Origin of the sequence: Catalinimonas locisalis (genome assembly GCF_038039535.1) — a bacterium.
Classification (GTDB): Bacteria; Bacteroidota; Bacteroidia; order Cytophagales; family Cyclobacteriaceae; genus Catalinimonas.
In genome coordinates this window covers 1-57,671 of the sequence record NZ_JBBPHP010000033.1, presented here as the reverse complement: position 1 = coordinate 57,671, position 57,671 = coordinate 1, and the positions used below count along the sequence as shown (strand labels likewise).

The window sequence follows — 57,671 nt, the reverse complement described above, 5'->3', positions numbered from 1 at the left end:
AGCTTCTTATAAAAAGCCAGACCTTCTGAAGCCAGCTCATCCGAACTACTGGCCAGTGGCCGCCAGATGCAGGTGGCTTTGGCAATTTCTTCCGATACCGCCCCGAAAGTTTCTATGACCACCGCTCCCTGATAATCAATGTCCTGCAAAGCAGTCTTGATGCCGGTCCAATCCAGATTACCCGTACCCGGGGTGCCTCTATCACTTTCATTGCCCTGCACATGACAGAGCAAGTCCTTACCAATCTTTCTGATGGAATCAGGAATGTTCTTTTCCTCAATATTATTGTGAAAGGTGTCCAGTTGTATTTTGAGTTGCGGATGGTTAACATCTTTGACCAGCGAGAGTGCCTGATCTACGGTATTGATCATATCGCTTTCAAAACGGTTCAAGGGTTCCAGGCCTAAAATGATGCCGTAATCTGCTGCCAGCTTAGCAGCTTCCCCGAGGTTTTCAACGCACCAGTTCCACTCCTTTTTTTTCTGATCTTCGGACACAAAACGGGTTTTGCCTACAGCGGAATACAAAGGTCCACCAAAAATCGGGCTTCCCATTTCGGCGGCGATTTTGATACAGTCGGCGATATAATTAGATCCCTGCTTGCGGACAGCTGGATCATCACTGGAGATATCTCGCTCCGCACCAAATGCTCCACTGATGGTTACTTTCAGATCGCAGTCTTTCACTACCTCTTTTAGCTTATTCCAGTCAATCAACTCTTTTTTTTCCACCGGTACTTCTATGATATCAAAACCCATTTCTTTGATTTTGTATACCAGGTCAAAAGTTTCAGTGGTGAAGGGGGATACCCATAAAAATGTACTTACGCCAAATTGCATGAAGATAGTGTTATAGTTCTGAGTGTTATAGTCCTAAGCTGCCAGAGTGCGGGGTTAGGGTGTTGATGTACTTATGTGTTAAGGTATTATAATGTACTTGTGAGTATCAATTATAACACCCTAACACTCTAATAACTTTGTACCTCTATGCTTCAAAATCAGGGATAGCTATTCTTTTGCCATTGTTCATGGCGGATTCATGGGCGCAAATGCCTGCGCAGGTATAATTGGCAGCCACATCAGCATCTACGGCGGAGTTTCTACCTTCTACGATTGCAGCTACAAATTCCTGAACCAGATGGGGGTGTGAACCTCCATGCCCGGCGCCCTGCAAAAAGGACACGTGATTGGGATCGTCAATCTGCTCTCTTTTGGTAAAGTTGGCGATTTCCGGAATCAGCATTTCGTCGGTATCCGGCACATCAATTCTACGCGCATTTTCGCCTCCATCAAAAATCACATGGGATTCGTCCTGAAGCTGTTCCCATTCAAAAGACATCTTGGTACCGTATACATCATAGCTTTCGCGGTACTGGCGCACCACGTCAAATAATGAGCGGGTGGCTTCAGCAATGACATCTGAATTTTTGAGGGTGAAAGTAGCGGTTTCTACAGCATAGGGCGCATTGTATCTTTTGGCCAGGTCTTCGCTCAGACGTCCGGAACCATGGCAGACGACAGATTCAGCTTTGGTGTTGTTAATCCGCAGCAATGGAGAAATGGCGTGTGTTCCATTCAGCATCGGAGGAAAACCTTTCCAGTACTCAGCCCAGCCTTCCATGCTCATGTCCTGAATATGGGAGCCACGCACAAATTGTATCTTTCCCAGTTCACCGCTTTCTGCCAGTTTGAGTCCATATAAGAATTCGCGGGTATATAAGGCGGTTTCCATCATCATGTATACTTTGCCAGATTTCCTTTTGGCCTCAACGATAGCTTTACAATCCTCCACGGTCATCGCCATAGGAATGGTGCAGGCCGTATGTTTATTGGCATTCAGAGAAGCCAGGGTCATTCTGGCATGATCGGGTACCGGCGTTACTACATGAATGGCATCCACATCCTCTCTTCCGGGCACGTCCTCAAAATTGGTAAAGCACAGGTTTCTATCCAGTTTGAATTTAGTGGCCAGTTCTTCTATGGTTTTTTCATTACGTGTACAAATGCCCACCGCTTTGATATTCGGATGTTGCTGGTAAATAGGAATAAATTCTTTTCCAAATCCCATACCTACAATGACTACTGTTATCTGTTTGTCGCTCATTTTTGAAAGTTTAGGTTAGTTTAACAATTCAATAAAAGGGTAAATGAAGCGCTTAGCACTCCAGAAAAGTTAGTGAATAGATGGGCACGCGTTTTAAACGCGCGCCAGATCCGAAATGGAGAGTGGGAAGTTGAAAGTTTAGCCTGCTTCCTACTTCATCACTTATTTGCTGCCCATTGTACAGCGTTTTTCAAAAGCAATTCATACTGGGGAAGTTCATGGGCTGCGGCATCATGTCCTAAGGCGATCCCCACAATTCTTCCTTTTTTATTATTGACTACAAATACCGAAGGAAAACTTTTATCTGAGCCTTCGGCACTGGCTGTTGCCAGTACCTCAATTCCCGGTCCTTTGGTATCAGGTTCATAATAATACAACTCATCGTCCAGAGAAAAACCTTTTACTTTTTTTGTAACCGGATGCTTTGCATCAATACTAACATTAAAATTGCCGTACTTGTCATGTCCTCTTGACCCACCACCGACCAGTTGCTGGTTGTATTCAGGCCAGTCTTTCCAGTTGTACCACAAGGCTGCGTGGGCCAATACCAGCCCCTTGCCAGCTTCCACAAAATCAAAGATCGCCTGACGAACTTTTGGGTCAGAGATAGGCTGATTATTGGTGAGTAAAAGTACATCGGTATCCGCCAGATATTCATCAATGGAATCGGTGACATCCGTATAGGTTACTGAAGCAAAACCTTTCTTCTCCAGCGTACTTACGTCCTCCTGCCGGTACCAGCGGTCAAAGTCATGGGAAGAACCTCCACCCACCATGAGCACCTGGATAGGCTTCTTTTTTTGCTGGTCAGCCGGGAAAGTAAACTGCGTCAAAAATGTGCTACATATCAGCAGGACAGCTACGGGCAATACTTTTTTATATAGGTTGTGTTTCATGTTTATGTTTTATTAATCGTTTATCATTCTATCTGGACAGGTTGTAAGTCTGAAGCAGGAAGCTGGAAGTTACACTTTGAGCTTCCTGCTTCAAACTTCCCTCTTTTGTGTTCTACTCAGAGATGTTATCGTTTCCTTCCACCCTCATAATACCGTTCATCATACGCCAGTGACCGGGAAATGTGCATACATAAGGATAGTCTCCCGGTTCTGATGGCGCAGTAAAAGTCAGGGTAACCACTTCTTCCGGGTCCAGTAATTTGGTCGCATGAAGCACTTCCGGCATCACAGGTACATAATCCTGCTGGGCAGCTTTAGGGTCACGGGCCAAAGCATCGGCGGCAGCACCTACTTTTTCTAAAGTTCCGGGTTGTATGACAAGCAGATTATGCTGCATACCATCCTGGTTATCAAGTTCAATCACTACTTTTTGTCCGGGTTTTACCGTAATCTGATTTTTATCGTATTTCATCATGTCCGGCACTATCTTGAGGTAGATCGTTTTCGTATCACTTGCTGAAGTCACCTCCTCTTCCGATCCATTGTTAGCCGCCAGCATTTGCGTTTCTGATTGAGGCTTTCTTAATTCCAAAGAAGCATTTCTCAATTCTGCATTTAAGCGATTTGCTCCTTCATATGCACCGATTTTGTCTTCATTTTCCAGGTCATAGGAGGTGCGTATCACTGAGTTCAGCGGCTGATTGAAGAGGGATGGTGCTTTGGCTTCGGCTACCTTTTTTTCATCTACCCAAAGGCTTATTTTTCCGCCTTCGCTGAGTTGTCCTGTCAGTTCATATTGATCAGGCAGGGACTTTTTGCTACTGGCCAGATAACTGTTACCCTCCTGCTTTACCAGCATATTCAATTTGTTTTCCTCAATGAATATGGCGTACCCGTTGGTTTGATCTCCCTGTGCCACGATCACCCCATTGGGCTGCTCTTCTCTTTTTGACACGGAAGCTTTGACAATGATTTCTTTGCCTTTGACATCCACCGGATAAGGGATAGTGCCCCGGCGGGGCAGCTCATACACCTCTTTCTCCAGCACTGCTGCGATTCTTGCGCTTAAACCTTTCTCACCCTCTCCTGAGGGATCGGCATTGGCTGCTTTCAGATAACCTTGCTGCTGGTTGATGGCTGCTGCCAATAAAGCTTTCTTCAACCAGGGGTCATCGGTATTCTTAGAATCTATCGTTGCCTTGAAAACCATTTCACCCAGTGCTTCTGATGCCGGGGCTTCAGCAATTGCCAGTAAAGCAGTTAATCTGACATTCAGCGCATCGTCGTGAATCAAGTCTGCCTGCTGAATGGCTTCCATGCTCTGCTGGTCTTTGGGTAAAACGCTGATGGCGGCTTTTCTTACCCCTGCCGCAGGATGTGACAGCGCTTTCGTGGCGACATCCAGTGCTTCCTGATGGCTACCATCCAACGCACCTAATCCATGTAATGTCCACAGCGCATGAACGGCTGGGCTGTTCAGTCCGATTTCATCTACTTCCTGATTATTGATGATTTCATAAAGGTCAGGAATAACTTCTTTGTTTTTTGTTTCTACCAGGAGACGCTGGGCGGTCATCCGCCAGAACATATTGTCATTTTTCAACGCTTCCACCAGCCCATCCACATCATCTTTAGATAATGACATAGGTTCGTAAGGCCTGGCATTTCTATAGACTACACGATAAATACGGCCGTGATTGGTATCCCTTAATTTACTGACGAAGGCGTTGCCCTGGCCGTGAGGCTGTTCTGTAAAGGGAAGCACCATCCGGGAAGGGGCCTGCCGTTCTACAAACACATTATGCTGAATGATAAAATTGTACCAATCAGCCACCCAAACCGCACCATCGGGACCCACCTGGCTTTGTACCGGTCCAAACCACTCATCAGAGCTTGCCATCAGGTTCCACCCATCCTTTTCAGTGAAGCCTGCTCCATCCGGCTCAATGATTGCGTTATGCACTACTCTCACAGTAGGTTCATTGATGAAAGCGATGCGGTTCCAGTATTCTTTAGGATAGTTTCTGGCAGTGTACAAATGATGTCCGGCAGCGGCGGTAAATCCACCGACTACATCCACCTGCCTCAGGTTGGGGGTCATGGCATGCACATCATAGTGGCCATCAATTTTTTCCACGGCATTGATTGACCTGCTGCTTTCGCTTTGCCCTCCCGAAGCATCAGCTACAAGTTCGGGAAGCTCCCGCATCATATGTCGGGCGGGAATAGAATAAAAGGCACTATGCGTATTGTTGGCTGTGGAGATAAAAACATTATTCTCTTCGGAGAATCCCAGGCCCCAGGTATTGTTGCTGGTACTCGCCAAGTACTCAAAGCGGTGCCCCGCCGGATCACTTCCATCCGGATTGAAATGGTATACACCCTGTCTGAAGCTGGTGCTGTTTCCATCTATTTTTCCTTCAAATCCAGAATAGCCGAGTACGCCCCAGATCTTATTGTCAAAGCCATATTGTAAGTTAGAAGGACCGGCATGCGTATCATTTTTTCCCCAGCCGGAAATGATATTTTCCCTAACATCGGCTACATCATCGCCATCGGTGTCTTTCAGAAAAACAAAGTTGGGTGCCATAGATACGATAACACCATCGTTGGCAAATACCATGCTGGTGGGTATGTTCAGACTGTCGGCAAACACGGTAAATTTATCCGCTTTACCATCTCCATCGGTATCCTCACAGATTTTGATGCGGTCATTGGCAGCACCATCCGTTTCTTTAAAGGTATTGGGATAATCCACAGATTCTACAATCCACAGGCGACCTCTTTCATCCCAGGACATGGCTATGGGATTGATGATATCCGGGTCAGCAGCGAAAAGCTCAATTTTAAAATCTACTGGTACCTGTATCAGTTTTTGCGATTCCTGGGGACTAAGAGGCTCCTGCATTTGGGTAACCCGGTAGCGTTTGGTGAAATCTGATATTTTTACGGAATCGTAAATGTCTACATCAGGAATATTGAGCCTGGCAATTTTCTCCTGTGCGTCATCTCCTATTGCCCAGAGTACACCATTATTCACCAGTTGTAAGAACCCGGCATTGGTCCAGGTACTATCGTTATGACCGTAAGCGGTATAAAAAACCCTTCCCTCTCCCTGATTGCGCACCCAGGTATAAGGCTCCCGATGATCTCCCTCTCCCGGATTGCCGGCCACCCTTTCCATCAGGACAGTCATATCGGGGTTGAGGCGCTGATGCACATACGTTTCATCCCAGCTTTCAAAATTTTCCATACCTTGCATTACCGGATGCTCATGGTTGACAATTTCAGCAGAAAAGACACCGGTTTCGTGCGAAGCGAATTGCCCGCCTATGGTATTGATATACCAGTCAGAATTCTTGAAACAACCGGTAGCACAATGTAGCGGAATCAACCCCTTGCCACCTTCTACAAAACTTTTCAGCGCATTTTCCTGTGAGGAGGAAATAGAATCATGATTGGCATAAATAATTAAGCCATCATATTTACTCAGGTTTTCTTCGTTGAGATCGTCAAGATTGGTGGTGTAGGTGAGGTTGATACCTTCTCTGAATAAAGAAGTGGCCAGCCAGGGAGCGTATTTGTCTGAATCATGATGCTGGCTGTCATGGCCTAAGAACAAGACCTCTCCCCTTCTTTCTGTTTCATTACTGATACTGTTGCTATGACTCTGGTCAATACAGCTTTGTGCCATAAAGCCAATTATCAAAAATAGTAGTATTGAAAACAGTGGTACAGTTACTCGTTGTGCAGCGATTCGTTGCCCGGCATAGCGATGCCCGATAAACCTTAAAAACAACATTCTCCCCATCTTCATCATATTGGTGGTGTGTATCCAGTTTAAAACATTTTTAGCAGAATCACCTCATGTCTTCACAACATGAGGTGACTTATTTGAATAATCTTGGGCTTTTTCAGCAAAATAATTATAAGTCAATCTTTTGCGTAGGGGAAAAGATCATATCATCTATCCCGGTAAGCTTTACGCCTATGCTGGCAAAAACATAAGATTGCGTAGGTACAAGCTCAGGCACCGTAGCACTCAGACTTACATTGCTCAAATCGATGAGCGCATTCCCTTCAATAGTATTTGTGGCTACATTAGTTTGCGAATTGGCAAAGAGCGTTTTACTCACATAAAGGGTGACACTCTCAATATCCCTGGCATTGGCATCTGTTACAATTTGTTCCAGAGCAAATGTACCGCTTACTTGATTTCCGCTGCCGCTCAGTTGGGTATTTCTGATCATCCAGAAGGGGATAACTTCAAAATCCTGATGAGTATTCCCCGACACATTAATTATTACAGTATCCGGCATATCTGCTTCTTCTCCCCACAAAAAAGGTCCCTGTCCGTTTGGAACCACCATTTTATAAGTACCATTGAACAGTAGTTGAGAGTACTCTCCCTCAGAGGTAAAAAAACTACCCTGAACATTAGGTATACCTGCATTTAAAGGACCGGTTTTACCAAAGCCATCCTGATATAGTTCATAGCTTACTCTGTTATATTCAAAGTTTAAGGGAGTTCCCTGATACAAAAGACGGCCACTTAACAATGAGGATGGTGCTTCATAATTATCCTTTTCACAGGAAAATAAAGCCGTACTCAATGCTAATGATATGATATAATGAAATTTAATTTTCATGATCTTCAGTTTTAATATTGAATACTTATTGCAGAGGCTGTCTAACCAGTTTCGGGTTATTATTCAGAATATCATTGTTAATCTGACTATAATAATTCCCAAGTTGCCAGTTGTCAGCAGCAGTTACCCTACTGGGTAAAACTTCCTTAAATATCCATTTACCATGGTTTTCATTGCCTGGATCATAAATTTTATAAGGCCATAATGCCCAGGGCTGGGTACTTCTGTTGGTGGCTTCCCCTAAACCTGAACGCAAATCTTCCACAGTCATAAAAACTCCATCAAATATTTCATGCGCAATTCTAAACCTCTTTAAGTCCATGAAATACTGACCTTCAAGAGCGAACTCTACTCTACGCTCATGCACTATTCTGTCAAAAGTAATATCCGCGGCTGTCAAAGGAATGGTGAAGCCTGCCCTTGCACGTACTTCGTTCATATAATCTGCAGCAAGTTGAGACTGCCCTAGCTCAAAAGCAGCTTCGGCAGCGATGAGCAGGATTTCAGCGTAACGGAAACGAATTCTGGATACATCACTCTGTGTACCTCTTCTGCCTGACCCAGGAGCTGGGTCCAGATATTTCCTGACATAAAATCCTGCCAGGGCATTCTGATTTGTAGCTGCCACAGGTCCGTCAAAGCCAACTACCTGCACAGGCACCGAGTTTCCCGGCATATCTCTTAGTTGCCCACGTTCGCTACCGGATACGACCGTACCATCAGCGAGTTGCAGCCCTGCCCAAATGTCTACCGGACGAGACTTGAAAGATGTTCCCGGTAAAATAACTGTTCCTCCCAAGCGGGCATCTCTGCCAGCAAAGATATCCTGCTGGTTGTCGTAGTAAATGGGGTCTCCATTCTCATCTACAGTAGGAAGCGGTGCAAAAGTATTGTCCAGCAGCTCAAATTCCTGTACCAGATTAAGCGAAGGATTGATCGCACCGCCCTCTTCTTCTTCCGCTCCAAAACGTGGCTGGTTCACAATGGTATAACCATGGGTTTTAAACTTCAGCAAATATTCTTCAATAAATATGGTTTCGGGATTGGCATTCTTATCATAGAATAGTGCCGCAAAATTTTCCGAAAGGTTAGTGGGAATCTTATTGTACAAAGCATAAGCGCCAACGGAGCCTCCAATAATCTCCTGGGCAGCATCCAATGCAGTTTGATAGTACCCGTCTGCTCTTTCGGCTGGAATACCAATCGCTCCTCCGGAGAGAGATACGGAGGGAGTAGACGTATTATATTTTGCCAGTGAGCCGGCAAAAACTGCGGCCTGGGCTTTCATCGCCACTGCTGCTGCCGCGCTTGCCCGGGATTTACTGTCTGCATCTATCGGCAGTAAAGACTTTAACTCTTCGGCCTCCTGAATGATAAAATCATACATTTCTGCCTCCGTAGATCTCGGTACCTGCAGATAAGAAGGGTCTCCGCTATAGTCATAAGTTTGCGACTCAAGGATAAGCGGTACTCCTCCGTATAATTTGGTCAGTTCAAAATAATAGAGGGCACGAAGAAACCTTGCTTCCGCAGAATAAGTTGATTTCAGGCTTTCATTAATGGTAGCATCTTCTATTCTTTCCAAAAACAGGTTAAGTTCTCTGATGTACGTATAATCCCAGCTTGTCCAATAATCATTAGGGCCGGAAAAAGACCAGGTATTATTGGTATGCCAGAAGTTAGTCAGGTTATCATTAGCAGTAACCATTACTTCGTTGAAATCAGCGAAAGTCTGCCAATCAGAAAGTCTGTTAACCGAGAACTGACGGTTGTACAGGTTGGCAAGGATAGATAATACCTGAGCTGGATCACTAAATGCCTGCTCGGTAGTCAATACCTCAGCGGGTGGCCTGTCCAAAAACTCACTATCTGATTCACATGCCCACCCAGAACCTAAAAGAATTGCTATTAATATATATTGTATCTTTTTCATGTCTTTCAATTTAAAGATTATAGAGAAAGGCTTACTCCAACACTTACTACCCTATGTTGAGGATATTGTAAACCGTTAGTATCACTAATTTCCGGATCAGTGTTGTAGCGTTTCACATTATGGAGTGAGAATAAGTTGTACCCGTTAAAATAGACACGAGCCTGCTTAATCAGTACCCGCTCAATGATTGAACTTGGTAGTGAGTAGCCTATCTGAAGTGTTCTGGCACGAAAAGCAGTTATATTGCTAAGCCAAAAATCTGAACGCTTGTTTACCGAACTTAAGCCACCCTGGTTGAACCTGTTAGGTGGAAAGTAACCGGGTATCCACTCGCTGTTCAGATCGTAAGGATCTTCTCTGTGCCATGCATCTCTCAAATGCTCAGCGATATTACCCCCATTGGCTCGGAAAGCACGGCTCAATTCATTTTCAGCAGTAAAGGAATAGCCTGACTGAAGGGAGAAGTCCATAGCAAAATCAAAACCTTTCCAACCAGCAACCAGATTTAAGCCTCCGTTGATAAAGGGGAGATTGGTACTATAACCAATGGGTCTTTCGTCATAACCATCAATTTTATTGTCCCCATTCAAATCTTTATAGATCAAATCCCCGGGAAGCAAGGTCCTATTACCTTCTCCATCCACATTGACTTCATAGTTATTGATTTGCTCCTGGTCCTGAAACTGGCCAATTACCTGGTAACCCCACTGAATACCTGTATATCTGTCTTCAATAGAATTGCGGTATTCATCATAAGAGTTAAAGAATATAGGATTATAGGAAGACTCAAACTTGTTACGTGCATAAGAAATATTAGCCCCAATTTTATAAGTAAAGTCATTAATATTCCCATTGTAAGCAAGCATGGCTTCCCCACCAAACTGCCGGTCACTATTCACATTTTCATCGGGCAGGGTATAGCCAAGTTCACTAGGTACTACTATGTCGTATTTTCTACCTCTGAGGCCAGTACGTCGGCGGCGGAAGTAATCTACACTACCGCTTAACCTACCTCCAAACATTGAAAAGTCGGCCCCAATATCAAGTATTCTACTTTCAAACCAGGTGATATTGGTGATCGGCTGTCCTTTATCCTGAGTACCTACCACCGGGTTACCATTCAGGATAGCTGTACCCTGGTTATAGTTATATCCTGGGAGGTAATCATAAGGACCTATACCAATATCATCATCTCCTAATATACCATAAGAAGCTCTAAGCTTCAGATTATCCAATATATTAGAATTGCCTAGCCAGTTCTGCATAAACTCCTCTTCAGTAATTCTCCATCCAATGGACCCGGAAGGGAAATAACCTACTCTCTTATCAGGAGCGAATTTCCAGGAAGCGTCGCGTCTACCAGCTACTTCCACATAATATTTACCGGCAAAGCTATAGTTGAGCCTTGCGATATAACCCAGGCGAGCAATTTGATTATCAGCATCGGTGAAATCCACGACGTCATTGTAATAGATGAGAGGGAGAATATTAGTTTTGGGTACTGAGCGCATAAAAGTACCCTGAAACCTTTCTTCGTAACGCTCTGCTAAAAACAAAGCACCTACTTCATGGTCACCGAAGATATTGGAATAATTTAAACCTAATTGAGTATTGGTTTTTTGTATTTTATCAACATTTCTTTGTCTCCAGGGATTAGAACTACCCCCGGTTACCCTATACTCTTCTTCTGACTCTTCTGTGGCTGGAAAGTAAGTATAAGCATCATACGTATATTCGTGTACGTCTAACTGGCGCTCTTCATCACTGTAAGAGTACAGACCTCTTGCCGATAAACCTTCTATACCCGGAATATCATATTCGGCAGTTGCATTGATCTGCCCAAATTTTCTAACATCTCTAAGATACCCCCCCAACTCAAAATTATTATAAGCCCAGTTAGTTTCATTATGCTTAATGTCATTTAGGTACTCTGGATTATCATTGGCATATGGCCTTTCCCAGGGAGTGTTCCGCATAATAGCGTATCTGGGCAGCCAATAATCATCCCCGCCAGGAATTCCGGGATTTTCAGTTTTTTCAGCATATCCATTGATTCCCAATCCTACCTTGAGCCTGTCACTGATCTGTGCATCCACATTACTGATGATGTTGGTACGGCCATAGTCAAATTCATCTCCCAAAACTGAATTGCTATAATTTCGGTTACCAGCTATATAATAATTGATTTTTTCTCCTCCCCCGGTAGCACTCACGTTGATTTGAGTGGTAGGAGAGTTTTCCTGGATAATAAAGTCTGTCCAGTCAAAACTTTGGTACCCACGTTCTTCACCTATTCTATATTTTTCCAGGTCTTCAGGGGTAATATTGGTTGTGCCGAATCCATTGACATCTGCCTGAATCTTTTCTAAGGCCCATACATAAGAACTATTGGTTACTTGAGGAAAAGCCACCCAGTTTTGGAAACCACGGTTGAAATCCAGACTTACTGTATTCCCACTCCCTGTGCTTCCTCTTTTGGTAGTCACCACCACTACACCATTAGCAGCACGAACACCATACACGGCAGCGGCACCATCCTTAAGTATTGTGATGCTCTCAATATCGGCAGGAGCAAGCCTGTTAAATTGTTTCTCATCCTGCTGAATTCCATCTATCACATAAAGTGGATTACCCATGTTACGAATTTGAATGGCGGCCCCAGCGCCAGGGCGTCCATCAGTTTGCCGAAATGCCACACCGGGTAATTTACCTGCCAGGCCGGTACTTACCGTTGTACCACCACCTTTCACTCGCCCAATGTCTTCACTATCTATTGTAGATATTGCTCCGGTAACAGACTCTTTCTTTTGGGTTCCATAACCGGTTACTACAATTTCACTCAATGCCTGAACATCTTCTGCCAAGGTAACATCAATTACACTTCGGTTATTTATGGGAATTTCCTGAGAAGCATATCCAATAGATGAAAAAAGGAGCGTATCTGTGCCATTGGGCACCGATAAGTTATAATTACCGTCAACATCGGTGATGGTTCCGTTGGTTGTACCCTTTACCAGTACATTTACACCAGGTAGTGCTTCGCTACCTTCCAGGGTGGTTACCTTACCGCTCACGTTGATGGCTTGCTTAACTGGCGGATTGGGAAGCGGTGCAATGGTTGAGACTTTGGCAACACTTACTGAAATGGTATTATTGATTCTTTTGAAGTTCAGGCGAGCCTTTCGGCCTACTTCCCTCAGCACTTCATTCACCTCCGCATTTTTGTAGTTAAGAGTGAAAGTTGTTTTGAGGGTTTTAACTTCCTCTCCGTAGGCAAAAACATAGTCTGTGGCTTCTTCTATAGCCATAAAGACTTCTTCAATTGAACTGTTCTTGAGCTTGATTGAGATTTGTACCTCGTCGACATACCGTCGCCCTGATGCTTCAGCTGATGAAAAAATAATACAGCCAAAAAATAGTGCAAATACTAATGTGGTATGTCGAAATACAGTTCTGGTAGGTGGTTGTATATCGTTTGACATAGTTAGATAGGTTGATGTAAAATTTAATTCACTTCAGGATATCATCCCGTAAGCCTGCTAGTCTATCCAAAGCCCGGCTGCTAAGGATCTCTGTTTTTGTTTTCAGGTTGTTTCATAGTAGTATTAGTTTTGTGATTTGCATCCTTTCTCACCTTTGATGGTGAGCTTTCTTTCAGCATCTATGGTGTATTCTACATCCAGAATATGCTCAAAGCTCTTCATGATATTGATCAGATTTTCATTGAGATACTTTCCAGATATTTTGCATTTCCTGATTTGCTCGCCTTCAATATCAATACTGACGTTGAACCAGCGCTCCAGTACTACCACTGCTTCTTCCAGACTCACTTCGTCAAAGTGGATTACCTTATCGCGCCAGGCAATAAAGGGGCGTATTTCAACCTCTTTTTTATGGAGTTGACCATCATAAAAAGCTTGCTGGAATGGTGTTAAAAGTACTTCATTGTGAGTGCTGTCGGTATTCAATGCATTCACCTTTACCTTACCGCTCACGACGGTTACTTGAGGGTCTTCATGGTCAAAGGCTTTGATATTGAAAGAAGTACCCAGTACTGTTGTAGTAAGGTTACCACTTCTAATGATAAAAGGTTTTTCAGGATTTTTTGTTACATCAAAAAAAGCTTCACCTTCTAAAACCACTTCCCTTTTATCAGTATCAAATCGTTCGGGAAAAGTCAGCTTGCTATCTACATTCAAATAAACTTTGGTACCATCCGTCAATGTAAGGGTGGCCTTTTGTCCTTTTTTAGTAATTTTTTCTACCCATGCCATCTGAGGCTCAGGCATGTTGTCATAGGCGTAATAGCCTCCTATACCTATTCCAAAAAAGATGAATATGATTGCGGCAGCTCTTAAGAGAGAATACTTTTTTGAGATTTGATATTTACGCGCGTTATGTTCCTCTCGCTCAGTTTGTTCTAATGAGCGTTCAATGCTTCTATGTATTTTTTCCTGGATAAGCCACATTTCAAAGGCATCTGGCTCTTCTTCCAGCTCCTCCTCCTGAAAAGAATCATAAAACCGATGAAGTAGTTTTATCTCTTCCGGTGTACAAGTGCCCTGTACATATTTATCAAGTAAGGCCCGGAACTGACTTTCGTTCATAGATAATTTTTTCTGCTTCTTTATATTAAGTACCACAAGTGATAACTATCCCCTATGCATCAGTTAAAAAAATAAATAAATCGTGGATGGCTATGATTTCTGCGTACTGAGGATTACTGCCTCCATAAGGTGGAAGCTTCAGATGAAAGACTTAGCGCTTCTGACTCATCAGACTGCAATTAAATCCCTGATGGTATTACCTCTCTTTTTTCCCCCATGAAGTTGGTAATCACCACACTTTCTACGTTGGCATCTACTTTCACTTTACGGGAAGACTGCGATAAAAAAGTGTTTCCGTAATAAAATTCCACATGGCGCCTGCTGTTATCATGGTACACGATATCAGCACAAAAATCATCAGTATTCAGACTGACCCATTGATGTGGTACCGGATTTATTTCAGAATTATTACTAAATACCCGCAGGCTATCCTGGTTCTGAGTGGCGATCATCAGATCTTTACCCTGTGCAGAATGTACTTTTGCTAAAGCTTTGGCATCGCCGGGTACAAAGAAGCCGCTCTGGGCAATCGTCAGGGCCTCAAAATTTCCTTTTCCATCACCTTTCATGTATAGTCCGTTGAACGCATCATGTCTGCCTGAGATCGGGTCTATGCCATAATCATTTCCTACCAGTAAGAGATCAAGCTTACCATCCTGATCTATATCTTCTGATAGCATACCATATAGTGGTGCCATCTGTGCTGCTTTGGGTAGTGGCTTCAGGGAAAACTTTCCATTTCCCAGATTCTCTATGTAACTACTCTGTAAGTGAGTGGCCTGCATCTTTATGGCTCCTTCCTTAGCTTTTGCGTTCCAGATATCATCCATCGTAGCACGGCCAAAGGATTTGTAGGTAGGATATTCTTTACGGATGGCTACCAACTGGCTGATCATATCATCACGGGTATGCATCGGAAAAGATTTTTGGGTGCTGTCTTCGGCCATCATATAGCAAAACACCATAGGGTCAATCTTCCCGTTATCATCCATATCTTTGGCATAGATGGTCATGGGCTTTTTGGCTGAAGCATGATAGTTGGAATTCAGGCCTAAGTTTCCTGCCACATAGTCAATGTCGCCATCATTGTCAAAATCTCCAGAGGTAAGGCTGTTCCACCAACCTGTATGTTCGCTGATGCCTGATGATGCATTGACATTTTCAAACAGATTTCCAGTATTTTTCAGAAAGGTAAGCGGCATCCACTCTCCTACAATTACCAGGTCCACTAAGCCATCCTGATCAAAATCAGACCACAAGGCATCGGAAATCATGCCCAACTCCTGAAGCTGAGGACACAACTGTAGCGTCACATCATTAAACATCCCGCCTTCGTTTTCCAGAATATAACTTTTAGGGGCAAGAGGATATGCTCCTGAGACTGACCTGCCTCCTACGAAAAGATCAAGATCACCATCCTGGTCATAGTCGGCGGCACGTACACAGGAACCATTAGATACTAATTTTGGAAGAGCAGTCATGCTGATCTGGTAATTCCCTTTTCCATCATTGATATACAGGCGGTCCTGGTTCACCGAATGATCTGGAGGAAACTCATAACTCCCGCTTACCACGTATAAATCAAGATCCTGATCATTGTCTGCATCAAAAAGTAAGATGCCCATATCTTCTGCTTCAGAATTATCAGCATAGGCAATGCGTGTAGTGTCTACTGAGAAATTTCCCCGGGCATCCTGCATGAAAAATCTTCCCTGATTACCGGCTGATCCTCCTACATAAAAATCATCATACCCATTGTCATCAATATCTCCAACCGCTATTCCGGGACCGTACTGACTCATTTTATGGGGTAATGTACGCTGTATGTTGTAGTCTATCGCATCTCTTTCCTGATGTTTGTACCGAATTCCATGCTGTGAAGCTGATGTCATCAGTGAAGATGCTTGACCTGCTGCCTGAGAAGTATAGAAAGGCATTTCGTGATACCCGGATGTGTTTTTAGGATTTTCTTTTGCGTCTAAATAGGATATCGTAAGGGTCTGATCCGCTTGAATTTGGGTAAGCAACTGACTTTTGCCATCCGGCCAGTCAATACGCATGGAGTCTACCATAGTAGCTTTTCCTAAGCCAAAGTGCGCCCTGGCATCTACGGTAGACAAATATCCTCGGGTAGGTTGATGCTCGTAAATTTGCTGCTGACCATCGGCATAATGTATATGCAATTTTGCGCCTATGCCACCGGGGTTGGTTGCTTTGCCTTTAAGCTCAACTTTGATATAATGTTCGTTTTGGCCACGCTTGCCATTCAAAGTATTTTCATAAATAAAAGCCGGGTCGTTGATATTGTTGACTACCACATCCAGGTCACCGTCATTGTCCAGATCTGCGTAAACCCCACCGTTTGAGAATGAGGGTAAATTTAATCCCCAGCTGCTGGTGCTATCGGCAAAGCCATACCCATCGGTATTTTTGAAGGCATAGTTTGAAATTTTTACGATGGGAAAGTATTCTTCCACCATCTTGAGGGAGGCGTTGGTACTTCCTCCGTAGTTACTCTGACCGTTATCATATACGATGTAATCCAGGTCAGTCACATCACGGGGAAGGCCGTTGGTGATGATCATGTCGCGCAGGCCATCATTATCAAAATCGGCGATGAGTGGTGCCCAGCTCCAGTCTGTCTGGTACACTCCGGCCATAAACGCCACATCTCCGAAGGTAGGATGCCCTTCGGGCGTCATGCCGGTACTGAGTTGGAGTACATTGCGTACATACTGATGCTCATAAGCATACTTTGCATTGTTGAAATAATTAAAGTATTCATTGCCCCCCAGCATGGTTTTTTTTCTGAGGTTCTGTTCGGGAAGCATCTCTAGAGACATCAGGTCCACAAATCCATCATTATTAACGTCCACCGCGTCGGTACCCATCGCATTCCAGGCGGTATGCTTGATATAGTCAGACGCTCTATTGGTAAAAGTAACTTTACCATCCGGCCCCTTCTGATTATTGATGTACAGCACATCATTGGAAACAAAATCATTGCTTACGTATAAATCAGGCCAGCCATCCAGGTTAAAATCAGAAATTGATACCGCATGACCCCAGCCTTCCAGCAGGATACCTGCTTCTCGGGATACATCCGTAAATATAGGATGTGCGCTATTTGGCGGGCTATCATTTCGGTACAGTCTGTCACTGTTTAAAGCACTGCCATCTGCTACCTTGGGCCGGTACTGAATGGGGGTTTTGGGATCGTTCAGTTCATTGGTCACCAGATACATATCCAGGTCACCATCTTGATCATAATCAAAAAAAACACCCTGCGTGCTGAAACCGGCATCTGCCAAACCATAAGCTTCTGCGGATTCTTTAAAGACTGGTATGCCATCATTTCCAAGTCCCTGGTTGATATATAAAAGGTTTTTTCTCAGCAGTGGGTCATCAAGAAATGAGGCAGAAACATATACATCCAACCAGCCATCCGCATTGATATCGACCACGGACACTCCGGTACACCATCTGTTTTCACCTCCTACTCCAGCTTTATCGGTGATGTCTTCAAACTGCAGTTTACTTTCAGTTTCCCCATCTTTTACCTGACTTCTATTCAGATACAGTTTATTCGCTACCAGATTGCCTGCGAAGTAGATATCCACCAAGCCGTCTTTATTAAAATCACCAACTCCTACTCCACCTCCATTATACAGATTGGCCTGCCTTAAGATGTTTATGGAATCACTTTCAATCAGTGTATTGGTAAAATCAACACCGCTTTGTGAGGGGGGCAATAAGTTGAATAAATACTTTTCCTGAATCTTTTGCTCCTTTGAACAAGAAAAAAAGAGTAACGGTAAGATTATAATTATGAATAAAAATAAACTGCTGGTGTTGCGTAACATAATGTCTCCCTCTTTTTTTATCTCTTTGATCCATCCATTCTTTTTGCTTTTCCCTTTTTTAAATGCTTTATCACTGAAAAGCAACGGTCAACACTAATTTGCGAAGATTTATTCATCACAAATGTTTATCATTTGATCCCTGGCTTGATGGATACTTACTATTAAGTATCATAAGCAGCCTAGATCCCTTACGCTAAAGCTAAAATAATTTACAAAATCTCTCTAGAAGCACTTCATTGAAGAAAAAAAACGCGATAGGAACTACTTCACGGAAGGCAACTCTCAGTAGCTTAAGGGCTTTGGTGATTTGGTTTTCAACCGTTTTTGGAGATATATTCATCTCTATAGCAATCTCTTTAACCGTTTTATGCTCGTTTCGGCTCAAATGAAAAACTTCACGACAGCGTGCTGGCAAATTAGCCATACTAGACTCATATATTTCCTGTAGCTGGTTAAAATTAATAGTTTCTTCCGTATGGTTGACAAAAGTTACCTGTTGGATACGGTCCAGATGGGTCTGAGCAATCTTTCCATCCCTCAAACTTTTTAGTACCAGATTCCTGACCATTCCATAGAGGTAGGAGGATAAATTGCTGATATCAGTAGTGTTACGCTTGAGCCAAAGATATGTAAATACTTCCTGGGTGATGTCGCTGGCTACTTCTTGATCCTTTAATACTTTGTAGGCAGCGAAATAAATTTTTGACCAAAAACGATGATAAATTTCTTCATAAGCCAGACGGTTATCCTGCCGGACCAGTTCCCAAAGCCCAGCATCACTCAGTTCCGAAAAGCCTTTCGATTTCATGAAGAAATAAGCGTTATAATTAAAAAAATATGAAATTTAGTGCGAGTATTCTGACCAATTTAGAGATTTGGGATTTTTTTTCAAATTATTTCTATCACCTTTACAATTTAAATGCTAAAAAAGTGGGCTTTTCTACATATGAATGATAGAAAAAAAGTAGCAAGATGCTTGGTTATAGATAATTCCAAAACAATAAACGAGGGCATTTATACACATTACAAGAGTAAATACAGTTTTAAATATAAGTTCGTTTAGCTATGAAGAGGAAGGAAGTGGTGAAGCAAATGATGAGTTCATGGCATTTTTTCTTTAATTGACACATCATTATTGCCTCACCTTAGCTTTGCTCCTAGGGATGATGAGGTGTACTTTATGTTGAAAAGAAAAATACTCAAACCTTTTAGGGTTGTGGAGAAGCTTTTGGATATGACAATAACAGGAAACCTATTGAGCGGCACTCCGCCTTTGCAAACTATGAATGTGACGCTAAAAAAATGCTATACCATCTACTGTATCACTTCTATTAAAATTTAAAATACTCTGTAGAAAAAAGCACATTATATTAGATTAAAATTAAAAACTGATTACCGAGTACATTCAACCCAAATTGTTTTAATACTATAATATCATCATCTTACTTTAAACTTGAATATAATATTCTCTTCATAATTTTGCCCAGACTCCAGCACGGTGGAGGGAAAATGAGGATGATGAGGGCTGTCAGGGTAATATTGACATTCCAGACAGAGGCCATCCAAGGGTTTATAATTTTTTGAAAGATGGCCGGGTAGTTGACTGGAAAGGTAATCTCCCGTGTAGAGCAACAAGCCAGGATAGGAGGTGAATACTTCCATCATCCTGCCTGATAAAGGGTCAAATAAAGTAGCATCAGGCTTTCCGGCTTTTTTATCCAGCACATAGCAGCTGTTTAATCCACTTATCTCATTAGCCCGGATCGTCATTTTATCTCGTATCTTATCCTGAGCAAAACCTGAGTGCGATACGGGAACAATTTTTCCTGTGGGAATAAATTCATCCCTCATTTCCAGCATCTCTTGAGCTTCAACCCTCAACTCATGGTCAAGAATGGAATATGCTTCGGCAGAAAGATTGAAATAGGCATGGTTGGTGAAGTTAGCGATGGTCTTTTGATCTGTAGTTGCTGCATAATGGATGTACAATTCATGTGCTTCATTCCATGAATAGCTAACACTGAGTCGCAGATTTCCCGGATAGCCTCCCTCTCCATCAGGGCTGTGCAAATGAAAAACTACCTGATCCTCCCCTACTTCAAAGTCAAAGATTTTGGCATGAAAGCCACTCCAACCGCCATGATTGGAATTCCCATGATCATTATCCTCCAGCACATAGCGCTTACCGTCCAATGTGAATTCAGCGCCTTTGATCCGGTTGGCAAACCTGCCGATAGTAGCTCCTATATAACAACGATCCTGTACATAACCCTCCAGACTTGGAAAGCCCAACACCACATTTCCCAATGCACCTTTGCGGTCAGGAACATGAATGGAGACGATGGATGCCCCGTAATTGGTCAGTTCTACAAAGGTCCCATCTGTATTTGCTATCCTGAAGAGGTAGACTTCTTTCTCCTGATGCTTTCCCCAAGGTTGGGTGGTGATGCGCTCCTTCATGGCTGAACAATTTAGTCCACCTCTCTGATCTGCAAGACCACACTGTTACGTCCGGCACGCACATCAGGATTGAAGCCTACCTTCATCAGAAAATCACCGGAATAGTTTTGGTCAGTTTTTAGGGTAGACTGTGTACCAGGATACAGATTGATCTCTTCTATCCTGTATTGTTTATCCACATCCAGCCCTTTCAGACAGATAGGCCTGTGGCTGCCTGCCTGGTAGCGTGGGTTCACCAGATAGTTGAAAATCACGCCTGAAGATTTCGCTTCATCCACATACATGAGGGAAGCCACACTGCTTTCTCTTGGATGAGACAGGCGATATTGATCGCCCTGCCAGATGATGTCCTTCACTTCATCATAATGCTCAATCGCCTGCTGACAAAATTCCAGATCTTGTGGAGCCAGTTCGTCTACTACGATGTCAAATCCCAGTTTCCCCATCATGGCCACATCGGTGCGAAACTTGATCGGTTGCTTGCCCCAGTCGGTCACGTGGTTGGAAGAACTGATGGCCGGATAGAAATAGGAGTATTCCCACTGCATGTAGATGCGTTCCAGGGGATCGGTATTGTCGCTGGGCCAGAATTCGGTAAAGTATTGAAGAGCAGCATAATCTACCCTTCCGCCACCGCCGGAGCAAAGCATCATGGGTACGCTGGGGTATTTCTCCCGCACCCTTTCCAGCACATCATACAATCCTCTCACATACTCAATGTACAGGTGCGACTGGTTTTTCAGATGGGCCGAGTAGGCATTATAAATCACCGCATTACAATCCCATTTGATGTAAGCCAGAGCAGGATTCTCAGTAAACAAATCATCTACGACACCAAAGACAAAATCCTGCACTTCGGGATTGCTCAGGTCCAGCACCAGTTGATTCCTGAAGTAGTACTCATCCCGCTGGGGTTGCTTAATCACCCAATCAGGATGCTTTTCATATAACTCACTTTTGGGATTGACCATTTCCGGCTCTATCCAGATACCGAATTTTACATCATTGGCTTCCGCTTCTTGTACCAAAGTAGAAATGCCATTGGGCAATTTCTTACGATTGGCTTCCCAATCGCCCAGACCGGCATTGTCACCATTACGGGGATATTTATTGGCAAACCAACCATCGTCCAGCAAAAACAAGTCTACTCCCAGTTCTTTGGTGTCTTTGAGCAGGCCTTTCAGAATTTCCTCATTGAAGTCAAAATAGGTCGCTTCCCAGTTATTAAGTAAGGTAAGACGAGTCCCTTTGCCATCCAGCAGTTGGTAGTTTCTGGCCCAGTTGTGCAAGTTTCGGCTGGCCAAACCTTTTCCCTGGCTAGAGAAAGTATACAAAAAAGCCGGAGTTTTGAATTCCTCATTGGGCTTCAGGCTGTAGTCGGAAGCATAATTATTCATGCCAGCAATGATGCGCAGGTTATCCAGCGGGTCCATTTCCAGGTCAATGCGGAAGTTGCCGCTCCATTCCAAAGCGCCATAGAGCACTTGCCCTTCCTCTTCCGTAGCGATTTTGTTCAGAGAAACCATAAACATCGGTGGTTGAAAAAGATGGGCACGGGTACCTAATTTAGAATCAAGCACTTTGATGCCGTGGGTAAGTTGAGTCTCTTCCGGCTGCATTTCTTTGGCCCAGTCGCCGTGGTACTGACGCAGCCAGTAATCATCCGCTTTGAGATAAATATTGGCCGAAGCAAATTTGTGCAGTGTCACATTCTTCTTCTCTTTGTGGCGGATGACTGACCACTGCTCCACCACATCTTCCTGCTGGTAAGTTTTATAAAAAAGGCTTATCTCAAAATTGTAGACTGGGTCTCTGAGCAAAATGGTGTAAACAGATACATTGTCGTCCACTTTCTCGGTTTCATGACTCACATATTTCAGATCCAGAGAAGTGTTGCCATCGGCATGGGTTACACTGATGGCAGGTTCCAGCAAATTGCGCGAGCCCGAAGAAGTATAGGCCGCATTGAGCATATTCGTATAATCCTCAGACTGACGATAGACTGCCGGAACCTGTCTATATTCATCGGTATTACTCAGCTTTTTTCCAAAATAGATGATGTCCAGATCCTGATTTTCGCCGACCTGTAGCACCTGGGCGGTATGCTCGGTTTCTATGGGAATGATCAGCGGTTGAGCCGATGCCTGAGCCAGCGTGAAAACGAGAATAAAAAAGGGCAGGAAAGGGCTTCTTAATTTCATGAATAACAGGTTGTGTAGATAAGAGAATCGCATGGTCTAAGAAAAAGCAAATAAGCTTCAAAAAGTCTACTCACAAAATATTTAACCGCCATATCTTTCTCTCCAGAGCTGCATCATGTAGGCATTCACATCCCAGAGATCAGCCAGAGGCTGACGGGTCAAAGGCACCATAGGCATATAATTGGGTGGTCCAAATTCCGCGGTCATGGTCAGGGTTCTTCCCTGCTCAATACTTTGTTTCACCACCTGATCCCACCAGGCAAAATGGGTTTCTACCTCCTGTTTCCATTCGGGAGCCCTGGGATCGGTAATCTGCGGACTTTCCGCATGACCTACCCGGGCATGCACATGCCCCGTCCGACTCAACGCCAGGGTCACTGTCTCCTGCTGGTCTTGCAGCAAAGATTCATGGACATTACACCAGTGTGAAATATCCAGCGTCAGCCTGAGTTCGGGAATATTTTCAATAAACTGCCGGGCAATGTGCGCGGCAAACAGCATCCGTGAGCGATGTGTTTCGTGGTAAATATTGATTCCTGTTTCACGATGCTTTTGCGTCGTATAGTCAATGATCTGTTTGTTCTGCTCAAAGGTGAAATAGTCTCTACCAGAGTGGCAGTTGATGAAAAGCGGTTTCAGACTGAGTGCCTTGACCAGCGATTGCTGAAACTGGGCCAGATGTTTATTGAAATCACGGTCTGCACCCGCAACCAGAAATCCATAAGAGAGATCATGCTTATCCACCGCATTCATCAGTTGATCAATATCCTGCTGTTGCTGGGGCACCCACACTTCTATGCCATCATAACCACTGTCTTTGGCTTTGGCACAAAAGGCATCCCAACTTCCCTGAAAGCCCCAGTTGGTCGCCATGATTTTGATGGAAAAGTTGGCAGGAATGGAAAATGGCAGTGGCTGTTCTTTTTCCAGTTGAAGGTCATTTAACATCAAACTACTGCTTAAGGCACCGGATTGAGCAAGGAATGTTCTGCGGTTCATGGACATAGAAGATCAGAAATTTTTAGGCAATTAAATCTTTGACAACATGACCCGCTACATCGGTGAGCCGGAAATCCCTGCCCTGGAATGGATAGGTAAGCCTTTCGTGGTCCATCCCCAGCTGGTGTAAAATGGTTGCCTGCAGATCATGGACATGCACCCGGTCTTTGATTCCGTAATAGCCGATTTCATCAGTCTCCCCATAAGTCACTCCTCCTTTGATGCCTCCTCCGGCCATCCATACTGTGAAAGCTTCGGTGTGGTGATCTCTGCCCATAAAAGGCATCTCTTTGCCATTACGGTTTTCCTGCATGGGCGTACGGCCAAACTCTCCTCCCCAGATCACCAGGGTTTCTTCCAGTAGGCCTCTCTGCTTCAGGTCTTTGATCAGCGCCGTCATGGGCTGGTCTACCTGTCGGCATTTGTCCTGGAAACCAGCCTCCAGCGCAGTGCTTTTGTCGGTACCGTGCGAATCCCATCCCCAGTCAAAGAGTTGTACAAAGCGTACGCCTTTTTCTACCAGCCTTCTGGCCAGCAGGCAGTTGTTAGCAAAAGAAGATTTGCCGGGTTCGGTACCATACATTTTGTGAATATGCTCCGGCTCTTTGTCAATGTCCATCACTTCAGGCACAGAAGTTTGCATACGATACGCCATTTCGTATTGCGAGATGCGGGTCAGAATTTCCGGATCCTGTACATCGTGATACTCCTTCTCATTGATGCTGTTGATCGCATCCAGAGTAGTCCGTCTGAGCTTACCATCAATGCCCTCAGGATTAGAAACATACAAGACCGGATCACCTTCGGAACGGCATTGCACGCCTTGGTAGACGGAGGGCAAAAATCCACTACCCCACACACTTTTTCCTGCGCTGGGTGTCTTTCCTCCTGACACCAACACCATAAATCCCGGCAGGTTTTCATTCTCAGTACCCAAGCCATAAGTCACCCACGAACCCATGCTGGGCCTTCCCAAACGAGGCCCACCGGTTTGCAAGAGCAGCTGTGCCGGCGCATGATTAAACTCATCAGTATGCATGGTTTTGATGATGGCCGCCTCATCTACCACAGATGAAAAGTAAGGCAAATGATTGGACACCATCGTACCTGATTGCCCATGCTGTTTGAATTTGGCCTGTGGTCCCAGCATTTTGGGCACCCCCTGAATAAAGGCAAATTTCTTTCCTTCCAGCAAAGAAGGCGGACAATCCAGGTTATGCAGTTTGGCCAGTTCTGGTTTATAGTCAAAAAGCTCCAGTTGTGAGGGAGAACCTGCCATGTGCAAATAGATAACCCGCTTGGCTTTACCCGCAAAATGCGGAAACTTGCTGGCCATAGGATTGGCGTCAATCGCCATCTTTTTGTCAACTGAAGAAGATGAAAAAGGGTTACAGCCCATCAGTGAACCAAAGGCTATCGCACCCAAACCGGAAGTGCACTGTCTGAGAAAATGTCTACGGGTCTGGTATCGTAGTCTTTTATATTGTAGTTCTTGAAACAGATCCATCTTGCTTAAGATTTTGTAATAAATTCATCCAGATTGAGTATGACATTCGCCACTACAGTAAGCGTCGCCAATGTTAGTTGATCTTCTCCTGCCACTTTTGCTACGGCTTCAGGCTGAGCTTCCAACTGCTGAAGGGTCTCTTCATAAAGTTTAGTCAGGTCAGCCAGTTTTTCAGCATCAATATCTTTCAATAAAGCCAGCTTGTAGCCTCTTTTCAGCTGCTCCTCCACCTGCCCTTCTTCCTGCATTCGCTGGGCCAAGCCATAGGCAGCTTCCATATAAACCGGGTCATTGAGCGTTACTAAAGCCTGTAAAGGGGTGTTGGTATCAATACGTCTTGTCACGCAAAACTCCCGGCTGGGACCATCAAAAGCAATCATGGAAGGATAGGGGCTCGTTCTGCGCCAGTAAGTATACAGCGCTCTGCGGTACTGGTCCTCACCTTCGCTGGTCTCCCACGACATCCCATTATAGACTACCTGCCAGATACCTTCCGGCTGAGGGGGCATGACGCTGGGACCATACATTTTATCGCTGAGCAATCCACTTACGGCCAGTGCCTGATCGCGTACTTGTTCAGCATTCAGTCGTACCCTGGGACCACGCGCCAAAAGACGATTGTCAGGATCAATGGCTAGTAGCTCAGGTGTCGCTTTGGAAGACTGCTGATAGGTAGCCGACATCACCATTTGCTTCAGCAAACTTTTGATGCTCCAGCCATGCTCGTACATGAACTGCTGCGCCAGCCAGTCCAAGAGTTCGGGATGAGAGGGTTTGAAACCCTGCGTACCGAAGTCTTCAATAGTTTCCACGATACCCGTTCCAAAAAGCTGCGCCCAGAAACGGTTGACCGTTACCCTGGCTGTTAAAGGATTCTCTTTGCTCACCAGCCACTGTGCCAGCCCCAGTCGAGATTGAGGAGCGCCTTCCGGCATGGCATTCCAGGCCTGAGGCACACCGGGCTGCACTTCTTCGCCATGCACCATCCAGTTGCCCCGCTCAAAGACATGGGTCTTCCGGCGGTAGTCTTCGGCTTTTTCGATCATGACCGGCGTCTCAATCACTTCATCACTATTGATCAGGCGGAAAAGCTGTTGGTTCATCTGCGTATAAGCGGGCTGCGTTTCTCCTGGCAAAGCTTCGTAGGGGATTATCCATTCAATGGTACACAAATAACCTTCCTGTCCCGGACTTTTGAATTTCAGATACAGATCATGTCTGCCCGAAGTGGCAGGAATAGGCACTGCTACCGTTTGAAAACCCTCTGTCTTTTGCATATGCCAGCGGGTAAGGAGTTTACCATCCAGGCTGTCCAGCCGAATCTCAACCTGGGTTTTGCTGTGATCCGCACTGTAACGAAACAGGAGCTGATCTTTATCACTCAATTGTACGCCGGGAATCCGATTGTGCCCACCATCTTCAATGGTCAACCTTTTATAACCATCCAAAGTACCTTTTTCAATCTGATCAAAAGAGTGCCCATGAATCTTAGGCTCGGTAACTTTTACCAGATTTACAAACTGCTGTGCTTTCTCCAGCTTGGCATCGGCAGAAGCGGTATGCTCAATTACCCAGTTTTTCAGTTCCTCTAAGCTTTGACGGTCATCTTCATTCTTAAAAGTCTTCAGGTTTGGAGACTCGCTGGCGACGTCCTCATCGGCGGTATTGTTGAAGAAAGCATAGGATTTATAATAGTCTTCATGGCGGATAGGATCGTAAGGGTGGCTGTGGCATTGCACACAGGCCATGGTGGTGGCCTGCCATACATCCCAGGTGGTGTTGACCCGGTCTATGACAGCCGCGACGCGGAATTCTTCGTCATCAGTACCGCCTTCGTCATTATTCATGGTATTACGATGAAAAGCCGTGGCAATGAGCTGCTCGTCGGTAGGATTAGGCAGCAGGTCACCGGCCAGTTGTTCCATGGTAAACTGATCAAAGGGTTTGTCTTCGTTGAAAGCTTTGATCAGCCAGTCGCGATACTGCCAGATGCTGCGCTCCCGGTCTGCCTCATAGCCTTTGGAGTCGGCATAGCGGGCCAGGTCCATCCACATACTCGCCCAACGTTCTCCGTAGCGGGGAGAGGCCAGCAGACGATCCACCTCTTCTTCATAAGCATCGGGAGAGGTATTGTCTAGAAAATGATTCAGCTCTTCTTCTGTAGGAGGCAAGCCCGTTAAATCCAGGCTCAGGCGACGCAAAAGTGACGCTTTATCGGCCGGAGAGGAAGGCTGTAGATTTTCTTCTTTCAAGCGATTCAGCACAAACTGATCAATGGCGTTATTCCCCCAATCAGCATCGGTTTCGGGAAGCTTCACGGGTTCAGGTTTGATATAGGCCCAGTGGTCTTCCCACTTTGCGCCTTCTTCAATCCATTGAGTGAGTAAATCAATTTCTTCTTTGGACAGGGGATCACCTTCGGGAGGCATGCGCACTTCCGGATCATCATGTTTGATGCGATGGATCATCTCACTCTCTTTCACATTGCCGGGTACTATGGCACGCTTGCCCGACTCATTTTCGCCCAGGGCATCGGTACGAAAAAGCAGGCTGAATTCACCGGAACGTTTTACCCCTCCATGACAGGTGATGCATTTTTTGTTGAGAATAGGGCGAATCTCCGCATTGAAATCCACCGGCTGACTGCCGATGGCACCTGCATCCCATACCCAATAGGTCAGGAAAGCCAATAAGCCTACCGAAACTACTATCCCTACTTTCTTCTTGGTCAGGAATTTCCTATGCATAACATTTTGACTTGCTTAAAAAAACATCTATATGAAGATAATGATCTTCTCTTTATTGTAATCTTTCTTTACTTAAAATACTCATTGTTATTGCATGATGCCCGAAACCTGTTCTGCATCCAAAGTAACTGCAGGATTAAAATCCTCACTTTCCATATACCCCATCAGGCTGCCCAGCATTTGCCTGGCTTCTGGACGTTGGTTGAGCTGGTTTTTGAGATCCACCCCACTGATCAGCAGTTTACCCTCTCCTACTTTGACTTCAAAGATTAAACCCAGGCTGCGGTTGGTCACCCAGTCATCTATGACCCGCACAATGGGCTGGATATCATTGGAGAGTTCATTGAGATTGACTACATCGCTATGGCTCATGGCATCCCACCACTGCCAGTTGGAGTGAGACTCCGTTGGGAATTGTTGCAAGGCGGCATGTTCAGGGTCACACAGAATGCCCAAGGTGTGTGGCTTTTGGTTTTCTGTCCAGGCAGTATTCCAGAAGATACTGGAAAAGCCTACTCCTACTTCGCCACCCATTTCCGGTTTTACCTTGCCTTTGCCCAGGCTCCACAATACTTTTCCGCCTCCCTGTAGAAAATTCAAAGTATTGGCATCCAGCCTGGATACATGTCGGACTGCATTGCTGCTGATACTGGCAGGCTTTTGGGGATATACCCAAAGGTCCCAGTGGTTGCTGAAGCTATCCACACTCACTTCCAGCACTACTTTTCTGGGCTGGTTGCTTTGCTCAAAAGTATGAGATACAGTTCCCAGTTTAGTGCCATTGCCCAAAGCAATATTTTGCTGATCCAACTGTCCTTCGGCTACCATATTTCCATCCGTGCCTTTTATTGTCCAGCGAGGCGTTGCATTTTGTAGTGCTTCCTTTCCAAAATGAGCGATCTCAATATCGGCTTGCAGAGTTTCACCTTCTGTAAATATCCGCTTATCCAGCCTGGCCAGGGGAACAGTGGTATTGCAGAAACGGTTGTATTCTTCGGCGGTAATGTAGCCTTTTTCTTCCCAGAAGGGATTCAGCACACCTACCAGCGCAGTGCCCTGCCCGGGAAAATCATGCAAATCAAGCAGCTGAAAACCAGCCTGGTTGGTGGTCCGTAGTGCTCCTTCTATATCCGCTTTATAACAGAGCGCCTGCAGTTTACCCGAAGCGATCAGAAAGTCTTCTGCCAGATCACCCATCCCGTGAGCCTCCAGGCTTTCTTTGAAGATTTCAAAGTTTTTGGCTTTGAGCACGCCCGTATAACGGTCAATCTCCTTTAGGTCAGGGTACACACACCACTGCCCTATCTCATGAGAGACAACGGCGATAGCATCATCAGGCATTTGGTCGGTAAAATCATAATTGGTAGAAGGCGGTTGGGCATTGATAATGCTGTTCAGCCCCGCACCCCAGGCCTGTATACGCGGTTCGGGCAACACATGAAACTCATTTTCAGCAATCGCCGGCCAGCCCGCGGCTGAAGTATAAAGTCTGCGATTGTCTTTGGCTTTCCACGCATTGACATACTCTGCCAAAAATTTCCGATAGTTGTCACCACCTGGTTCATTACCGTAGGTCATCATGATGAAGGACGGATGGTTACCATAAGCCTGGACGATACGCTCACTTTCTTCTTTGACAAACTGATCTACTGGCTTTCCATCACCTAGGGTGGTGCTTTGATTGGCCCAGCTTGCAGCTTCTGCCTGCAAATATACGCCCATCTCATCCGCGGCTTCAAAAGCAGCTTCGGGAGGACACCAGGAGTGGAAACGCATATGATTGAGCCCATAATCCTGTATGGTGCTAAATATTTTTTTCCATGCTTCCACATCGGTTGCCGGATAACCCGTTTCGGGAAAAATAGCACACTCCAGCGTACCCCTGAGGTAAGAGGGACGGCCATTGATCACAAACTGACGATCTTGAAAAGCAATATCCCTGAATCCAAAATCTTTGGTAATTTCATCTCCATTCTCTACGCTGAGAGTCATTTGATACACATTCGGTTCAAACTCATCCCATAGCTTAGCTTCCTGGCCAAAATTATAGGTGAATTCAAATTCCGTTTCTTCTCCTTCTCCAGTCACTTCAAAAGACTGCTCGGGCAGATTCGCTTCAAAGTTTTTCCCTCTGGCCTGAGCGCTAATGTTGAGAGGAGTGCTTTGCGCCTCACTCCCAATTACTTTTCCGCGAATAGTAACGGATTGTGAGCTGGCATCAGGGTAAAGTTGAACATCTGAAAAATAAGTATTGGGCCTGCTTTCCAGATAGATATCACCAGCAATACCATTCCAGTTAGATTGCGTATGGTCGGAAATGCTATGAGCGTTCTCTCCCACATCTATTTTGATACGATTGTCAATGCGAATAGAAATGGTATGGGTACCGGGACTTAAATATTGTCCCAATGGGTAAATATGTGCTGTAGAAAGACTGTTTTGTGTACCTATCTTCTGATCATCTACCCAGACACTGGACTCCCAATGACATCTTTCTAAGTGTAAAAGGATTTCTTCACTTCCCCATTCTTCAGGAATATCTACCTCTTTCTGGTACCAGGCAGCGCCTGTATATTTTTTGACGGGCTGCAGCCAGAAAGGGAAACGAATACTATCCAGATCAATGTAGGGAGCGTAGTTCGGATCGTTATGCCAGTTGGGATCGCGTACTCCTCCTACCCATTCGGTATTCAAGGTAATATCATTTCCTTTTCCGTTGGTGGCCATAGAACCTGGAAGTTTCACAGTCTCTTCCAGGCTTTGGTTAAACCAGCTTTCCTGTTCCCCCCTATCCAAAGAATCTACTTTGAAAGCCCAGCTTCCGTGCAGGCTGATGGTGCTCTCCGGCTGGGGTGAACTACATGATATACAAGTTGCTAAAAGCCAAAAAATCAAATATCTAAGTTTCATAGGTTGATGCTTAAACTTAATGAATGAAATATGTAAGGATTAGACCGAATGCTGCTTAGCCTTAAAATCTGAAGCTAACAAGTGATGCCAGTGTATGCCCTGATGATGTGCGTCTATTTGCCTGGCTTTTTTAAAATAGTGTAATGCCTTTTCTGTATCCTCCAGCCCTAAATGACCCAGCCCCATGAGATAATAGCAGAATAGTGTATTCCTGGCCTGCAGATCTTCTTCCCACAACAGAAGATCAGGAAGAGAAACGGCGAAGTAGTCTATCTTAACTTTTTGTGAATAGCGCTCTTCGGCAAAAGAAATCAGCTTATGGAAACGACTATATGCCTCCTCCTGCCGGTTGAGCTTCAACAATGCTAACCCCTGATAAAAGATTTTGTCAGGTTGCTGGTCGTTATAGAAAATGGCGGGTTCCGGTTCGGATAAGCCTACTGAAGCTTTCTCCCAGGCTTCTTCCGCTTTCTGTGTTTCTTTTAATCCTTCGTAAGCGCAGCCCAGCCAGTAGAAAATATCATTCTCCTGGGCACCAAATAGCTTACCTTCACCCAGATTTTCAGGATACGTCTGTGCCTGCATCAGATGGACTATCGCCTGCTCAAACTGTTCCTGCTGAATATGCTGATAGGCCAAAGCGATGTGGCTGTAGAGGTATTGGGCAGGCACCTTGCCTTCTCCCCCTTCCCAGGGATGGAAAGTACGGATGCTCAGTAATTGTAGTGCTTTTTTGTTTTGCCCTAAAGTATTATAGAGCGTAATCCGTTCCAGATAAAGATCATCTCTGAAATCTATCAGTTCAGGATATTTCTCCAGAAAACTCAGTCTTTGCTGAGGATCATGGTTTAATCTTTTGTACAACTGATCCAGTTCCATCAGCAGTCGTGCCGAACCCTCGTCCCTACTGAAGGCTTTTTCCAATAATTGTAATGCCTTGTCCGGCTGATTTAATTTATTGAAATAGGCCAGCGCCAGGTTGCGGTAGGTAATCGGATTATCATCTCCTAATACAGCTGCTTTTTCCCAATGGGTTATGGCTTTCTGATGCTGGCGATAGGCATAGAAAAAATTACCCAAAAAATAATGGGCTCGGTAATCTTCAGGATTAACTGCAAGCGCATGCTGCAAGGCCAACACTTCTTCCAGACGATTGGGAAAACCAAAGTCAGGCGATTGGGAGGATGCTTCAGCATAATAGCTTTGCGCTTCATTTTCTTTCCCTGCCTGATGGGCAAACCAGGCTTTGTGATAAGCTAGTAAAGGGTTAGGACGGTCTTTTTCTGGCTTATGTAACGCTAATATATCTATTGCGTCTTCGTAACAGCCTGCCTGACCATAATCCCAGGCAAACTCTGCAAAGTTGAAAGAATGATTTCGTAGCAGTAATAGAAATTCTTCCAGCACTCTGGAATCTTTTGTCAGCAGGTATTTTTCGTATAAAGCACCCAAATTAAAGGTATCAAGCTTGACAGACTCCTTCACATAAGCAAAGGCCTGTTCTATTTTACCCAATTTCCGTAACAGAATAATTTTCAAATGACGGGCCTGATGGTGATGACTGTTTCTGATCAATGATTTTTCAATATGTTCCAGGGCTATTTCCCAATCCTGCCGGAGGGCATCTATCTGAGCAAGGTGGAAGTAAGCGGCATTTTGCCAGGCTGCATTCCAGCAAGCTTTGTACAATGCTTCATACGCTTCATCGTAGCGTTGCTGCATCTTTAGACAAATCCCCAACTGATAATAGGCTTCCCCATCATAGGGATTAGGGTTCCTTAAAGTCAATGTCTCAATAGCCTTACGAAAGTGCAGTTCTGCTTCGGTAAACTGAGCCCGTCGCATCAACCATAAGCCTAAAGCGATATTATTCCGAATGTCAGAAAGATCACGGCGCAGTGCCTCGCGGTAATAATCCGTAGGCTGATAGGTGGCATGGCGATATTGCTCCAGATGTAGACCATTCAGGTAGAGCAATTCTGTGCTTTCAATCTGCTCCGGTTCCAGCGCGGCTTTGGCTGGTTCCGGCATGTCGGGGGTATCTGATTTTTCCATCTGCCAGGATATCAGCTCTCGCTGATCTTCTTTCAGAATCACTACTTTGAGCCCTTCGGTTGAGAAATCATTGAGACTGATTTCCTGCTGATAAACTGTTCCTGGAGCAAAATCATACTGACCCTCCCAGATTTTATCTCCATGGGCCAATAGCATCAGTTGTGTCTGAGGGAAAAAACCGGTGGTATATACCTTGAGCTTCACCTTGCCTTCTTCCACTTCCAGATTGATCATCGCATGCTGGTTGGCATTCTTCACCATCCCCAACTCCTGATACGGCATGAAATACTGGGTAAAGCTTTTTTCTTCATAAGGCTGCAGCCAGGAAAAATCCGGCTGGTTATCGGTAAACACACCACACATCAGCTCTATGTAAGGTCCATCCTCATCGGTCAGGTTACGATCCCAGGCTCTGCCAAAATCACCATTGCCCCAGGTCCACTGCTTCTTACCAGGCGACACATGATGGTTAGCTACATGCAATAGCCCGCCCTTGCTGTCATTTTCATATCCTCCTACAAAATCATACTGGCTGTTGACCGCCATATAAGACGTAGGAACCGGAATATTTTTATAACGGGAGATGTCCACGCCTGCGGAATAATCTATTTTGTAATAAGTACCTCTGGCGATAGGGAAGCTGGAAACATCACGTTTGCCGTGATCAAAGACCGCATTTACATCGGGTGGAAAAACTGACTGATAGTCATCATTGACTTTGACCGCCGGATTGGCCCACCAGAGAAAGGTTTGAGGAAAAGGTGTACGGTTGTATAGATTAACCTTGATTTCCAGAAAAGCTTTGTCGGGATGCAGGGTAAATCCGGCCTTGCCTTTGGTGCCAGACATACGCTCAATTTCATTGACCCAGACGGTTTTGCTACCATCTTCATTTTTTTCTATAGTATAGTCTACCGGATCAAAGGTAGTAGGCCGATGGTGCTGCGGCCAGTTGAATTCTATTCCTCCTGATATCCAGGGCCCCGTTAAACCTACCAAAGCCGGTTTGATGACCTGATTATAGTACACAAAATGGCGCTTTTTCATCTTATCATAAGCCATTTGTACTCTGCCCCCCAACTCGGGCATGATCATGATCTTGAGATAGTCATTCTCCAGAAAAACTGCATTCCAGTTCTTGTCTTCTTTTTCGTCATAGATTTTCTCAACGACAGGATAAGGATAGACCGCACCACTACTGCCCTGGTACACTCTTTTTTCCAGAAACATTGGGTATTTTTCTGCTTCACCGATTGGGTAAGTGGGAATGGTAACCGCTTCAACCCAGGCTTTTACGCCCGTAGATGATCGCTTACTTTGTATGTCTTTTGATGGGTGCATTATCCAGATATTTTCAGTTTATACATTCACAGGCCTAATTCTTTTTCTATTTCTTCCAGGGATTTGTTTTTGGTTTCGGGCAAGGTCCTTAAGATGAAAACAAAGCCTGCCAGACAGATTATGCTGTAGAGGAAAAAGGTACCCGAAGTGCCCAAACCACTATTGAATATGGGAAAGGTATAGGTCAGGATGAAAGAAGCTACCCAAAGTGCTGTGGTTGAGATAGCCATGGCAACACCCCGGATTCTGTTGGGGAAAATTTCTGATAATACTACCCATACTACCGGGGCCAGCGACATGGCGTAAATAGCAATACCAATGAGCACCAGCGATAAGGCAAATATTCCTTTTACATCTGTCAGATAGCAGAGAGCAAGCAGCGCGTAAGTAATCGCCAAGCCTAAAGAACCCAGCAACAATAATTTTCTTCGACCCCACTGGTCTATCGTGCGGATCGCTACAAAAGTGAATACCAGATTGACTACCCCTGTAATGACAATGTTGAACAAGGCATCATTGATGGAGTACCCGGCAGCTGAAAATATTTCGTCCGCATAATTAAAGACGACATTAATGCCGCACCACTGCTGAAATACTGCCAGTGTGATACCGATTAGCAGTATAAAACGGTTATTGTTGGCAGTCAGCTTAACCTGCTGCGTTTGACCTTCTTTTTTCTGTTCAAGCGATACTTTGATCTCTTCCTGCCCCGCTTCCGCATAGGCTTTTCCACCAATTCTGGAGAGTGTATGGTTTACCTCTTTCCACCGGGCTTGTTTGCCCAGCCAGCGCGGACTTTCCGGGATAAAAAAGGCGAGTACAAAGAAGGTAAATGCAGGCACCGTTTCTGCCCAGAACATCCACCTCCATCCCATTTGTCCATTCCAGGAAGCCGCGATCTCAATATCTTTACTCCCGGCAGGAATAGATTCGGCGATCAGATAGTTGATAATTTGCGCTGCCAGAATTCCGATCACAATGGTAAGTTGATTAAGAGATACCAGCCTGCCACGATACTTTGCCGGAGCCATTTCGGCAATGTAGATAGGAGAAATGGTAGAGGCTAAGCCTATCCCAATACCTCCCAGGATACGGTACACGATGAACCAGTTTAAAGTATCCACCATACCGGTACCTATGGCAGAAACTGTAAAAAGTAAAGCAGAAATAATCAAGGGGACCTTCCTGCCCAATGCATCAGTAACTTTACCTGAGCTTAGCGCACCGGCGATACAGCCTATCAATGCACAACTGACCGCCCAGCCCTGTACCGCCGATTGGTTGGTAATGCCAAAAAACCTTTCATAAAAAGGTTTGGCACCTCCAATTACTACCCAGTCGTAACCGAAGAGTAATCCTCCCAAAGCTGAAACCAGTGATATGGCAAGGATATATTGGAAGTTGAATTTTTCTTTGACCAGCATAGGGTAAAGTAAGGTAATTGAGAAACATCAAAAAATGCGTTATCTTCGGAATCACTGGACTATATTATTATAATCATGAAAAGTAAGAAAGACGGTTTTTTAGGAGAACAAAGTATCGTTTTACCCTCTTCAGTGAAAAATCAACTTCAGGCCAATCCTTTAACCCGTGATTTATATATTACAGATATTGGTTTTTATCCTCATGCTCGTTTTCATTTTCGTAAAAGAAATCATGGTTCAAAGGAGAATATTCTTATTTATGTAAATAATGGAAGTGGTGAAGTAAGCATTGGAAAAGAAACTCACTTTCTTTCAAAGCATGATTTTGTCATTATTCCTAAAAATATTGCACATCATTACAATACTAAGGAAAAGGATGCATGGACTATTTACTGGGTACATTTTGATGGAACCAAAGCAGATCTACTGAGCGAACACTTTGGAAAAAAAACGACACTTCAAGCACAGCATGCGATAAATGAAGATTTTCGGATCAGCCTATTCAAAGACCTGATCCACACTTTCTCTATGGGGTATGCCAAATCGCAACTTGAATATGCCAGTATGAGTTTCCAGCGCTTACTTGCTTCTTTTTTATACCCAAACCAGTTTATGCATTTTCAGAATGTGCAGGATACTGATATCATTTCCAAGAATATTACTTTTATGAAAAACCACGTTGGAGAAGCATTATCGCTTAAAGAATTAGCTGATCATACTGGCTTGTCTGTAGCACACTACTCGAAGTTATTTACACAAAAGACTGGCTTCTCCCCTGTAGATCATTTTATTCAACTGAAGATTCAATATGCCTGCCAGTTGCTGGATATAACACAACTCTATGTAAAAGAGGTAGCTGATAAAGTAGGTTATCAGGACCCCTATTACTTTTCCAGAATTTTTAAAAAAGTAATGCAGATGTCCCCCATTGAATATAAGAAAAGAGACCGGCAAGAGATGAATATTAGAGGTAACTAAAATTATTTCCTCGTAATATCATTCATGTTTGTTGATCATTGTCCCTTTTTCTAGATATTCAAAATCCCTAATATTGGCACGCATAAAAATGCAAATATTATGTATTGATCAATTATTATTACTATTAGTATGAGTGATCTTAAATTTTATGAAAGCTCCTACAAATAGAAAAGGCTCACAGAATAATTGAAAATCAGTTTACACTAGCAAAAGCTGGTTTTAAACTTGTCTATTAAAGATGTCTGGTCTGCTTTTTAATTTTTTGATTATTCACCTAATGCTCCTCTCTATGAAAAATCTTCTTACTAATCCAACAATCGCAGGAGAGAGGTATAGTGTGCGAAGACTATCCGGTCCTTTACCCTCTTACTCAGCCTCAGTTGGCTAATAATACTAACCTAGAACTAAACCTCAAATATTGAGAAACCTTATGAAACGACTCTCTAATAACCTAATTGTAATTACGCTATCGCTGTTGAACTTTTTTTTGGTTGCCTGTAGTGAGAAAGAAGTAGCTAAGCCAAATGTGGTGTTTATTTTAGTAGATGACCTGGGCGTACATGATTTGAGCTTTACCGGCAGTGACTATTATGAAACCCCTAATGTGGACCGCATTGCCAGAGAAGGTACTGTTTTTACCCAGGGCTATGCTGCCAGCAGGGTTTGCAGTCCCTCAAGAGCCAGTATCATGCTGGGAAAATTTACTGCAAGGCACGGCATTACTGATTGGATAGGTGCAAAATCCGGAACTGACTGGCGAGACCATAACAGGAATGACAGACTGCTTCCCGCAGCATATGTACATAATCTGTCTCAGGCAGACACTACCCTGGCTGAGGCAATGCGCGCCCATGGTTATAAAACGTTTTTTGCTGGTAAATGGCATCTGGGCAGTGAGGGTTCTCATCCTGAAGATCATGGCTTTGATACCAATAAGGGAGGCTGGGATGTAGGCAGTCCTAGAGGCGGTTATTTTTCACCCTGGGAAAACCCTAAGCTAGAAAACACCACCCAGGGCGAAAACCTGTCAATGCGGCTGGCTAAGGAGACTGCCAGGTTTATAGAAGAAAATCAGGATTCTACTTTTTTTGCTTACCTGTCTTTTTATGCCGTACACGGCCCCATACAAACGACAGAACTAAAATGGGAAAAGTATCGGGACAAAGCTGAGCAGATGGGCATACAGGATCATGGCTACGAAATGGAGCGCGTCCTGCCAATAAGGATCGTACAGGACAACCCAATTTATGGTGGGCTGGTAGAACAGATGGATGATGCCGTAGGGCTGGTGCTGGATAAGCTGGATTCCTTAGGTTTGGAAGAAAATACCATTGTTATTTTTACATCAGACAATGGAGGTGTAGCCTCAGGAGATGCTTTCTCTACTACCAATCTACCCCTTCGTGGTGGCAAGGGCTACCAGTGGGAAGGCGGCATTCGGGAACCTTATTTTATCAAAGTGCCCTGGTTAGACAACAGTAACAAAACCATTGACTATCCGGTAACAGGAACTGATTTTTTTCCTACCATCCTTGATCTGGCCAACCTACCTCTGCTGCCCAATCAACATGTAGATGGAGTCAGCCTTAAACCATTACTGGAAGGTGAAACAGTAGCAGAACGTCCATTATTCTGGCACTATCCTCACTATGGTAATCAGGGAGGTGAGCCTGCCTCAATCATTAGAGATAAAGATTGGAAGCTGATTCATTACTGGGAAGATGAAAGAAACGAGCTGTATAACCTGCAGAAAGATCCGGGAGAGCAGCAAAATGTAGCCGAAGAATATCCTGAGGTCGCAAAACGACTAAATGCACAATTACAGACTTTTCTGGAAAGCGTTAGTGCTAACCTACCAGCACGTGATACTACCTTCAGTGCCGAACTGGCCGTAGAAAAACATAGAGAAAAGGTAGAAGTACTTATGCCCCGGCTGGAGCAGCAAAGAAAGCAGTTTTTGCAGGAAGACTTTGCACCCAATGAAGACTGGTGGGGCAGTAAAGTAACGAGGGACTAAATAAGTTTGTCCATTCGTTATTTATAAAAATTGCATCTTATGGTTTACAAGAAAAAAATAAAGCCACGTTGCTTAGATATTATATTCTTATTACCAGACAAAATTTTGGTGTTGTTATGCTTATTAAATAAGAAATGTATTAACAAAGTCACATAATAGTATATGAATACACACTTAAAATAATCATATCAATAAAAACAGAACATATACTTGTAGCTGATGAAATTGCAGTTTGCTTTAAGCTGGAAGCGAAAAGAATGAACTGCTATTTATTTTCTAAAAAAAGTCAGCATTCAACTATACCATTATCATTTAATAAGATAATCCATTCTTTCATAAGATGAATCATTTAGAAATGAAAGAATTGCTGATACCTTTCATAAAGAAAAAATCCTTTTGAAGACTTGCGTCTTCTTTAGTCTTTTCTGCTGGATAGCTACTGTGATATGAAAATTTATTAGCAACCTAATTCTATATTTTATGAAAATGCAACAACCTCTACTGTTCAAATTAAAACCAGACAAGTTGATCGGCTGGTGGTGCCTCTTACTCATTTGCGGACTCAGCACGCTTACATATGCGCAATCTACAGTAAGTGGAACGGTAACAGACCTGGAGAATAACTCAGGCTTACCCGGTGTAAACGTTCTTGTGAAAGGAAGTACCACAGGTACGGTAACAGATATTGATGGAAATTATAGTCTCACCGTTCCCTCCGGTGCTAATACGCTGGTTTTTTCATCCGTAGGATACGAAACCACCGAAGTAGAAATCAACGGACAAAGCACCATCAATGTTGACCTATCCCCTGACCTTCAGTCTCTTTCCGAAGTAGTAGTGGTAGGTTACGGTACTGTCAAGAAAAGTGACCTTACAGGTTCGGTCGCCTCCATTGATGGAGAATCTATCAATGAATTCCCGGTAGCTTCTATAGATCAGGGTATTCAGGCCAGAGCTCCGGGTGTGCAGGTTACCCAGGCTTCCGCTGCTCCCGGAGGTGGGGTTTCAGTTAGAATCAGAGGGTCTAACTCCATTAATAGTGGTAGTGAGCCTTTGTATGTCATTGATGGGTTTCCCATCTATCCAGACAACAGCGCTTATGGCGTGGGAGGTAGCCGCCAGCCCTCTAATATTATGGCAACCATCAACCCTAATGATATTGCCTCTATAGAGATCCTAAAAGATGCTTCTGCCACCTCTATTTACGGTTCAAGGGGTTCTAACGGGGTAGTTCTGATCACCACTAAGAGGGGAAAAGCCGGTGAAAGTAAAATTGATTATGACGGCTCCTACTCAGTTCAGACCATTGCCAACAAGATTGATGTACTGAATGGAGGAGAGTTTGCCACTTATCTCAATACCCTGGAGCAAAGCCAGGGCGGAGCACCTATTTACAGTCAGGAAGAAATTGACGCCATTGGAGAAGGTACTAACTGGCTGGATGAAGTAACCCAGCCGGGAAGTATTCAAAACCATCAGCTCAGTTTTACCGGCGGTAGCGATAAAATGCGTTATGCTGTTATCGGAAGCTATTTTAATAACCAGGGTATCATTGAGAATACTGATTTTTCCCGTTATGGCATCAGGCTCAACCTGGACAATAGCGCGCTGAATGATCGTTTAACGATCAGTAACAGCTGGTCGTTTAACCGTACCAATTCCAATAACGCACCTACAGATCAGGGTGGACCTGGAGGTATCATTATTACTGCTTTAGGCCTTGATCCCAGTGTACCGGTAAGAAATGATGATGGCACTTATGCTTTGGCATCGTACGATGGCCGATTCTTGACCAACCCGCTACAGGAGCTGGAATATGTTACAGATAGCGACATAAATAATCGTGTATTAGGAAATACCGGATTTACTTTTCAAATCGTTGAAGGCCTGAGTTTCAAAACCAGTATAGGTGCAGATATTCTCAACGCCAGCAGGACAACCTTTTATCCGGTGGAAAACTCTCGTTTGGGTAGAGACAGAGCTGGCGAACTGACCAAAGCCAACCGTAACTCTATCAACATCCTGAACGAAAATATCCTCTCCTATAACAAGCAATTCAACGAAGATCATAGCATCAATGTGGTAGCAGGATATACCTTCCAGAAAGAAGTGAATGAGGGGATGAGCGCCACCAACCGGGGCCTTTCAGCTAGTAGCGTAGATCAGGCAACGCTCGGTGGAGGTACCGACATACAGATTCCTTTCTCAAGCCGAAGAGAATGGTTACTGAAATCATTCCTGGGTAGAGTAAATTACAACCTGATGGAAAGATATTTATTCACCTTCTCATTCCGTCGTGATGGTTCATCTAGGTTTGGTGCGGCCAACAAGTGGGCAAACTTCCCTTCTGTGGCGTTTGGTTGGAGAGTGGTGGAAGAAGACTTCTTTCAGAATTCCGGACTTTCTACCGCATTTAGTGACCTGAAGCTTAGAACAAGCTGGGGTATTACCGGTAATTCCGAAATTCCGGTGTATAACTCACAGGCTAATCTGAATGAGTACAACTATGTGTTTGGAGGCAACCTGGTTTTAGGTCTGGCGGATGCTCGTTTGTCCAACCCTGACCTCAGGTGGGAGTCTACTCAAATGTTTAATGTAGGTTTAGATTTATCCTTCCTGCAAAACAAGTTAAACCTGACAGCAGATTATTTCTATAACACCACTGAAGACCTGCTACTCTTTGTAACTGTACCCAGTAGCCTTGGCTTCAGTTCCATTCTGAAAAACTCAGGTTCATTGGAAAACAAAGGGTTTGAGTTAGGGCTAAACTACATTGCCATTGACAGACAGGATTTAAGATGGGATATTTCTGGTAATATTTCCTTCTTACGTAATAAGATCACGGACTTGGGCAGCAGCACACCCTTTTTCTCCAGCTCTACCAGTGGACACCTTGGCGTAGACGGAAGCTGGGTAGAAGCAGGTAATCCCATAGGTGTATGGAGAGGATATCGTTACATAGGGCTTTTCCAGACGCAGGAAGAAATTGATAACAATCCTTCCCGCTCCGGTGATCAACCGGGTTATCCTCGCTATCAGGATACCAATGACGATGGCGCGATCACACCTGATGATTATATCATTATGGGTGATCCTAATCCTGACTTTACCTGGGGACTTACTACTACCCTTAATTTCAAAAACTTTGATTTCAACTTGTTCCTCAGAGGAGTACAAGGCAATGATGTGAGAAACCTGCAGCAATCCGAGATTGGTGATGGTGTCCAGAAAATCAACCAGATCGCCAGCATATTGACAGATTCATGGACTCCTGATAATCCTGATGCTACCCGCCCGGTGATTGATGGAAACCGTGACTTTGCTAACTCTTACAGAGACTCAGACTACTTCATTGAAGATGGCAGTTTTATAAGAGTACAGAATATTTCCTTTGGGTATACCTTACCTGTTTCAGGTTTTATTCGCAATGCTAGATTTTATGTAAGTGCGCAAAACCCTTTGCTCTTTACAGATTATAGTGGTTTTGATCCGGAAGTCAATAACCGGGGACAAAACAACCTGAACCGAGGGGATGATTATGATGCATACCCCCGTTCAAGGACATTTACTGTTGGTATCAATTTAGGGCTATAATCCATGAGAATTATGAAAACTATAATGATAAAAATCCCGAAATTAATTCTGGTCTTCGCTATGCTGATTCCTTTGGCTTGTGAAGAACTGGATGAAAATCCCGATTTCATTACGCAGGATAACTTCTTCACTACTGCTGAGCAGTTGGAGCTTGGGGTTAATGCAATTTATGATGGTATTGGATATGGACGTGATTGGTCTAATCACTTTTATAACCGTTATGTGTTTGAGTGTCGGGTAGGCTATCAGGTGGGCTGGGAAAAAGGGCCGCTTGATTTTCAGAATGGAAATGTAAACCCTGGTGATGACTACATCGGTACTTACTGGAGAATTTCTTATGAAAATATCAACAGAGCTAATGCCGTAATAGAAAAGGCTGATGACTTGAAAGAAAATGGCGTATCTAACACCGCACTGCTGGACAGAGTAAAGGCAGAAGCCATTTTCCTGAGAGCATTCTATTACTACAATCTGGTTAGGTATTTTGATGATGTACCAGTCACTACTCAAAGAACAGTGAGCGATCAGGATTTACCCTCCAATGAAAATGGAAAGCGTATTGCGCTTGACCTGATTGAGGGTGACTTAAATGCAGTAGCCGATGTCTTACCTGAATCATATGCCGGAGAAGATGTAGGAAGAGCTACCAAATGGGCTGCCATGGCATTGCTCATGAAAGTATACCTGCTGGATGAAAAGTGGAATGAAGCCCGTACTACTGCCGAAACCATCGTAAACGAGGGAGGCTTTGCGCTTTTTGAAGATTTTGCCCATAACTTTGATGTAGCACACGAAAACTCAGGCGAGCGTATCTTTGAAGCTCAGGTTTCAGCTTCAGCGAATGCCAATGAATATAACAACCATCATTCGCATTTTGTGCCTGCTGATCTTCCTAACGAGTTAGGTGGTGTGGGTTGGCATTGGCTCAATGGTACCCAGGCATTTCGTATGAAATACGACCCGGAAGACAAACGTATCCCGGGTACGTTCATTACCGAGTATCCCAGCAATCGTGTAGGCTTAACAGATGAAGGTGAATATCCTATTGTAAGATGGAGCGAGGATGCTTCCTATAACCTGAGTCGCTTTGGCGGCATGGTATCTGCTGATGCTGATCCCAATAATCCTGAGGAACTGATCTTCTCTAATGGCTGGGTAGCCAAATGGGTAGAAATAGGCACTAACGCAAACCTCACCGAAAGAAACATTGTCTATCTCCGCTATGCAGATGTTCTCTTGGGCCATTCAGAAGCAGCCAATGAGAGCGGAACAGGAGATGCTTACTTCGGTATTAATGAGGTGCGCAGGCGTGCAGGATTAGAGCCCTTATCCGGCTTAACCCAATCCGAACTCAGAGACGCCATCGTAGAGGAACGTGTGTTGGAGTTTGCTTTTGAGCAGGAGACGTATCCCGAACTGAAGCGTAAAAGTACTTTTGGCGGAGAACCAGATTATCTGGGAGATTATATTCAGGAATTCATAGATACTTATGATGTTGACCGTACACTCTCACCCAGAGATTATGTACTTCCTATACCTCTGAATGAAACATTGGGTAATCCTAATGTACAACAGCATTCAGTGTATTAAAACTGAGTAGTTCACATAACATAACCATGAACGATGCAATAGAACCTGCTTTTTTAGCAGGTTTTATGCTTTATGTGCCTTAAATGATTATACTAAACCCCATATAAGGTTACGGATTAAATCCAGTAAATTTTGAATCATGCAACGCCTATCTGACCTTTTCTTATTACTATTCTTATTGACCATTGCGTACGGCTGTTCAGAGGAAGAAACCTCTTCTGTAAATAATACACAAGAAATATTCAGGCTATTACCCGCTGAGCAGACTGGTGTGGACTTTACCAATACCATAGAAGAGAATGACACATTCAATATGGTAGACTTCTTTTATGTGTATAATGGGGGTGGCGTAGCGATAGGAGACGTCAATAATGATAGCCTCCCCGATATTTTTTTCACCGGAAATATGGTCAGTGACCGGCTTTACCTGAACAAAGGAAAGGGAGAAAATAAGCAGATGAGTTTTGAGGACATTAGTGAGACTGCCAATATTTTATCTAGTGGCTGGTCTACTGGCGTCACCATGGTGGATATTAATAGCGATGGCCTGCTGGATATTTATGTTTGCCGTTCAGGAAATTATGAAGCTGAAAAACGGAAAAATAAGTTGTATGTCAATAATGGGATTAATGACGAGACTGGACACCCAACTTTCACCGAGTCAGCCGAAGCATACGGCTTAGCAGATACCAGCTATTCTACCCAGGCAGTGTTCTTTGATTATGACCTTGACGGTGACCTTGATGTGTACCTGCTCAACCATACCAATGCTATCCGCAATCCTAACCAGGTTACTCCTCTGATTAGTGATGGTAGTGGCCCTGCCAATGATAAGCTTTATCGTAATAATGGAGCCGCAGCTGGTCAAGACCCAACCTTCACGGATGTTACACAGGAGGCTGGTATCCTATACGATGGTTTGGGGCTAGGCGTGGGTATCAGTGATATAAATAATGACGGCTGGCCTGATATTTTTGTCACCAACGATTTTATTGCCAACGATTATCTCTATATCAATAATCAGAAAGGTCCAGACGGAAAAGTCACTTTTTCAGAAATGTCAAAATCTTATTTCGGGCATGTGAGTCATTTTAGCATGGGGCATGATATTGCTGATTTTAACAACGATGGCCTTAGCGATATTCTTACGCTGGATATGCTCCCCCGGGATAATTACCATCGGAAGAAGATGTCTGGCCCAATGAATTACAATCTGTATCAGTTTACCCTGGAGCAAGGATACATGCCGCAGTACATGCGAAATACTGTACAGCTCAATTTGGGCAAAGTAGATGGTCAGCATACAAAATTCGCTGAAATAGGGCAGCTTTTGGATTTACATGCGACAGATTGGAGCTGGGCCCCACTCATGGCGGATTTCAATAACGACGGAAAGAAAGATATATTTATCTCTAACGGTTATCTCAGAGATATTACTGATCTGGATTTTATCAACTATACGGCAGGCTTGAGTGGCAATGTCACAGCAGATAGTCTGGATCATATTTTAAAAGAAAAGGCTAAACAGATGCCCTCCATAAAATTATCAAACTTCATTTTTGAAAATCAGGGAGAATTGAGTTTTGCCGATGCTACTGATACATGGGGTATCAACAATCCTTCTTTATCCAATGGTGCCGCTTACGGAGACCTGGACCGTGACGGTGATCTGGACCTTGTCGTCAACAATATCAATGAGCCTGCTTTTATCTACGAAAATCTGACTACCTCTCAACGTGGTAGAAACTTCTTAGGCGTTCAGCTTAAAGGGGATCGTTTAAACCCAACAGGCATTGGGGCAAAAGTAGCTTTATATGCCACTGATATGTACCAGCTAGCTGAGCAATCTGTAGTAAGAGGCTATCAATCATCCGTGGCTCCTGGTTTGCACTTTGGGCTTGATACTATCAAGGTTGTGGACAGCATCATTGTAAACTGGCCTGATGGGAAGATATCTAAAATAGAAGAAGTTGTTGCCAACCAATATATTACGGTAGTACATGCAGAGGCAAAATCGCTGATAGCACCTCCATTTACAGAAAATAATACACCCTGGTTTTCGGACATTACCCAAGCACTTGGACTGAATCACCAGCATGTAGACCCTGAGTACAATGACTTTGGCCGACAGTATCTTTTACCGCACAAATTATCCGATCAGGGGCCTGGTATAGCCGTGGGAGATATGAATGCTGATGGCTTAGAGGATTTCTTCATCGGGGGTGCCTATGATCATTCCGGCTATCTTTTCTTTCAGCAACAGAACGGAAAGTTTACCAAAAAAGCCCTCACCCGATCCGATGATGAAATGGCTGCGGAAGACCTGGGCGTACTCTTGTTTGACTATGACAATGATAATGATCTTGACCTCTATATTGCCAGCGGCAGCAATGAACACTATGCTGACTCCCAGTATTATCAGGACCGATTATACGAGAATGATGGAAAAGGAAATTTTACCCTCACCGAAGGAGTGCTTCCGGCATTTCCTGTAAGCAGCTCCTGTGTCAGAGCAGCAGATTATGATCAGGATGGAGATCTGGACTTATTTGTGGGAGGACGGCTTATTCCTTTGAAATACCCACTCCCACCAGACAGTTACCTGCTTATCAATGAAGGAGGAAAATTCGTGGACAAAACGAATGCCCTTGCTCCTGCCCTGAGAAAGTTAGGCATGGTCACCGACGCCCTCTGGACAGATTTTGATAATGATATGGACGCTGACCTGATCGTTGTAGGTGAGTTTATGCCTCTACAGTTTTTTGAGAATATAGAGGGTAAGCTGGAGAATGTGTCAAACCGAACGGGCCTGAACTATACCGCTGGCTTGTGGAACAGTATAAACGGAGGTGATTTTGATTCGGATGGTGATACTGATTATGTATTGGGTAATCTGGGTCTAAATACAAGAGAAGAAGTCTCCCGTAATGAACCCATGACAATTTATGCTACCGATCTGGATCAGAATGGTTTCATTGATCCTATCATTACTAACTACATTAACCATCAGGAATACCCTACCCACTCCAGAGATGATATTATTCGCCAGGTACCCGCTTTGAAGAAGAAGTTTCCTGACTATGAAAGTTATGCCAATGCCAGTATCTCAGACATTTTGACTCCAACTGATAAAAGTAGAGCCTATACCGCAAAGTCATTTCACCATGCTTCTTCTTACCTGGAAAACATCGGTGAAGGACGGTTTAAATTAATTGAATTACCAAAACAGGCACAGATCGCTCCGATTTACGGCATACTCATAGAAGATTTTGATGGAGATGGAAACCTGGATGTGCTATTGTCAGGCAATGATTTCGGAACAGAAGTAGTCAGTGGCAGATACGATGCTTCTACCGGAATTTTTCTAAAAGGAAATGGTCAAGGAAACTTTACCCCTATGCTCCCACTTAACACAGGATTATTAGTGGATAAAAATGCCAAAGGTGCTGCCAGCATACAGGTGAAAGGTCAGCCAGTTTACTTATTCGCCAATACGAATGGCCCTCTACAAGCTTACAACTATGATGCTTTTCAACAGCAGGATGCAGCTGCTTTGAATGTACCCAACCATATTTTCAAAGCGAAAATAACCCTCAATGACAGCAGCCAAAGAGTTCAGGAGTTCTATTATGGAAATTCTTATCTCTCTCAATCTGGTAGGAAGTTAACATTGTATGGAAATGAGGTTAAAATCAAACTTTATGATTTTAGTGGGAAAGAAGAAACGCATCATCAGGCAGTATTTTAAATATTATTTCATACCCATACCATCAGTGGGATCATCATCAGTGCCATATTGTATGTCATATTTTTTGCAGGCTCTTTTTCGTTCTTCAGAGATGAAATATGTGAAGAGTGGAGAAATCGTCTCTGAAAAAGAACCCTTCAAACAAACTTCCTATGTGGATGGAGCATCCGGCATTTTGTACAGATTGCATTTCGGAGATTTCGGTGGAGTAGGACTGAGGATGGTCTACTTCATTCTGGGAATTGTCTCCTGCTTTGTCATCCTTTCCGGGGTATTAATCTGGCTGGTGGCCCGAGATAAAAAAAATGTAGAGGAAAAGAAAAGGAAGTTCAACGACTGGCTGGGCTGGGTGTATCTGGCCATTTGAGACTGTAAACGAAACTGTGTCAAAGTTGTAGGGATTACAACTTTGACACAATTTTTTTATGTCTCCCCAGTAATTTTACTTATCTGCTTGACTGGCTTTCTGTTTGGCCATCACCAATTCCGTAACATCCCTGGAATAGACGGCGACCGCCACGATTTCACCTTCAACATTTCTTATGGGACTATAATTACTGATCAGGTGAATTTCTCCACCCTCAACTTCATAAAAGAGAGGGATTTCAATAGCCTCACCCTCAAATACCTTATCAATAATTGTTCTCTGACTTTGCTTTTCTTCCTCACTGGGTAGGATAGACAGATAATCAAATCCTTTATCTATCTGGATACCGTACCTTTTCATATTTTCCTCAAAATACCTGTTGAATGTCAAAATTTTACCACCTTTATCTATGGTATAAATCGTGTCCTGCGTAATATTAAGCAGTTCGGTCAGATAGTGCTCACTGCGCTGTACATCTTTCATAATCCGATGCATCTCTTCCTGGGTAGCAGATAATTCTTCCATATTTTGTCGCAATTCCTCTTCCTGAGCTTTCATTTCCTCTCCCTGCTGTTGACTTTCATGTAACAAAGCTTCTGCCTGTTTCTGAGACTTTACTAGCTCAGTGATATCTTTGGCATACACAGCGCAGGCATAGATATCTCCATTCTTATCTTTCAAAGGATTGTAAGATGACAGATAGTATGCGTCAGCTACAGCGATATGTTCTGTGACTTCAAAAGACTCACCCTTGAAAACTTTGTCATACAGCTCTTTATGGTGTGCTCTTTCACTTTCAGAAAGTATCTTAAACACATCATCACCTATATTTATTTTTACGCCAGTTTGAGCAATTGACGCCTTGAAAGTTTCATTGAAGTCTAAATAACGATAGTCCGTATCAATTACAAAGATGGTATCCTTACAGGCTCCCATGAGTGCAGTTGTATACTCTTCTTTCTCTTGCAGTTCCTGCATCATGTACGACCTCTCATTTTCCTGCTCCTTTAGTTTTTCTGCAATACTCTGACTCTCTGAAAGCAGTTTTTCATTATTGATACGAGCTACTTCAATCTCTGTGATGTCCTTTCCGAATACTGCAGCGCCAGTCACTTTACCTTCTTCATCTCTCAGAGGACTGTAGGTAATTTCAAAAAAACTTTCTCCACTTTCGCTTTTAAATGATTCCGAGACTTTAAATGCTTCACCACCCAACACACGGTCATAATACTTTTTGTAGGTAGACTTTTGCTCATCTGTAAACAGACCCAAGATTTCAAAACCTTTATCTATCACAGCTCCCTGTGAACTATAGGTTTCTTTTAATACCTTGTTACAATTTATGATTTTGTACTCACGATCTATGGTAAAAATAGCATCAGAGGAAGCATCAATCAGCCCCTTCATAAAAGCCTCATTACCTTGCAACTCTTTCATTACCCTCTGCATATCCTCTTGTGTAGCAGAAAGCTCTTCCATATTTTGCCTTACTTCTTCTTCCTGTGCCCGCATTTCTTCTGCCTGCTGCTGGGTTTCTTCCAATAATTTTTTGGTCCGGAAATTATTTTTAGCGTTGGCAATGGTAGAAGCAATACTTTCTCCAAGTTGTTCGGTAAACTCTATTTCATAATCTTTGATTGCATGGAAGGAAGCAATCTCAATAGCACCGAACACCTTATCTTCCAGCTTTAAAGGAACAATCAACAGGTGGCGGGGATTTGCTTCACCAAGCCCTGAGGTAATCTTCAGGTAGTTTTGAGGTATTTCAGTCAGATAGATAGACTCTTTCTCAAGAATAGTCTGCCCAATGAGCCCTTCACCTATTTCAATACGTTGGTTTAAATGCTTTTTACGTTCATAAGCATAACAGGCCAACTGCTCAATATGTATATCATTTTCGTTATCATCATTTACCAAGAACAAACCACCCTGATTTGCTGATAGGTACTTCACCAAGCTGCGGATAATGTCTTCAGCAAGTTCTTTTAAGTCATTATCTCTTGAGCGAAGAATATCCATAAACTTAGACCTGGTGTCTGCTACCCAGTTTCTCTGTTTTTCTTCCTGAGATACTTTGACCAACTGTTTCCTAAGACTGATAAGTGATTGAGCCAGTTGATCTGCTGATTCTATCTTGCTTATATTCTCTTCCTCATAGTACTTTACTTCCAGATTACCTTTTTCAATTTCACTGATAAATTCAGCTGCAGATGCAATTTGTGACTGAAGGGAAGCATGTTCTTCAGTATATTGCTTTAGTTTTGCTTTCTTAACGAACGTAAAAGAGAATAACTTCATAGTGCTTAATTTGTATTGCTAACTTTTTTTCCTCACATCTTTCTCCTTAATCGGGATTTATCCAGAGCAGAAGGCCAGAATTAATTTTTGGCTAAAATTAGTCAATGGAAAATATTTACTTCGCAAATCATGCTTGCATTCAGTTGTCAAAAAATCTTTTTACTTGCACTGAAAAGCAGCTTAGCAGGTAGGTTTCAGCAAGTTTAAGAGACTATTTAGGTAAGTAATTCAGCAAGCTGTGATCTTCTTTGTTTCTGCCAGAAAAATATATCTTGAAAAGGAGGATTATTAAGCATCAGAAAATCAAACACTTACATTTGTAAAAGCTAACAGTGTTTTAAAAGTTGATCATAAAATCATACCACTGCATTTTCGTACGTCTATGATGTACTGTATTGCCAAAGAAGGTTCATCACCAACCAAAAGCATAAAGTGCTTCCTACAGATTGATGGACTTTGATATACTTGTCAGGATGTTTTAACCCTGGATATGAGTTATTTCTTCCATTGTCCTGGAGAAGATCCATGAAAATCACAATATTTCATCCTCGCTATTTTACTTTGGCCAGCACATGCTCCATATTGGGAAAGTCTTACAAATTTTGAAAAAGTAATAATAGAAGCACCGACTCAGAAGGGCAAAAGAACAAAGGTTCTCACACCCTCAATAAAGTATTCTGTGCAAAAAGACTCAATATCCTTTAAACAAATCTTACAAAGAGCAGTCTTATATATATTCTGTTTCATATACGAAGTGGTCATTTTTTTTGCCGCAGCGATATTTTTTCACCACCAAATCCATGAAAACAAATTCATATACCTATATCCTTTGCTTTCTCTATCTGCTATTATCTTCCTGCAATCAGCAGGAGGAAAGACAGCAGACACAGCAGCAACAGGTACTGGAAGTAGATGCCCACTTGGTAGAGGCCCGGCAACTAAACAATACAGTCTCTTCTACAGCCAACCTCCTGCCGTATGAAGAAGTACAGCTCAGAGCCCCTGTTGCTGGTAATGTGCTGAGAATTTACTTTAAGGAAGGACAGCAGGTAGAACAGGGAGAATTACTTCTGAAAATTGACGATCGGCAGCTAAGAGCACAGCGTGAGGGTCTGCAGGCACAGCTAAGCTCTGCTCAGAAGGAGTTACAGCGTAATGAAGAACTGCTAAACATAGAAGGGACCAGCCAGGAGGCGGTTGATCAAATTAGGGCTACCGTTAGCAATCTCCAGGCTCAGATTAACGAGCTGAACGTGCAAATCAATCTGGCCAATGTCAATGCCCCTTTTGACGGGCAGATAGGTATGCGCAACTTCAGCCAGGGAGCTTATCTCGCCCAGGGCGATGCCATCACCCAACTAGTGCAGTCAAATCTGATAAGGGTGGACTTTAACCTGCCTGCTCAGTATCTCCCCTACCTGGAAGAAGGGCAGGCAGTAAAGGTCATTGACAACAGCGGATTGGATACCGCACAAGCGGTAATCTATGCCATCAACCCACTGATCAGCGCTGCCTCACGCAGTATACAGCTCAGAGCTAAGTTGGAAAACGACTCGCTGAAGTTTACGCCCGGCAACTTTGCCCAGGTAGAAGTAAGTCTGGCACTGGACCCTCAGGCACTTATGGTACCTGCCGAAGCAGTGCAGCCTGAACGCGACGGGCATATCGTCTATAAGGTTCAGAACGGCCTGGCACTCAAGCAGCCGGTAAGTATGGGGATACGTACCGAGAGCCGCGTCCAGATTGCACAAGGGCTTCATGCCGGAGATACTATCCTTATCACCGGGCTCATGCAGGTGAGTGATAGCACCGAAGTGGAAGTCAGATCATTAAAAGAGAAAGCCCTATGACATTATCCGACTTAAGTATCAAGCGGCCGGTACTGGCGACTGTACTCTCTATCGTCATTGTGCTTTTTGGCATTATCGGGTTTCTACGTTTGGGGGTTCGTGAATATCCTAGTGTAGACCCACCGGTGGTTACTATACAGACTGACTATACCGGGGCCAATGCTGAGATTATAGAATCGCAGATCACCGAACCCCTGGAAGAGGAAATCAATCAGGTGGAGGGTATCAAAACCCTAAGTTCCATTAGTTCACAGGGACGCAGCAGTATTACAGTAGAATTTGAGCTGGGTATAGACCTGGACAATGCCGCCAATGACGTGCGCTCCAAAGTATCACAGGCCGTAAGTAGCCTGCCTCCCGATGCCGACCCGCCGGTGGTTTCTAAAGCAGATGCTGATGCCGAGACTATTCTGGCCATCACCCTCAAGAGCGATCAAAGGGATTTGCTGGAACTGACTGATATTGCCGACCAGTTGTTTGCCGAACGTCTGCAAACCATCCAGGGTGTCAGCGAAGTCTATCTCTGGGGAGAAAAGCTCTACGCCATGCGCCTGGTGCTGGACCCCGATCGTATGGAAGCCTTCTCTATCTCGCCTATGGATATTCAGAGGGCATTAAACAACCAGAACATTGAACTACCCACCGGCCGTATTGAGGGACGTAAATTTCTGACCATTCGCACCTTTGGGCGGTTGCAAACTGAGCAGGAATTCAATGAGATGATCATTGCTGAGCGGGATAGCGTACTGGTAAGGCTGGAGGATGTAGGCCGAGCCGAACTGGCACCACAAAATAAGCAAACCATACTGCGGGGAAATGGAGGAGAGCCTATGGTAGGAGTAGCCATGCAACCTCAGCCGGGAGCCAACTATATTGAAATTGTAGACCAGGCCTTCGCCGAAGTAGAAAAAATAAAGCAGGACCTACCCGAAGATATTGTACTGGGTGTAGGACTGAACACCACCACCAGCATCCGCCGCTCCATTGAAGAAGTTCAGAATACCATACTAGTAGCCTTTGCCCTGGTGGTGATCATTATCTTTATCTTTCTGAGGAACATACGTACCACCATTATTCCCATCATTACCATACCCATTTCGCTCATTGGTACTTTTGGCATTCTCTACTTCGCCGGTTATTCTATCAACCTGCTGTCCCTGCTGGGCATGCTGCTCGCCACCGGCCTGGTGGTTGACGATGCTATTGTGGTGATGGAAAATATCTACTCCCGTATAGAAGAGGGGCTAAATCCGATTCAGGCAGCTTTTAAAGGTAGTCGGCAGGTATTTTTTGCCGTCATTGCTACCACCATTACACTGGTATGTGTCTTTTTGCCAATTTTTTTCCTGCAGGGTCTTACCGGCAGACTTTTCCGGGAATTTGCGGTGGTAGTCGCCGGATCGGTGCTGATTTCAACCTTTGTCTCCCTCTCCCTCACGGCCATGTTGTGTTCGCGTATGCTTAAGCAAGACAATAAGGAATATAAGTTTCTGCAACCCATTCGCCGTGGTATAGAGTGGCTGATCAACGGCTACCAGGGATGGCTGGAAAAATTTATGAAAAAACGCTGGCTGGCCTTCCCGGCAGTAGCCATCATTGGTGGATTGATCTGGCTATTTGTGTCTTTGATAGAATCTGAACTGGCACCGCAGGTAGACAAAAGCAGCGTACGGCTGGTGACTACCGCACCTCAGGGTACTTCTTACGATATGATGGATACTTATCAGCAAAAGCTTATTGATCTGGTAGATACCTTGCCCGGTAAAGAAAACCTACTATCAGTCACCTCCCCTACCTTCGGCTCCTCCGTTTCGGTCAATTCAGGCTTCGTCAGGCTCCGCCTGTATCCACCCCAGGAAAGAGAACGCTCACAAATGGAGCTGGCCGAAATTCTGAGCCAGGAAGTAAAGAAATATAATTTTGCCCGAACTTTCGTTACCCAGCCTCCTACCATCAGCGCAGGTTCCAGCAGTGGCCTGCCGGTTCAGTTTGTACTGCAATCGCCAAATCTGGAAGATTTAAGAGAAGTCATCCCTACCTTTATGCAGCGTGCCCGACAGCATCCGGCCTTCAATGTGGTAGATATCAACCTGAAGTTCAATAAGCCCGAACTGCTGGTGGAAATCAACCGGTCTAAGGCACAGGATTTAGGAATTAGCGTAAGAGCGGTAGCGCTAACTTTACAAACTTACTTTAGCGAGCAGCGGCTGGGCTACTTTATCAAGGATGGCAAACAGTACTACATTATTGCACAGGCGGAAAGAAGCGAACGCAATGAACCGGCCGACCTTGCGGAGATTACTGTCCTGAGCAAATACGGCGAGCGGGTAGCTTTGGATAACCTGGTTACTGTTCAAAATGAGAGTCGTCCGCCCCAGTTGCTGCGATACAACCGTTTTACTTCAGCAACCATCTCTGCCTCCCTGGCCGAAGGCTATACTTTGGGAAAGGGGCTGGACGTAATGAATCAGATTGCCGATGAGGTGCTGGATGAAAATTTCAGTACCGCACTCAAGGGACAGTCGGAAGATTATGCAGAAAGCTCCAGCAATCTGTTGATCGCTTTTATTTTTGCGCTGCTGCTGGTATACCTGACGCTGGCGGCACAGTTTGAAAGTTTCCGTGACCCGTTTACCATTATGTTTACAGTGCCGCTGGCACTGGCCGGTGCCCTGATGTCGCTGCTTATTTTTGGGCAGACGCTCAATATTTTCAGCCAGATCGGGATGATCGTATTGATTGGTATCGTCACCAAAAATGGTATTCTTATTGTTGAGTTTGCCAACCAGAAAAGAGATGCCGGAGAGGATTTGATGTCAGCAGCCATACATGCGGCTACGGAGCGCTTTCGTCCTATCCTGATGACCAGCCTGGCTACTACCCTCGGAGCTTTACCTTTGGTAATCTCCTTCGGAGGTTCGGCCAACAGCCGCATTCCGCTGGGTATCGTCATCATTGGAGGGCTACTTTTTTCTCTGATCCTGACACTCTTCGTCATTCCTTCCTTATATACTTATATCGCGAGCAAAAGCAAAAGAAATGTGGTTGAAGAAGCTTAAAAGAATACATATCAAAACTTTGATCAGGGCCATCAGCTTGCTGCTGTTGCTGGGGATGACGTTACCCCTGTCAGCACAGGAGGGTGAAGAAGTGAGCCTGCCCGAACTGGTCAACCGGGTGTTCAGTGCCAATTATCAGGTGCAAATCTACCGAAACGAAGAACAAATCGCCTACAACAACAATACATTGGGGAATGCCGGTTTTTTCCCCACCGTAGACCTGATAGCCGACCGCACCATCGGCTACAATACCACCACCATTCAGTTTTTTGAGGGAGAAGAACGTAACCGTGATAATGCCAGAAATACCTCTTTCAATGCTATGGTAGAGGTAAACTGGATCGTTTTTGACGGTTTCCGAATGTTTGCCGAGAAGAACCGCCTGGAATATCTTCAGCAGATCGGTGCACTGGAAACCCGTTATTTTCTGGAACAAACCATATCCGATGTAGCCAAGACCTACTATGAGCTGATCAGGCAACGACAACTGCTGGCCAATTTTCGCGAGTCGCAGGAAATATCTGCTTACCGGATGAGGCTGGAGCAGAAAAGAAGAGAAGTAGGAGCCGCCGGTGCCCTGCAGTATTACCAGTCCAGAGTAGACTTTAATACGGATAGCGCCCAGATTGTAGAGCAAATTAATAATATTGAGAACCTGAGCGTACAGATCAACGATCAGATTAATTTTCCGCTGGAGCAGGTGCTAAGGCCTGCTGATGAGGAGATCAGTTTCAGGACCCTGCCCTCTCCTGACAGTCTGCTGGAAATGGCGCAGGCACAAAACCGGGAGTTACGGCTGGCCCGACTGGAAGAGTTGCTTTCCGAAATACTGGTAGATCTTGAACAGTCGCAGCGCTATCCTGAAGTGAGCCTGTTTGGCAATTATTCATATGTCCGCTCTACCAGCGAGATAGGCATTACAGAATCGCAGCGTAGTTACGGACCGGAGTTTGGTATCCGCCTTCGCCTGAATCTTTACGATGGAGGGCGTACCAATATCGCCATCAACAATGCCGAGCTGAGACAGAACAACCAAAGGATCAACCGCACTGAGCGGGAGCAGGCAATACGGGCGGCCATGATTCAGAACATCAACCTATATGAAGCACTCCAAAGGCAGTTGTCCATTACCGAGGAAAGTCTGGAATCGGCACGCCTGTCCTTGCAGATTGCTGAGGAACAGCTGGAACTGGGAGCCATCAACGGATATGACTTTCGCCTTACCCAGCAGGCATTTATCAATGTCCGGAATGATCTGATTAATTTCCGTTATCAGCTCAAGAGCACAGAGATAGATATCCGCCGACTCAGCGGACAGTTGTTAACACGATAGAAGCTTCAAGGATGTAAATTGAGCAGGCAATACTGGTATTACAAGCCCTCTGCACCTTGGATTCATTGACTCGTAAAACCCTTTAAAATTTAAGTTCCAAAAGTTTTTCTTGTTGTTAAACCTTTCATTTTGTTCACTAACTTTCAAAACTTAAATGACCTATTTGATTGCCTGTTTTGCTTGTTTTTGAATAGGTAACCGAATTGCAAAAAGTATTCGTAACGCATTCTAGTGCAAAAAAGGCGAATGAAATACTCACTTGCAATATTGTTCTGTTTAAATAAAGCCAAGGTAAACAGTAGTGGTTTAGCTTCAATTTATGCTAGGGTTACTGTCAATGGTAAGCTAATCTTGTTTCGTGTCGTCTTGCTTTAGCATGTTACAATTCAGACTTTTTCAAGATGCTGATCGGCATTGTTTAGTTCCTTTTTAATACTCTTTCTGGCTAACCAAATCAGTACTACAGAAAGTAGAAAGAGTAAGCCTGCTATAACTGAAAGAATATACACTCCTTTGTTGAAATTCTGAACAGCAAAAAGAAGCAGCGAACTAAGGGTGACAGCAAACATGAAGAACATGGGAATTAATACAAAAGTGGGTTTTACCTTCCGTTTGATTAGCCAAACTGAAACAGCCAGTAGCGCAAGGGCAGCCAGTAGCTGGTTAGCTGATCCGAAAATTGGCCAGAGCGTAGTAAACTCCCCGGATGTAAGTAACAAAACTGATAATACCACCACAATGAAAGTAGCCACATAACGGTTTCCTGAAAGCATTTTCCCTGCTTTGTGATCTACATCCTCAAAAAACTCCTGAAAAGTAAATCTAGCCAGACGGGTACAGGTATCCAGCGTGGTCAGCGCAAAGGCTGATACAGTAAGCGCAACGAAAGAAGTAGCCAGCGTGGAAGAAATACCGGTAGAGGAAATGATACCTCCTAGCCCATCGGCAAACATGGTGACGGGCCCCTCCACACTCAGTCTACTGGCATATTCTGTTCTGCTAATCACGATGACTGCACCGACAGAAATAATGGCTAGAAAAGATTCAATCAACATACCTCCATAACCAATCACCTTGGCATCCTTTTCCTGATCTACCTGCTTGGAAGTAGTACCGGAAGCTACCAGGGAATGAAAACCACT

Annotated in this window: 30 protein-coding genes (1 of these 30 running past the window's edge); 10 read left to right on the top strand and 20 right to left on the bottom strand. The window is 44.2% G+C overall.

Annotated elements, in window-relative coordinates; translation table 11 throughout:
- The 18 genes from WJR50_RS25990 to WJR50_RS25905 all read right to left on the bottom strand — a co-directional run.
- Nucleotides 1-839: the 5' portion of a sugar phosphate isomerase/epimerase family protein gene (locus WJR50_RS25990; RefSeq protein WP_341296232.1), read on the bottom strand. It extends 13 nt beyond the left edge of the window; the window shows 839 of its 852 coding nt (coding positions 1-839); its start codon is at nucleotides 837-839; its stop codon lies off the left edge, out of view.
- 145 nt (nucleotides 840-984) lie between these two features.
- The gene (locus WJR50_RS25985) at nucleotides 985-2,103 is read right to left on the bottom strand and encodes a Gfo/Idh/MocA family protein (protein ID WP_341296231.1); all 1,119 of its coding nucleotides are present in this window, start codon (nucleotides 2,101-2,103) and stop codon (nucleotides 985-987) included.
- Nucleotides 2,104-2,261: 158 nt separating this feature from the next.
- Nucleotides 2,262-2,999, bottom strand: a complete 738-nt coding sequence (locus WJR50_RS25980; RefSeq protein WP_341296230.1) for a ThuA domain-containing protein — start codon at nucleotides 2,997-2,999, stop codon at nucleotides 2,262-2,264.
- A 112-nt stretch (nucleotides 3,000-3,111) separates the two neighbouring features.
- A complete protein-coding gene (locus tag WJR50_RS25975; protein ID WP_445223490.1) occupies nucleotides 3,112-6,693 on the bottom strand; it encodes a PVC-type heme-binding CxxCH protein in 3,582 nt (1,193 codons plus the stop codon).
- A 232-nt stretch (nucleotides 6,694-6,925) separates the two neighbouring features.
- Nucleotides 6,926-7,648, bottom strand: a complete 723-nt coding sequence (locus tag WJR50_RS25970; RefSeq protein WP_341296228.1) for a DUF3823 domain-containing protein — start codon at nucleotides 7,646-7,648, stop codon at nucleotides 6,926-6,928.
- 25 nt (nucleotides 7,649-7,673) lie between these two features.
- On the bottom strand, nucleotides 7,674-9,581 hold the full coding sequence (locus WJR50_RS25965; protein WP_341296227.1) for a RagB/SusD family nutrient uptake outer membrane protein: 1,908 nt from the start codon (nucleotides 9,579-9,581) through the stop codon (nucleotides 7,674-7,676).
- A 17-nt stretch (nucleotides 9,582-9,598) separates the two neighbouring features.
- Nucleotides 9,599-13,063 carry a TonB-dependent receptor gene (locus WJR50_RS25960; RefSeq protein ID WP_341296226.1) on the bottom strand — a complete coding sequence of 1,155 codons (3,465 nt, stop codon included), beginning with the start codon at nucleotides 13,061-13,063 and terminating at the stop codon, nucleotides 9,599-9,601.
- Between the two features lie 123 nt (nucleotides 13,064-13,186).
- Nucleotides 13,187-14,188 carry a FecR family protein gene (locus tag WJR50_RS25955; RefSeq protein ID WP_341296225.1) on the bottom strand — a complete coding sequence of 334 codons (1,002 nt, stop codon included), beginning with the start codon at nucleotides 14,186-14,188 and terminating at the stop codon, nucleotides 13,187-13,189.
- Between the two features lie 179 nt (nucleotides 14,189-14,367).
- Nucleotides 14,368-17,940 carry a VCBS repeat-containing protein gene (locus WJR50_RS25950; protein ID WP_341296224.1) on the bottom strand — a complete coding sequence of 1,191 codons (3,573 nt, stop codon included), beginning with the start codon at nucleotides 17,938-17,940 and terminating at the stop codon, nucleotides 14,368-14,370.
- A 310-nt stretch (nucleotides 17,941-18,250) separates the two neighbouring features.
- Nucleotides 18,251-18,859, bottom strand: coding sequence for an RNA polymerase sigma-70 factor (locus WJR50_RS25945; protein ID WP_341296223.1), 609 nt, complete (start codon nucleotides 18,857-18,859; stop codon nucleotides 18,251-18,253).
- Between the two features lie 629 nt (nucleotides 18,860-19,488).
- Complete coding sequence (locus WJR50_RS25940; protein WP_341296222.1) at nucleotides 19,489-20,511, bottom strand: aldose epimerase family protein; 1,023 nt, start codon at nucleotides 20,509-20,511, stop codon at nucleotides 19,489-19,491.
- Nucleotides 20,512-20,522: 11 nt separating this feature from the next.
- Nucleotides 20,523-22,712: an alpha-galactosidase gene (locus WJR50_RS25935; RefSeq protein ID WP_341296221.1), complete on the bottom strand. Its 2,190-nt coding sequence runs from the start codon at nucleotides 22,710-22,712 to the stop codon at nucleotides 20,523-20,525.
- A gap of 81 nt (nucleotides 22,713-22,793) precedes the next feature.
- The gene (locus WJR50_RS25930) at nucleotides 22,794-23,711 is read right to left on the bottom strand and encodes a sugar phosphate isomerase/epimerase family protein (protein WP_341296220.1); all 918 of its coding nucleotides are present in this window, start codon (nucleotides 23,709-23,711) and stop codon (nucleotides 22,794-22,796) included.
- Between the two features lie 22 nt (nucleotides 23,712-23,733).
- On the bottom strand, nucleotides 23,734-25,218 hold the full coding sequence (locus tag WJR50_RS25925) for a DUF1501 domain-containing protein (protein ID WP_341296219.1): 1,485 nt from the start codon (nucleotides 25,216-25,218) through the stop codon (nucleotides 23,734-23,736).
- Between the two features lie 5 nt (nucleotides 25,219-25,223).
- Nucleotides 25,224-27,965: a DUF1553 domain-containing protein gene (locus tag WJR50_RS25920; RefSeq protein ID WP_341296218.1), complete on the bottom strand. Its 2,742-nt coding sequence runs from the start codon at nucleotides 27,963-27,965 to the stop codon at nucleotides 25,224-25,226.
- An 87-nt stretch (nucleotides 27,966-28,052) separates the two neighbouring features.
- On the bottom strand, nucleotides 28,053-30,875 hold the full coding sequence (locus tag WJR50_RS25915; protein WP_341296217.1) for a DUF8487 domain-containing protein: 2,823 nt from the start codon (nucleotides 30,873-30,875) through the stop codon (nucleotides 28,053-28,055).
- Between the two features lie 39 nt (nucleotides 30,876-30,914).
- The gene (locus WJR50_RS25910) at nucleotides 30,915-34,271 is read right to left on the bottom strand and encodes a DUF5107 domain-containing protein (protein ID WP_341296216.1); all 3,357 of its coding nucleotides are present in this window, start codon (nucleotides 34,269-34,271) and stop codon (nucleotides 30,915-30,917) included.
- A 26-nt stretch (nucleotides 34,272-34,297) separates the two neighbouring features.
- Complete coding sequence (locus tag WJR50_RS25905; RefSeq protein WP_341296215.1) at nucleotides 34,298-35,695, bottom strand: sugar porter family MFS transporter; 1,398 nt, start codon at nucleotides 35,693-35,695, stop codon at nucleotides 34,298-34,300.
- A gap of 75 nt (nucleotides 35,696-35,770) precedes the next feature.
- On the opposite strand from WJR50_RS25905, the gene WJR50_RS25900 reads away from it, so the two are divergent.
- From WJR50_RS25900 to WJR50_RS25875, 7 genes are all read left to right on the top strand, one after another.
- Nucleotides 35,771-36,673: an AraC family transcriptional regulator gene (locus WJR50_RS25900; RefSeq protein ID WP_341296214.1), complete on the top strand. Its 903-nt coding sequence runs from the start codon at nucleotides 35,771-35,773 to the stop codon at nucleotides 36,671-36,673.
- Nucleotides 36,674-37,103: 430 nt separating this feature from the next.
- Nucleotides 37,104-38,690, top strand: coding sequence for a sulfatase (locus WJR50_RS25895; RefSeq protein WP_341296213.1), 1,587 nt, complete (start codon nucleotides 37,104-37,106; stop codon nucleotides 38,688-38,690).
- Nucleotides 38,691-39,170: 480 nt separating this feature from the next.
- The gene (locus WJR50_RS25890; protein WP_341296212.1) at nucleotides 39,171-42,284 is read left to right on the top strand and encodes a SusC/RagA family TonB-linked outer membrane protein; all 3,114 of its coding nucleotides are present in this window, start codon (nucleotides 39,171-39,173) and stop codon (nucleotides 42,282-42,284) included.
- A 12-nt stretch (nucleotides 42,285-42,296) separates the two neighbouring features.
- The gene (locus WJR50_RS25885; protein WP_341296211.1) at nucleotides 42,297-43,874 is read left to right on the top strand and encodes a RagB/SusD family nutrient uptake outer membrane protein; all 1,578 of its coding nucleotides are present in this window, start codon (nucleotides 42,297-42,299) and stop codon (nucleotides 43,872-43,874) included.
- Between the two features lie 139 nt (nucleotides 43,875-44,013).
- On the top strand, nucleotides 44,014-47,622 hold the full coding sequence (locus WJR50_RS25880; RefSeq protein ID WP_341296210.1) for a VCBS repeat-containing protein: 3,609 nt from the start codon (nucleotides 44,014-44,016) through the stop codon (nucleotides 47,620-47,622).
- A gap of 48 nt (nucleotides 47,623-47,670) precedes the next feature.
- On the top strand, nucleotides 47,671-47,748 hold the full coding sequence (locus WJR50_RS34245; protein WP_445223489.1) for a hypothetical protein: 78 nt from the start codon (nucleotides 47,671-47,673) through the stop codon (nucleotides 47,746-47,748).
- Nucleotides 47,714-47,989, top strand: a complete 276-nt coding sequence (locus WJR50_RS25875; protein WP_445223488.1) for a PepSY domain-containing protein — start codon at nucleotides 47,714-47,716, stop codon at nucleotides 47,987-47,989. The genes WJR50_RS34245 and WJR50_RS25875 overlap by 35 nt, the downstream gene beginning before the upstream one ends.
- A 75-nt stretch (nucleotides 47,990-48,064) precedes the next feature.
- Here the strand turns inward: WJR50_RS25875 and WJR50_RS25870 are convergent, their stop codons facing one another.
- Nucleotides 48,065-50,287 carry a PAS domain-containing protein gene (locus WJR50_RS25870; protein ID WP_341296208.1) on the bottom strand — a complete coding sequence of 741 codons (2,223 nt, stop codon included), beginning with the start codon at nucleotides 50,285-50,287 and terminating at the stop codon, nucleotides 48,065-48,067.
- Nucleotides 50,288-51,087: 800 nt separating this feature from the next.
- On the opposite strand from WJR50_RS25870, the gene WJR50_RS25865 reads away from it, so the two are divergent.
- Genes WJR50_RS25865 through WJR50_RS25855 form a run of 3 tightly spaced genes read left to right on the top strand, consistent with a single transcriptional unit; the run spans nucleotide 51,088 to nucleotide 56,529 of the window.
- Entirely contained in the window at nucleotides 51,088-52,137 is a 1,050-nt protein-coding gene (locus tag WJR50_RS25865; RefSeq protein WP_341296207.1) for an efflux RND transporter periplasmic adaptor subunit, read from the top strand.
- Nucleotides 52,134-55,196 (top strand): efflux RND transporter permease subunit, encoded by a 3,063-nt coding sequence (locus tag WJR50_RS25860; protein ID WP_341296206.1) that lies wholly within the window; start codon nucleotides 52,134-52,136, stop codon nucleotides 55,194-55,196. Before WJR50_RS25865 ends, WJR50_RS25860 begins: the two co-directional genes overlap by 4 nt.
- Nucleotides 55,183-56,529 (top strand): TolC family protein, encoded by a 1,347-nt coding sequence (locus tag WJR50_RS25855; RefSeq protein WP_341296205.1) that lies wholly within the window; start codon nucleotides 55,183-55,185, stop codon nucleotides 56,527-56,529. The genes WJR50_RS25860 and WJR50_RS25855 overlap by 14 nt, the downstream gene beginning before the upstream one ends.
- A gap of 386 nt (nucleotides 56,530-56,915) precedes the next feature.
- On the opposite strand, the gene WJR50_RS25850 is transcribed toward WJR50_RS25855, so the two are convergent.
- On the bottom strand, nucleotides 56,916-57,671 hold a 756-nt coding region (locus tag WJR50_RS25850), incomplete at its 5' end, for a carbon starvation CstA family protein (protein WP_341296204.1).

Bases quoted from the DNA above. Each gene is read 5' to 3' on its own strand.
- WJR50_RS25985 (WP_341296231.1), bottom strand. From the start codon at position 2,103: ATGAGCGACAAACAGATAACAGTAGTCATTGTAGGTATGGGATTTGGA.
- WJR50_RS25980 (WP_341296230.1), bottom strand. From the start codon at position 2,999: ATGAAACACAACCTATATAAAAAAGTATTGCCCGTAGCTGTCCTGCTG.
- WJR50_RS25975 (WP_445223490.1), bottom strand. From the start codon at position 6,693: ATGGCACAAAGCTGTATTGACCAGAGTCATAGCAACAGTATCAGTAAT.
- WJR50_RS25970 (WP_341296228.1), bottom strand. From the start codon at position 7,648: ATGAAAATTAAATTTCATTATATCATATCATTAGCATTGAGTACGGCT.
- WJR50_RS25965 (WP_341296227.1), bottom strand. From the start codon at position 9,581: ATGAAAAAGATACAATATATATTAATAGCAATTCTTTTAGGTTCTGGG.
- WJR50_RS25960 (WP_341296226.1), bottom strand. From the start codon at position 13,063: ATGTCAAACGATATACAACCACCTACCAGAACTGTATTTCGACATACC.
- WJR50_RS25955 (WP_341296225.1), bottom strand. From the start codon at position 14,188: ATGAACGAAAGTCAGTTCCGGGCCTTACTTGATAAATATGTACAGGGC.
- WJR50_RS25945 (WP_341296223.1), bottom strand. From the start codon at position 18,859: ATGAAATCGAAAGGCTTTTCGGAACTGAGTGATGCTGGGCTTTGGGAA.
- WJR50_RS25940 (WP_341296222.1), bottom strand. From the start codon at position 20,511: ATGAAGGAGCGCATCACCACCCAACCTTGGGGAAAGCATCAGGAGAAA.
- WJR50_RS25935 (WP_341296221.1), bottom strand. From the start codon at position 22,712: ATGAAATTAAGAAGCCCTTTCCTGCCCTTTTTTATTCTCGTTTTCACG.
- WJR50_RS25930 (WP_341296220.1), bottom strand. From the start codon at position 23,711: ATGAACCGCAGAACATTCCTTGCTCAATCCGGTGCCTTAAGCAGTAGT.
- WJR50_RS25925 (WP_341296219.1), bottom strand. From the start codon at position 25,218: ATGGATCTGTTTCAAGAACTACAATATAAAAGACTACGATACCAGACC.
- WJR50_RS25920 (WP_341296218.1), bottom strand. From the start codon at position 27,965: ATGCATAGGAAATTCCTGACCAAGAAGAAAGTAGGGATAGTAGTTTCG.
- WJR50_RS25915 (WP_341296217.1), bottom strand. From the start codon at position 30,875: ATGAAACTTAGATATTTGATTTTTTGGCTTTTAGCAACTTGTATATCA.
- WJR50_RS25910 (WP_341296216.1), bottom strand. From the start codon at position 34,271: ATGCACCCATCAAAAGACATACAAAGTAAGCGATCATCTACGGGCGTA.
- WJR50_RS25905 (WP_341296215.1), bottom strand. From the start codon at position 35,695: ATGCTGGTCAAAGAAAAATTCAACTTCCAATATATCCTTGCCATATCA.
- WJR50_RS25900 (WP_341296214.1), top strand. From the start codon at position 35,771: ATGAAAAGTAAGAAAGACGGTTTTTTAGGAGAACAAAGTATCGTTTTA.
- WJR50_RS25895 (WP_341296213.1), top strand. From the start codon at position 37,104: ATGAAACGACTCTCTAATAACCTAATTGTAATTACGCTATCGCTGTTG.
- WJR50_RS25890 (WP_341296212.1), top strand. From the start codon at position 39,171: ATGAAAATGCAACAACCTCTACTGTTCAAATTAAAACCAGACAAGTTG.
- WJR50_RS25885 (WP_341296211.1), top strand. From the start codon at position 42,297: ATGAAAACTATAATGATAAAAATCCCGAAATTAATTCTGGTCTTCGCT.
- WJR50_RS25880 (WP_341296210.1), top strand. From the start codon at position 44,014: ATGCAACGCCTATCTGACCTTTTCTTATTACTATTCTTATTGACCATT.
- WJR50_RS25875 (WP_445223488.1), top strand. From the start codon at position 47,714: ATGAAATATGTGAAGAGTGGAGAAATCGTCTCTGAAAAAGAACCCTTC.
- WJR50_RS25870 (WP_341296208.1), bottom strand. From the start codon at position 50,287: ATGAAGTTATTCTCTTTTACGTTCGTTAAGAAAGCAAAACTAAAGCAA.
- WJR50_RS25865 (WP_341296207.1), top strand. From the start codon at position 51,088: ATGAAAACAAATTCATATACCTATATCCTTTGCTTTCTCTATCTGCTA.
- WJR50_RS25860 (WP_341296206.1), top strand. From the start codon at position 52,134: ATGACATTATCCGACTTAAGTATCAAGCGGCCGGTACTGGCGACTGTA.